Origin of the sequence: Rhodococcus sp. HM1, from assembly GCF_023218075.1 — a bacterium.
Taxonomy (GTDB): domain Bacteria; phylum Actinomycetota; class Actinomycetes; order Mycobacteriales; family Mycobacteriaceae; genus Rhodococcus.
The window spans coordinates 1-57,671 of sequence record NZ_JALPTB010000041.1; the positions used below are offsets into that span (position 1 = coordinate 1).

Genomic DNA, 57,671 nt, shown 5'->3' on the forward strand with positions numbered 1-57,671 from the left:
ATGCCCCCCACCCTGCCCACCGACGAGGTCGCCGCGTTCTACCGGGAGAACACCGCGTGGATCCGGTTCAGCATGGTCACGTTCAACCTCTGCGGAATCATGATCCTGCCGCTGTTCACGGTGATCGTGGTCCAGATGAAACGCATGCGGCAGAGTCACGTGTTCGCCTACTGCTACCTCACCGCGATCGTCAGCGGCGCAACGATCTTCGCGCTGTCGAACATCTTCTTCCTCGTCGCCGCGTTCCGCCCGGAACGCGACCCCGAACTGGTGATGCTCCTCAACGACCTCGCGTGGATCGTGTTCATCGCCCCGATCGGCATGGTGGTCAGCCAGTTCCTGCTGCTGGCGGCCGCGATCTACTTCGACCACGGACCCGACCCGGTGTTCCCGCGCTGGGTGGGGCACTACTCGCTGGCGACCGCGGTCGCGATGATCCCGGCCGCCGGTGCCGCGGTCGTGCAGACCGGCCCGCTGGCGTGGGACGGACTGCTCTCGTTCTGGTTGCGCAACGGCGCCTTCGCCCTGTTCATGATCGTGATGTTCTTCGTGCTGCGCCGGACGCTGCGCCGGCAGGCCCTCTCCGAAGGCCTGATCCGATGAGCACCCTGATCCCGGACCGCGACGTCACCCCACGGCCGGCACGCGGCGGCAGGCCCGACGTCCGGTTCGTCTACTGGATCTTCCCGGGCTTCTACGCGGCGTTCGGCGTGATCATCTGCCTGCTGACGCGGGTGACGCCACCGCCGCGGCCGGACGTGTCGACCGCGCAGAAGGTCGAGTTCTTCGCGCAGCATCACACCACGATCCAGATCGGATTCTGCCTGCTGCTCGTGCTGCTCGGCGGCGCCGCGATCACCAACGGACTGGTCGCCTACCACATGACACGCATGTCGGTCGGTTCCGTCTTCGCCTACGGCTACATCGGCGGCATGGCGGTCGGCGCGCTGCCCGGCTTCCTGCTCGTCGCCGCGTGCTTCCTCACCGCGACCTTCCGGCCCGACCGCGACCCCGAACTCGTCGGCCTGCTCTACGACCTGGGCATGCTGTCCTACAACGGTTCGCTCGGCTGCTTCTCCGCCGCATATCTGGTCCTGGCGATCGCGATCCTCTACGACCGGAACAACATCTTCCCGAAATGATTTGCGTACGTGAGCATCTGGCAGATCGTCACCGAGGTGATCGCGACCCAGATGTTCGCCTTCGCGTCGGGGCCGTTCGCCTGGAACGGCTCGATCGCCTTCTGGCTTGCCGTCGTCGTGTTCTGCGTGTGGCTGGGAGCGCTGATGGTTCTGCTGAAACAGGCGACCGCACGTGAACCCGCCTACTCGCCGGGTCGGACCGAGGAAACCGCGTCATGAACCGTCCGAGTTCGATACCCGTACCGGCACAGACCGCCATCCCGGTCACCGCCCGCACCGCCGCACCGAGCCGGCACCTGCCGGGCGATCGCGACATGTGGGTCATGGTGCTCGGCGACATGCTCATCTTCGGTGGCTACTTCGTCATCTTCATGATCTACCGATCGATGACGCCGGAAGCCTTCCTCGAAGCCCAGCAGCATCTCGACGTGGATATCGGGGTGATCAATACCGTTGTGCTGCTGACTAGTTCGTGGTTCGTCGCACTCAGCGTCCCCGCGGTCCGGAACGGCCGGCACGAACACGGGATCCGGCTGGTGTACGCCGCGGGCGCGTGCGGCGTGCTGTTCACGGCGCTGAAGCTCTACGAGTGGTGCACCAAGATCACCGGCGGGCAGACCAACTCCGAGATGTTCTACTCGTTCTACTACGTGCTCACCGGCGTCCACCTGCTGCACGTGCTGATCGGCCTCGTCGTCCTCGGGGTCGTCGCGCGCGAACTGCGCAATCCCGCCCGGCGCAGGGTGTCGATGGTCGAATCCGGAGCGGTCTACTGGCACATGGTGGACCTGCTCTGGGTGGTCATCTTCGCTCTGCTCTACGTCATGAGGTGACCGGTGACCACAACAACCACTCGACCCGGAACGTCGACGCGCACGATCACCGTCACGTGGCTCGTGCTCACGGCCGTCACGATCGCCTCGTGGTGGCTGGCACCCGGCCATTCGCCGACCGCGGTCGGTGCCAGCGCACCGATCACCGTGCTCGTCCTCGCCCTGGCCGCCGTGAAGTGCCGCCTGATCATCCGGACGTTCATGGAGGTTCGCGGGGCCCCGCGCTGGTTGCAGTGGGCGACCGACGGCTGGCTCGTCACGCTGATCGCGACGGTGCTGGTGCTCTACCTGATCTGATCGATCGCGACCCTCACTCGGGGATCACCTGGAAGCCGGCGGTACCGACGGTGGTGGCGCCGTCGGCGCCGATCACCGTCGTCGTGATCGTGTAGTCACCCGGTGCGTCGAGGACCAGTTCGTGTGCGCGGACGCGACCCGAGCACGCGGCACTCCGGTCGGTGTGGCTGTAGTCGCCGGGGCCGGTCACCGTGGACACGACCTGGCAGGTCTCGTTCCATATTTCGGCTCCGGACTCGTCGATGGATCGCCATCGGAACACCACGCCCGCGGTGCCGTAGGTGGTCGCCTGGTACATGTCCGGTCCGACCAGATGCCCGCGCCCGCCCCGCTCGGTGAACACCCGGACCTGCTCGATCGCCGGAGGTCCGGGGGCAGCTGTCGCTGTCACCGGTGTGGTCGTCGGGGTACTCGTGGGCGGAGCGGCAACCCGCACCGGCGAGGTGGGGGCGGTGACGGTCACCGTCGGGGCGGGAGCCGTGACCGTCACGGTCGACGGCGGTGCGGCCACGGTTTCCGGCGCTTCCGGTTCCTCCCGGAGAACGAGCAGGTAGAGCACCGACAGTACGAGCGTCGCCACCAATGCTCCCGCGAGGGCTGCGATCAGCAAGGCTCCTCGTCCCGATCCGTTACGCCCTGGGCCCGGGTTGGTCATCCGGTGATGGTGTCAGGCGATCGGGCACGGGAATATCGTCCGACCGAACGAAATCCTGGACCGCCCGAAACGAATTCGACTCCGCCGCGACAGTCATGTGACGGTCGACACATGCCGTAACAGAGAATCATTCGCTAGGTAAAGAACAATCATGACGACACCTGCTGGATGGCATCCCGACCCCGAAGGCTCCGGACAACTGCGGTGGTGGGACGGCCAACAGTGGACGTCGGCGGTTCAGCCGTACCCGGCGAGCCCGACGCAGCCCGAACCCATGCCGGAGTTGCATGCGGCTCCGGAGTCCGGCAAGACGAACCGTAAGAAGTGGCCGTGGATCGCGGGGGCGGCAGCGGCACTCGTCGTCATTGCCGGCGCGTTCGGTTCCCTCGACAAGTCCTCTGACGAGGCATCGAGCGCTCAGGCGGAAACGACGCAACCCAGCGCAACACAAACGACCCCGACCACCACGAAACCGACGACCTCGACCACAGCCTCCTCCACAACAACGGCAACAACCACGACTGTCGCCCCGACACGCACGCAGACGCAGGCGGCTCCCGTCGAAACGGTGACGCAGACAGCTACCGTAACGGTCGAATCGGCCACCAGGGCGCCGGCAAGCACACAGGCCGGATTGACGGCAGGACAAAGGAACGCCGTACGATCGGCGAGCGACTATCTCGACTACACCGCATTCTCGCGCCAGGGTCTGATCGAGCAGCTGGAGTTCGAGGACTACTCCACCGAGGACGCGACTTTCGCCGTGGACTACATTTCGCCCGATTGGAACGAGCAAGCAGCGAAATCCGCGGAAATCTACCTCGACTACTCCGCCTTTTCGCGGCAAGGCCTGATCGACCAGTTGATGTTCGAGGGGTACACCAGAGCACAGGCCGAATACGGAGTCGATCAGGCCGGCCTCTAGCCGAACAGATCCGGCAGCCCGTCGGAGATGCGGTTCGGGAACTGAGGTTCCCGCTTCTCGAGGAACGCCTCGACACCTTCGCGCACGTCGTCGGAGGTGCCGCGGACGTAGATGCCGATGGACTCCGCCCGGTGCGCGACCTCCGGGCTCGACGCACCGAGCATCCGCCACATCAGTTGCCGGGTCAGGGCCACCGAGACCGGCGCGGTCCCGGTCACCAGTTCGCGGGCGACCTCGAGGGCACGGTCGAGAACGCGCTCGGCCGGGACGATTTCGCGCACGAGGCCACGCGCGAGCGCTTCGTCCACGGGCACCATCTTGCCGCCGGCCGTCCACTCGACGGCGGTGGAGATCCCCACGACGCGGGGCAGGAACCACGTGGAGCAGGCCTCCGGTACCAGCCCGCGGCGTGCGAACACGAATCCGAATTTAGCTGTGTCCGAAGCGATCCGGATGTCGGCGGGCAGCGTCATGGTGACGCCGACCCCCGCGGCGGGACCGTTGATCGCGGCGATCACCGGCTTGGTGGAGCGGAAGATCCGCAGCGAGACCAGACCGCCCGTGTCGGCGGGTGCGCCACCGGTGTCGGGATCGTCGTCGAGGACGAACGTGTCGCCACCCGCCCCGAGGTCCGCGCCGGCGCAGAAGGCACGACCGGTTCCGGTGAGCACGATCGCGCGCACGTCGTCGTCGGCGTCGATCTCGTCGAAGGCCGCGAGGAGCCGGTCGCACATCTCGGTGGTGAATGCGTTGAGCCGATCGGGGCGGTTCAGACGCACGATCGCGACGGCTCCGTCGCGCTCGACTACAACGGATTCCTCGGTACCGGTCTCGGACACGGGCGCCCATCCTTTCAGAGGGTTCGAGCCTTCTGGGTTCGGCCCAACCTACCCGTAGGCTCCCGTCGGGACGCCCGAAGGACTAGTGTTCGGTTGTATGCGCAGGACGGCGAAGATGTTCGCGACGGCTGCGGCACTGACGACGATCATGGTGGGACCCCAGTCCGCATGGGCAGCACCGATACCGGTCCCGACCCCCGACGGGACGGTGAGCGCCCCCGCGCGCACGCAGATCTCGTTCGCTCCCCTGTCCGGCGCCCGCACCGGAACGGCGAACGAACACGAATCCCGCACGGCGATGTCGATCATCAAGCTCTACCTCGCCGAGTACGTGGTCCGGCACGGTGATCCCGCGGATCGTGACGCCGCGGTCGAGATGATCCGATCGTCCCACGACGGGATCGCCGAGCGACTGGCCTCGAAGTACCCGGGCGCGATCGCGGCGACGATCGCCGAGTTCGGGCTCGTCGACTCCTACGCCTCCGGATACTGGGGAACCGCGACGACCTCGACCTACGACATGGTCACCTATCTGGATACGAAGATTCGGACCGACCCCGGATCACCGGTGCTCGCGGCGATGTCGTCGGCCAATGATCGGGCGGCGGACGGAACCGCCCAGAACTTCGGTACCGCGCGGTTGCCGGGAGTGGTCGGCACCAAGTGGGGGTGGACGGACGATCGCAGTTCCGCGCACGCGTCGGCGTCGTTCGGACCGGATTTCGTGGTCGCCGCGTCGACCTACGGTTCGGCCGAGCAGCTTTCGTCCGACGTGACCGCCGCATTCACCGACGGTCCGGCCAACCCATCGCCTTCGGATCCGTTCTGCATTCCGATCGCGCCGCCGCTGTGCATACCGGGGACAGCGGTGGCGAGTCCCTAGTATTTTTGCCGCCATGACCAGTTCGTGGCAGGACCCCGATGCCGTCGAGTTCATGCTCGACGAGTGCGACACGTGGGCCGTCGTCGGGTTGTCGGGTGATCCGAGCCGGACCGCGTACGAGATCGCGGAGTTGTTGCAGTCGCGCGGTAAGCGAATCGTGCCGATTCACCCGTCGGCGCCGACGGTCCTCGGCGAGCAGGGCTACGCGACCCTCGCGGACGTCCCGTTCCCGATCGACGTCGTCGACGTGTTCCGGCGTTCGGAGGCTGCCGGCGAGTTCGCGGACCAGGCGGTGGACGTCGGCGCGAAGGCCGTGTGGTTCCAGCTCGGCGTCGTGGACGAGGACGCGTTCGACCGGACGATCGCGGCGGGTGTCCCGATGGTCATGGATACGTGCCCGGCGATCGAGTGGCGCAAACGCGGCTCGCGGTGAGTCAGCCGTTCAGCGGAACGCGTCGCCCTTTGTCCACGCAGCCTTGACGCGTTCGACGATCCGGTCGTGCAGCTTCGACGCTGTGCGCCACCGCATCGCGAGCCGGTCGTAGTCCATGTTGTGTTCGGCCACGATGTCCTTGAGCTGCTCGAGTTCCAGAGGAGCCAGCCGCGCGCGCAGTCCGTCCTCACCGTCGGTGCGGTACACCGCGAACGGGTCGAACGGGCCCGGGGACCGCTTGCCGCGCCGCGCAACCGGTTTCCTCTCGGCCGGTTGCTTGTCGACCGGCGTCGCCGCGACCGGCGCCGGCTGGGGGCTCGCCGGTTCTGCCGCTGCCGCAAGGACACCGGAGAGTGCCTTCGCGAATCTCGGTGTGCGCGAGGCCTCGTCGGCGACGACCTGGACGAGCTTGATCAACGCGGTCGCCACGGCCGGTGTGCTCTCGCTCAGGCGCAGCAGGGCCGCACCGGCCTCCCCGAGTTGCAGGCGTAGTCGGGCCTCGTTTCGGTCGATGTCGGTCACAGCATTACCTGCGCATTCATGAGCACGTCCTCGGTGAGCATACGCAGTGCGTCGTACTGTCCGCTGTTGCCGTACTTGCGCTTGAGCGTGCCGTACGGCACGAAGTCCGCGGACTGCGCGATCTGCGTGGCCTCCGGGATCCACGACGGTGCGACATTGGCGGTCTTCTCGTCGCGCTGCAGTCGCTCGATCGTGCTGCGGTGCAGATTCGACGCGCTGCGGTACTTGGTGATGACCAGCCCGATCTCCTTGATCGGATGACCGACCCGCTCGGCGAACTTCTTCACGCGGGACTGGAGTTGCGGAATTCCGTAGGTGGACAAGATGTCCGGGATCGTCGGGATGATGTATCCGTCGGCGAGCCGCAGGCCGTTGAGGGTGAGCATGCCGAGGTTCGGCGGGCAGTCCACGAGGATGTAGTCGTAGCCGTCGGCGATCGGGGCGATCGCGGAGGACAGCACTTCGATCGGGCGGGTCGAGACCGGATCGGCGTACTGCTGGTGGCTCAGTCCCTCCTGGATGTCCATGAGATCGAGCGACGATGCGAGCAGGTCCACGCCCTTGACCGTCTTGACGGACGAGACGTTGCGCTGCAGCGCCTTCTCGATGTCGAAGTCGGGCGCCGACGGATCGACGGCCTTGCGGAACAGTGTCGCGAGGGTCCAGCCGAGTTCGTTGAGTTCCTGCCAGCGTTCCTCGCCGACCATCATGGTGGTCAGGTTGGTCTGCGGATCGAGGTCGATGAGCAGCACCCGCTGCCCGAAGTCGGCGGCCATGAACTCCGCCAGTGCCGCGGTCGTCGTGGTTTTCCCGACGCCGCCCTTCAGGTTGATCGTCGCGATAACCCGCGCCACCACCCGCTCCCTCCGCAAGAACCTCTCGTTGCGCGGGCAACTATACGTCGGTGCGGGTGTGCGGCTTCCGAGCAGGTCAGGGGAACTCGATGATCGCGCGACCCACGATCTCCCCGCGTCCGAGGGCCCGGTATGCCTCGTCGACGTCGTCGATCCCGTAGCGGCGGGTGATCACGCTCTCGGGACGGACCGTCCCGGCGGCGACCATCGCGAGCAGGGCCGGCATGTCGGTGCGGGCGCGGGCGCCGTAGGAGCCGCGAATCTCGAGCTTGCGCCGCACCAGCCGAGCGAGGTCGATCTCGCCGGTCGACCCGGCCGGGGCGATACCCACCACGACGGCACGTCCGCCGTCGTCGAGGACGTTGAGGGCGGTCGCGAACGTGTCGGCGCGGCCGAGCGCTTCGAAGGCGACGCGGACACCGGTGCCGCCGGTCAGTTCGCGAATCGCCTCGACGGGATCGGTGACCGAGGAGTTCACGGTGTGCGTCGCTCCGAGTTTCGTGACGGCGTCGAGTTTGTCGTCGCTGACGTCGACGGCGATGATCTGCGTCGCACCGGCGGCCTTCGCGAACTGGACGATGCTGGAGCCGACCCCGCCGGCCGCGATCACCGCGACGCGGTCGCCGACGACAACCTGCGCGACGTTCGCGACCGCGCCGTACGCGGTGAACGAACTGCACCCGAGGATCGACACCTCACCGAGGCCCACACCGTCGGGGACTCGGAACACGTCGGTGGCGGGAACGACGCAGTATTCGGCGAGTCCGCCCATCGAGTACATGGCCAGCGGAGTGCCGTCGGCGCGGGACAGCCGCGTCTCGCCGTCGTAGAGGGTGCCGCCGAGCCGGTTGTACGCGAAGAACTTCTCGCACAGGTCCTCGGCGCCGCGCACGCAGTGACGGCAGGTGCCGCACGGCATGATGAAGCTGCACACGACCGGGTCGCCGACCGCGAGTCCCTCGACGTCGTCACCGAGTTCGGCGACGGTGCCCGAGACCTCGTGCCCGAGGACCGCGGGCACCGGGAACGCGACCTCCGACCGGAGTACGTGCAGGTCGGTGTGGCACACCCCGCACGCGGAGACCTTCACCAGAACCTCGCCGCGGCGCGGGGCCGGGCGTGGGATGTCCTCGACGACGAGGGTCGGTGCGTTTCCTTCGAACACAGCAGCTTTCACGGCGTGGCGCCTTCCGTTCGGTGTCGTCGGACACGCTCACGCTAGTACTACATCGACGGTCCCCGCGGCAAGAGTCGCCGGACTCTGGCCGATTCCCTCCACCCCGCTGTAGGACTACAGTGGAAAGCAACTGACTACGGTCGTAATCAGATGGAGGGGGCGTATGCGCACCATCGACACACTCGGAGATCTCGTCTCTCCACTCGGCGGCTCGATCAACGCCGCCAACGTGATCATGCAACTCGCTCATCCCGGTGTCGGGCAGGGCGTGGTCGACAGCAAGGTCGACTCCGGCCGGGCCGACCTGCACCCCGTCAAACGTGCCCGCACCACCGGCACCTACCTGGCCGTCGCCGTGTTCGGCACCGAGGACGACCGCGACTTCATCCGTGAATCCGTGAAGAAGATCCACGCGCGTGTCACCTCCGAGCCCGATTCCGTCGTGCGGTACAGCGCCAACTCCCCCGCGCTGCAGCGGTGGGTGGCGCTGTGCCTGCTCAAGTACTTCATCGACCAGCACGAACTGCTCTACGGCCCGCTCACCGAGGAGGAATATCACCGGATCCTGCTCGACGGCAGCACCCTCGGGACGACGCTGAACGTGCGCCCCGAGGCCTGGCCGACCACCCGCACCGAGTACGAGAGGCTCTGGAAGGAGGGGGTCGCGGAGATCTCGATGAACGACGAAGTGCGCGAATACCTCACCGCACTGTGCAATCTCGCTGTTCTCCAGGTGCGCCTCGGCCGGGTGGGTCGCGCGATCCACCGCACGCTCGGGACGCCGTTCGAACTGGTCACACGCGGCGCGCTGCCGCCGGAGTTCCGCGACGTCATGCACTACCCCTGGACCGCCGACGACCAGCGGCGATTCGACCGCTACCTCCGGGCGGTCCGCCGACTCCACCGGGTGACCCCGCACGTGTGGCCGCTGCTGTGGAAGGCCTACCTCGTGGACATGCGCACCCGTCGGCGCCTGGGCCTGCGCGTCTTCTGACCGCGCTATCTGCCCTTGGCTTCGACAGCGATCGTGCCGCGCGCCCCACCGGGCGCAGCGGTCACGGCCGAATCGGCGGTGGCGTAGCCGTGCAGGTCGAGGCTCGGGGCATGGTCGAGGACCGCTCGCACGACGGAGTTTCCGGACAGGAAGATGATGACGCCGTCCGCGCCGGCGGTGGGCAGGTTCTCCCAGAGCGTGCTCTCGGTGCCGATGCTGCGGTTCACCTCGCTCATCAGCAGCGGCACACGGAAGTAGTACATGCGGTCCCATCCGCTGATGCCCGCGGCTTCGGCGACCTCACCGAGTGTGCGGGATTCTCCGTCCGCCAGAACCTTTTCGAAGGCGGTTTCGAGGACCGGGTCCTCCACGATCTCGACGGTGTTCGGACCGCCGCCGCAGGCCGCTCCCGTCGCCGCCACCGCGGCAGCCAGCCCCAGAATCGTCAGCTTCCGCGCCCAGCACGACGCCACTCCGGTAACTCCTGTCACTCGCCCCCCACCACGACGGCGAGAAAGCTATCACCCGGACCGGAGCAAATCCACGGGCGGTCAGACCGGAGGCCGCTCCCTCGCGGTGAGCACTGCGATGTCGCCACGCAGGGCTGCCTGCAGGGACCGGATGGAGCCGGCCGCGGCGTCGACCTGATCCCCCACGAAATGCGTGTTCTCCGCGGACAATTCACGAGCTCCCGAACGTCCGATGAGGCGGTCGATGCGCTCGTCCAGGCTGGCGGTACGTTCGGCGATCCGGTCGTGACGCAACTGCTCCTCCGCCGTGGTGAGCAGATCACCGATGCGCGCGAGCGCCGCGACGCGGTCGACGAGCTGATCCCACACCGCCTCCAGCGCTGTCGCCCTCGCCTCGAGCCCGGCGCGCGCGGCCGGCGCGCTACGTGCCGCGTCGGCGAGTTCCGCGAGCAGCCCGCGCAGGGCGACGGTGTCGACGGCGATCTGGGTGAGTTCGTCGGCCAGATCCAGTTGTGCGCGTTGGACGACGAGTTGCTCGGAGTTCCACGCAGCAGACATTTCGATGCGGTCGTAGAGGCTGCCCGCGAGAAAGAGAAGTGTGTCGTAACGGTCGACGAATCGATCGTCGTCCTCGGGAACCCGGCGGGACAACGCGTCGGCGGCCCGGCGACCCACAGCTTCGGCGGGGGTGCCTTCGGACCAGCGGGCGACCCGCTCGACGGCGACGCCGAGCACGGCGCCGCGCGCCTGGGCGGTGACCGGCACCGACACCGGTACGGGGGTGCGCTGCAGCGCGGCGAACAGCGCGTCGCGCTGCGCCGGATCGAGGTGCACGCCGTCGCGGCGGTCGCGGCGCACGGCCCGGACGCCCTGCGCATAGTGCGCCGGGGAGTGCACGAACGCGCGGTGTGCGGCGCGCAGGCGCTTGTCGAGTTCGAGTGCGCGGTACTCGAACACGAGCCGTGTCGCGCCGGGGCGCAGTTCCGCAGCGCGCGACGCGATGCGCGCGTGTTCGTCGGTGAGCCGGCGCAGGTCTCCGAAGCCGTCGAGGGTGGGCAGGGGCCGGCCCGTGCGGCGTCGGACCGCGAGGATCTCGCGGGTTTCCTCGTCGAGGTGCCCGGCGGCCAGGCACAGGGCTGCGGCGTCGCTCAGCGGCGCGTGCCGGCCGTCGATGCGGGCGCGATCGCACCACTGCCGCACCTGGCGGTCGATGCGCTCGCGGCGCAGCGCGGGCGAGTCGAACGTGTGCTCGTCGGACATCATTCAGGGCCTCCTCGCGGTGTCCGGACCCTTCCACTGTTCCAGAATCCGTGACGGTGCGACACGGACACCGCCCGCGAGGCACCGAAAGCGGCCCGTCGACGTGCCGTCGTTTTGCAGACCGCCGGGTCGGATTGCGTGAGATGGGTCACAGAAGTCGCGGATTCCGCCCGATTTGTCGTGCTCTTTCTTGACAGATGGATGAATTTGTCAAGTTGCCGACGGCATGTGACGGCGATACCGGCGGGTAACCTCCCGATCGGCACCGGCCGCGTGGTTACCCGTCGGTGTTACCCCGGAGTACGTGCGTGACGCTCGCCACACTCCGCATGGTTGACCCTTCATCGAAAGTCCAATTCGCGCTCTGCGCAACGCTTTCCACCACACGAAGGGTGGATGCGCAAGACCCCCAGGGTGTCGACATCCAAAACGTGACAAACCCTCATGTTTGGTCCATGCTTGTTACCGGAAGGATTACCCGTGCAGGGGCGGTCATCGACGACGATGGCCGAATGTGGCGGGAAACCTGCCGCAGAGCCGTCCGCCGGGCCGGGGTCGTCCTGGCACTTCGGACCCATGACCTGCCTTGCCCATCATGAGGAGTCGATCGATCACATGCACACGTCCGCGTTGTCAATTCGTGACATTGTCGGCGTTCTGATCGGTTAATTTGTCTTCCTCATCGGGGCGGAGTTTCGACGAGCGTCGCTACGAGCGCGCACAACCTTGGAGAACGGTGGCAACGAGTATGTTCAAGCGGATCGCAGTGGTCAACAGGGGTGAGGCGGCAGTCCGTCTCATCCGCGCAGTCCGGGAGCTCAACTCCGAGCACAACTACGACATCAAGACGATCGCGCTGCACACCGACGCCGAACGGCGGGCCATGTTCGTCCGCCAGGCCGACGAAGGCGTCACCCTCCGGCCGTCCACCACGGCCGCGACGTCCTACCTCGACCACGCCGAGCTCGAGCGCGCCCTCATCGAAGCGAAGGCCGACGCCGTGTGGGTCGGCTGGGGCTTCGTCGCCGAGGACCCCGCGTTCGCGGACCTGTGCGCCAAGCTGGGCATCACCTTCATCGGCCCGTCCGCCGAAGCCATGCGCCTGCTCGGCGACAAGGTCGAAGCCAAGATCCTCGCCGAGAAGGTCGGCGTGCCCGTCGCGCCGTGGTCCGGCGGTCCGGTCGAGAACCGCGCCGACGCCCGCCGCCACGCCCAGGCCATCGGCTACCCGCTGATCATCAAGGCCCGCTCCGGCGGTGGCGGTCGCGGCATCCGCAAGGTGTACGCGGAGGACGAGCTCGAACTCGCCCTCGAACGCACCCAGGGTGAGGCCGAGCGTTCCTTCGGCGACCCCGTCGTGTTCATCGAGCGTCTCGTCACCGACGCCCGCCACGTCGAGGTGCAGGTCATCGCCGACAACCACGGCAACGTGTGGGCACCCGGTGTGCGCGACTGCTCCATCCAGCGCAAGAACCAGAAGGTCATCGAGGAATCCGCGTCGCCGCTGCTCACCAAGGAGCAGTCCGATCACCTGCGCAAGGTGTCCGCGGACCTGGTGCGTGCCGCCGGATACAGCGGCGCCGGCACCGTCGAGTACCTGTACCAGCCCGACCTGAAGATCTTCACGTTCCTCGAGGTCAACACCCGCCTGCAGGTCGAGCACCCCATCACCGAGGCCACCACCGGCATCGACCTGGTGAAGCTGCAGATCCTCGTCGCCGCCGGCGAGGCCCTGCCCGGCGACTGCCCCACCGAGTTCGGGCACGCCGTCGAGGCCCGCCTCAACGCCGAGGACGCCGACAACGGCTTCGCTCCGGCGCCCGGCACCGTGCAGCTGCTGAAGTTCCCGCTCGGCTCCGGTCTGCGCGTCGACACCGGTATCGCCCAGGGCGACGTCATCCCGCCCGACTACGACTCGATGGTCGCCAAGATCATCGCGTGGGGCCGTGACCGCGACGAGGCCCTGGCCCGTCTGCGCACCGCGCTCCGCGAGACCACCGTCGTCCTCGACGGTGGCACCACCACCAAGTCGTTCCTGCTCGAACTGCTCGACCGCACCGAGGTCATCGACGCCTCCGCCGACACCGGCTGGCTCGACCGCACCGGCGCCGGCACCGCCACCGGCCCCAGCCGGGTCGCGGACGTCGCGCTGATCTCCACCGCCATCGACGTGTACGACGCCGACGAGGCCCGCGAGCGCGCCGCGTTCCTCACCTCCGCGCGTGGCGGCCGCCCCCGCGCCGGCCACACCGTCGGCCGCAAGATCGAGCTGAGCTACCAGGGTCAGGCCTACGAGCTGTTCGTCGGCCAGGTCGGCCCGCACCGCTACCGCGTCGAAACCGGCAGCGGCGAACTGGATGTCGACGTCGATCGTCTCGGCGAGTACGAATCGCGCGTGACGGTCGCCGGACATCGCCACCATGTCGTCTCCATCGCCGGACCCGCGCACTTCCTCGTCGAGGTCGACGGTGTCAGCCACCAGATCAGCCAGGACGAGGCCGGTGTCGTGCGCACGCCCGCACCCGCCGTCGTCGTCGCCGTGCCTGTCGCCGTCGGCGACGAGGTCGAGGCCGGCCAGACGCTCGTGGTGCTCGAGTCCATGAAGATGGAAACCGCCGTCCGCGCACCCTTCGCCGGCAAGGTCCGCGAAGTCCTCGCGGTCGTGAACTCGCAGGTCGACGCGGGCGCTCCGCTGCTGCGCGTCGACCAGGTCGCCGAGGAGACCGTCACCGCGGTCGTCGAACGCGTCCAGTTCCCGGCCCCCGCGCCCGCGATCACCGGTGACGCCGGTGCCGACGCCCTCGCGCGCATCGACGCCCTCGAAGCGCTGATCACCGGCTACGACGTGTCCGCCAAGCGCACCGCGACCCTGCTGAGCGAGTACGACCGCCTGCGCAGCGAGGCCGGCAAGCAGTGCGATCTGGTCCGCGCCGAGCTGTCGCTGCTCACCACGTTCGCGGACGTGTGCGAGCTCTCGCGCAACAGGCCCACGCAGGACGAGGAGTCGGGCGACAACCGGGTGCACAGCCCCCGCGAGTACTTCCACGGCTACCTGCAGTCCCTCGACGTCGAGGTCGGCGGCCTGCCGGACAGCTTCCGCACCCGCCTGTCGCGCGCACTGCGTCACTACGACGTCGATTCGCTCGACCGCACCGGCGAACTCGAGGAAGCCGTCTACCGGCTGTTCCTGGCGCAGCAGCGCATCGAGACCGCGGTGCCGGTGGTGTCGGCGCTGCTCGAGCGGTGGCTCGCGAACGTCGAGACCCCGCGGCGCCTGTCGCACGAACTCAACGAGGTCCTGGACCGGCTGATCGTCGCCACCCAGGTGCGCTACCCGCTCATCGGTGACGCCGCCCGCAACCTGCGGTTCCGGTTCTTCGAGGAGCCGGTCATCCGCAAGGCCCGCGAGCAGGTGTACGACGGGGTGCGCGGCAGCCTCGCGTACCTCGCCGACAACCCTCAGGCCGCCGACTACGCGCAGCGCATCGAGACCCTCGTCGCGACGCCCGAGCCGCTGATCGACCTGCTCGCGCAGCAGATCACCCGCCCGGAATCGGTGCCGGGACCGCTGCTCGAGGTGATCACCCGCCGCGCCTACAAGATCCGCACCCTCGAGGACGTGCAGTCCTACACGGTCGACGGCCGCCAGTTCGTCACCGGAAACTTCGACCTGCGCGGCACCCGCCTGTACCTCATCTCCGCCGAGGCACGGCATGCCGAGCTGTCGGCCGCGCTCGACTCGGTCGAGGCCGCTGCGAAGCCGCTGCCGAGCATCGAGAACCTCGTCGTCGACCTGTACGTGGCGTGGAACGACGCCCCGGCCGACGCCGACGCCCAGGCCGAGGCGCTGCGCACCGAGCTGCTCGCCCGCCCGGTCACCGCCACGGCTCGCCGCGTCACGGTCACGGTGTGCCACACCGACACCGCCGAGGAGCACGTCTTCACGTTCCGCCCGTTCGCCAGCGGATACGCCGAAGAGCACAACATCCGCGACATCCACCCGCTGACCGGTCAGCGACTGGATCTGTGGCGGCTGAAGAACTTCGTCGGCACCCGCCTGCCCGCGAACCCGGACACGTACCTGTACCACCTTGTCGCCAACGAGAATCCGTCCGACGAGCGGTTCATCGCGCTCGCCGAGGTCCGCGACATCGCGCCGCAGCGTGACGAGACCGGTGCGATCGTGGCGCTGCCCGCGTTCGAGCGGGCGCTGGCCAGCTGCCTCGACGGCATGCGCCGGGCGCAGGCCGCCCGCGGCAACCGCCGCCTCGACTCGAACCGCGTGGTGCTGTTCGTGTGGCCGGTCGTCGAACTGACCCTCGACGAGCTCAAGCGCGTCGGGCAGGGTGCGGCGCCGATCACCGTCGGTGCCGGGCTCGAGGAGATCACCGTCATCGGCTGGCTGCGCGACAACCCGGAATCCCCGGCACGCGAAGTGGCGCTGCGGTTCTCGTACCGCTCCGGCGCCGGCGTCGTCGCCCGGGTGACCGAGCCGCCGAAGGAGCCGCTGAAGCCGCTCGACGAGTACACCCAGAAGGTCCAGCGCTCCCGGGCGCGCGGCACGGTGTACCCGTACGAGCTGGTTCCGCTGCTCACCAAGGGCAACGGCAGCTTCGTCGAATACGACTTCGACGCCTCCGGCGAGCTCGTACCGGTGGACCGCCCGTACGGCCGCAACACCGCGGGCCTGATCGTCGGCGTCGTCACCACCAAGACCGCGCGGTACCCCGAGGGCATGACCCGTGTCGCGCTGTTCGGCGACCCGACCAAGGCGCTCGGCACGGTCGCCGAGGCCGAGTGCTCCCGCATGGTCGCCGCGATCGACCTCGCCGAGAAGCTCGGCGCCCCGGTCGAATGGTTCGCCCTCTCCTCCGGCGCGACCATCTCGATGGACTCCGGCACCGAGAACATGGACTGGGTGTCGCGTGGCCTGCGCCGCATCATCACGTTCACGCAGAACGGCGGCGAGATCAACGTCGTCGTCACCGGCATCAACGTCGGCGCGCAGCCGTACTGGAACGCCGAAGCGACGATGCTCATGCACACCAAGGGCATCCTCGTGATGACCCCCGACAGCGCGATGGTGCTCACCGGTAAGCAGTCGCTCGACTACTCCGGTGGTGTCTCGGCCGAGGACAACTTCGGTATCGGTGGATACGACCGCGTCATGGGCCCGAACGGGCAGGCGCAGTACTGGGCACCGAACGTCTCGGCCGCCGTCGAGATCCTGTTCGGGCACTACGAGCACGCGTACCTCGCACCGGGAGAACGCTTCCCGCGCAAGGCCGAGTCGAACGACCCGATCGACCGCGACGTCCGGGTGTACCCGCACGTGCACCCGTCCAGCGACTTCACGACCGTCGGGGACATCTTCTCCTCGGAGACGAACCCGGATCGCAAGAAGCCGTTCGACATCCGCACGGTGATGCGCGCCGTCGTCGACCAGGACCACGCGGTGCTCGAGCGCTGGGCCGACATGGCCGACGCCGACACCTCCGTGGTGTTCGACGCCCACCTCGGTGGCCACGCGGTCACGGTCGTCGGCATCGAGTCCCGCGCGATCGCCCGCAAGGGCTGGTTCCCGACCGACGGACCGGACCAGTGGACGTCGGGCACGCTGTTCCCGAAGTCGTCGAAGAAGACGGCCCGCGCGATCAACGCGGCGAGCGGTAACCGGCCGCTGGTCGTGCTCGCGAACCTGTCGGGCTTCGACGGTTCCCCCGAGTCGCTGCGCAACCTGCAGCTGGAGAACGGCGCCGAAATCGGCCGAGCCATCGTCAACTTCGACGGCCCGATCGTGTTCGTCGTGGTCTCCCGCTACCACGGTGGCGCGTTCGTGGTGTTCTCCGGCGCACTGAACGAGAACATGGAAGTGCTCGCGGTCGAGGGCTCGTTCGCGTCGGTGCTCGGTGGCGCACCCGCCGCGGCGGTCGTGTTCACCCGCGACGTGAACAAGCGCACCGCGTCGGACCCCCGTGTCGTCGAACTCGAGGCTCAGCTCGCCGCCGCCGAGGACGGCGAGAAGGCCCGCCTCGGTGTCGAACTCGCGACGCTGCGCACCGCGGTGCGGTCGGAGAAGCTCGGTGAGGTGGCCGCCGAATTCGAGGCGATCCACAACATCCAGCGCGCCCAGGAGGTCGGTTCGGTGCACCGGATCGTGCCGGCAGCCGAACTGCGTCCGCAGATCATCGCCGCCATCGAACGAGGCATCGCCAAGACCCTCGCGTAACACGGCAGTAGCCGAAGGGCCCCGCACCTATGCAAGGTGCGGGGCCCTTCGGCGTCTCGTGCTGTGGGTCGTGGGTGTGGTTGTGGCCCGCGGTTTTCCGAGCGAAAGTACCGCTCGTCTCCTCAGACCGACCGAATGTGCCACTCGCTCGGAAGGGGGCGGGGTTCGCTCGGAAGGGCGGCAGGTTCGCTCGGGAGAACCGGGGTCAGTCGAGGGTGCGGATCCAGTCCGCGACCACTCGCGCGACGTCGTGGGGAGCCTCGGGGATCAGCGCGTGCCCGCAGCCCGGAATCAGGGCCGTGGTGACCTTGTCGGCGCCGAATTCGTCGACGAGCTCGCTGCGGGTCTCGGCCGGACGGAAGACGTCCTCACCGGCCTGTACGTCCAGCAGCGGCGACGGCGCGACCGTCCACCACGATTCCTTGTCGGTCGCCGCCATCGCGGCACGCTGGGCGATGATCGCTTCGGGCCACCAGCCTCCCAGCCACTCGGACGGGTCGTGACCGGGCGCGAAGAACACCGCGGCGAGTTCTTCCAGGCGTTCCTCGTCCGGCAGGGTCAGATCCGAGCACCGGGCGACGCGTGCGGTCAGCGAACCGGGGAAACGTCGGGCGCCGGCGGCGAGGACGGCGACGCCGCGCACCAGGTCGGGCCGGTCCGCCGCCAGCACGCGGGCGACGTAGTGGCCGAAGGCATGACCGGCCACCACGGCCGGTGCCGCATCGAGGCGCTCGAGCACCTCCGCGACGTCCCGAGCGAGATCGTGGAGGTCCAGACCGTCCATCGGGCCCGTGCTCGCGCCGATGCCACGCGGCTGGGGACGCAGCACCCGAAAACCGGCTGCGGCGAGATCGTGTGCGACAGGATCGAAGTCGAGGGAATCGCGTCCGAGGGACGGCAGCAGGACGACGGTGGGACCGGCGCCGTCGACGAGCACCTCCATCCGGACGTCGCCGAATCGGACCGTCTGGTTGTCACCCATGTCCGTCACCCTAGTGGGCCCTTGTGGGTGCACCCGATGGCCCCCTCTCCGGCACGGCGTGTCAAATCGGACGGATACCTCGGATCGGTGTGGCACCGAGCGCCAGTCAAACCCCAATGTGACCATGTTCACATCGGACGGGTCACTTCTTGAGGAGTCAACACGGACAAATGTTTCCGGTCCGTGACCTCGAACTATTGCTGCACTCAGTGCATTCCACACGCGGTCGGCAGCCTTACCCGCCACCGATGCACTCGCACGTCGTACTTTCGCTTGTACCAACGATTTTCAAAACATACCGACCGAATGTTGCTCATTATCTTGATACTTCAACCTCGAAACTCACGTACGCCAGTTCCCCTCGGCAGGTAAACAATTGGTGAAGTCCACCCGAACATGCCGTTGGCACGTACCCATCGGTACATGCTGGACGTATGACCAGTTCGATGCCCGAGACGGGCCCATCGAACGTCCAAATCTCTTCTGCACCCGCATTTTTCGAATTTCGGACCGCTTCGGTGGGGCCCAAAGTCCTGACCGCGAGACAGACATGACAAACCACGGGGGATGCTGCAGGATCGTTGTTGTCAGCAACCACCCCCGCGATTGAGATTTCGATCCTTTCGGCCCACAGCGGTTTTCGCCGCAACCTCGGAAAGCAGCAGGGGCATCCGAGGAGAGGGGCCGGGGTGCCGGCCGAACCCGACGACGGTTCGCGCTCGCATCGACACACCACCTCGCGTCGAGGACGACCAGAGCAGGAGAATACGAAATGACCAGCACCCTCGAACCGTCGACCACCACTGCCACCGCACCCGGTAACAAGCTCCGCGGACGCGTCGCATTCGTGACAGGCGGAACCCGCGGGATCGGTGCGGCCATCAGCCGCAGCCTCGCCGCCCAGGGTGCAACCGTGGCCGCGGGTTACGGCCGCAACACCGAACAGGCAGCGCAGTTCCTCGACGTTCTCAACGGTGAGGCCGGGGAAGGTGCCGGCATGAGCGTGCACCAGGGCGACGTGTCCGACCCCGCCGAGTGCCGCCGTACCATCGACGAGGTGATCGAGCGCCACGGCCGTCTCGACATCCTGATCAACAACGCCGGCATCACGATCGACCGCACCGTCCCGAAGATGACCGACGACGACTGGAACACCGTCATCTCCGTGAACCTGTCCGGGGCCTTCTACCTCGCGCAGGCCGCGATGAAGCACATGCTCCCCCGCGGCACCGGGCGCATCGTCAACGTCTCGTCCGTCATCGGCGAGACCGGCAACATCGGCCAGGCGAACTACGCGGCGTCCAAGGCCGGGCTCTTCGGCCTCACCAAGACCCTCGCCCGCGAGGCGGCGTTCCACCTCGCCCGCGCCGGCAAGCTCAACGACGGTGGCATCGGCCTGACCATCAACACCGTCACCCCCGGCTTCGTCGCCACCGAAATGGTCGACGCCATCCCGGACAAGGTGCTCGACCAGATCAAGGAGAGCATCCCGGTCAAGCGCCTCGCCCATCCCGACGAGATCGCACGAGTCGTGCATTTCCTCGCCGCCGACGCCTCCTCTTACATCACCGGCCAGGTGTGGGGCGTCAACGGCGGCCTCGACATGTGATCATCTCCAGTTCCACAACTATCCCGAACGGCGAATCGTCCACATGCAGCAATTCGAAGTGAATCGACACGGTCGAATCGTATTTCCGTGCAACTTCTTTCCCGATCTCGACTTCTCGACGATCACAAGTCTCGAGCAGCTCGACTCGATCATCCGGCGTGACTTCGACACGAAGGCGCCGACGGTCTCGGAGATGATCGCGCGCAACGAACGAGGTGCCTACCGGTCGAAGACCGACCTCATGCGCGACATGGCACTGAACGTGTACTGGGCGAATCGTTTCGTCATCACCATGTTCGAGAAGCGTCCGATGCGCTGGGCGGACGTCCCGCGCACCCGCGACGATGTCTACATGCCGGTGATGACCCCGTGGCCCGGCAGCGAAGCCCGCGCCGCGGAGATCGAGGACGCGTTCCGCGCACTTCCCTCCGGGCCTGACGCCACCGCCGAGGAGCACATCTTCGACGTCCTCTTCGACGTGTTCGCCGCGCGCAAGAACATCGCGTCCGACCTTCCGACGGTCAAGCCCACCGTCGCGCAACTGCTTGCCGATCCGAGCAACATGACGTTGCGGCTCGGCGACTACGACCCCGACTTCCGTCGCTACAGCTACGACGAGATCCTCGACGTCAGCGAGGACGTCGCGGAGCTGGAGGCCCTGCACCGCTGGGCGATGGTGCTGCACAACCAGCAGCCGTGGGATCGCACCCAGGCCGAGCTCGTTGCGGTCGAGGACCTGAAGGACGACGACTACGTGGTGGTCCTGCATCCGCGTGATCGTCATGTCCAGCGCTTCATCGCCAAGGCACTGGCCGAGCCTGCGTCCGGCACGCTGCTCGCACCGGTGTCCCCGTACTCGGCGCAGGAGCCGGTCGAACCGGTGCGTCCGTTCCCGCCGATCGACGTGCGGCGCGACTTCGCCGTCCAGCCGCGGATCGAGGCGTTGTCGGCGGTGCACGGCGACACCGTCTGCACGAACGAGGACCTGATCCGCAACTCGGCCTACAGCTGGTCGCCGATGACGGCGGACGAGATCACCGCGAAGACGGGGATCGAACAGCGCCGCTACACCTCGGGCAGTTTCGAGGAGCTCGCACTGAAGGCCGCGAAATCGGCTCTCGCCCATGCAAATCGGGGCCCCGAGGAAATCGGCGGCGTCCTCGTGTGCACGTGCACCAGCTCCCGGCCCATTCCGTCGCTGGCCACCTGGCTCTGCGGCGAACTGGGTATCGGCCAGACGCACGCGGCGTACGACCTGGTCGCGGCGTGCGCGGGCCTGCCGTACGGCCTCTCCGAGGCGACCCGCATTCTGCAGCAGGTCCAGCGACCGGTGCTCGTGGTGTGTGTCGAGAAGTTCTCCGACAAGGTCGGCAACGTCCGACCGTCGCGGATGATCTTCGGTGACGGCGCGGCTGCGATCGTCCTCGGTGTCGCGCCGGAGGGTACCGAAGGCGACATCGAGTACCTGCAGACCTTCGCCGGAGGTCCGGCCAGCGAGATCAACTCGATCATCTGGCCGAACCCGGACTTCGACAACGCCATCACGGTCTACGGACCCGAGGTGAAGTCGCTGGCCGGCCGGTACCTCGGGCAGATGCTCGACGAGCTGAAGGAACTCCCCGCGCCCGACGGACGGCAGGGCACCCTGCTCGACAACATCGACGTGGTCGTTCCGCATCAGGCCAACAAGACGATGGTGCTCGAACTGGCCGCCGCGTCCGGCCTGGCAGCCGACCGGCTGTACTTCAACATCGACAAGGTCGGCAACGCGTCGTCGGCGAGCATCCCGCTCGCGGTCGCCGACGCCGTCCGCGACGGTGTGATCACGGAGCCCGTCCGAGTATTCGCGCCCGGCTTCGGTGCTGGAGCGGTCGCGGGATTCTCGGTCATGCGTATCGATCCGGCGGTCGTCGCGCCGGCCTGATACGCGACACGCGCGGAATTCGGGAGCCGCGCACGGCATCCGGGACTTCGTAACGACAGTCCCGGATGCCGCGATAGTCCGGTTCGGTCGGCCGATCGGCCGACCGAACCGTTTCCCGAAAGGAACAGCACGAATGAAGTTCCGCCGTATCGCGGTTGCCGCGCTCGGCTGCGTTTCGCTCACCGTGGTCGCCCCCACGACCGCGAACGCGTTCAGCCTCACGGATCTGCTGCCGAAGGGTGTCGCCGACATCTTCCCGAGCGGATCCGCCGGTCTGTTCGCACCGCCTCCGCCTCCGCCGCCGGCTCCGGCCCCGGCTCCGGCACCGCTCGCTCCCCCGGCACCTCCTGCAGCTCAGGCACCGGCCCAGCCCGCGCCGAGGCCCGCCCCGAGCACCGGCTACAAGAACTGCACCGAGGCGTGGAACGCCGGTGTCGCCCCGCTCTACCGCGGGGAATCCGGCTACGCGCCGAAGCTCGACGGCGACAGCGACGGCATCGCCTGCGAGAAGGATCCGCGCTGACGGCTCCGACACCGCACTCGTAACGAGGGGCAGTTTCCCGGATCTCCGGGGAACTGCCCCTCAGCGCGTGCGAGGAGCCAAGCCGTGCAGCAGGGAATCGACGACCTCGACGATCAACTCGTCACGCAGCGGGTCGATCGTTCTGTTGTTCGCCATCACCGCGATCCCCTGCAGCGCGGCGAAGTACACGGTTCCGATGATCTCGGCATCGTCGACGAGTTCGTCCTCGACGGTGGAATCGGCGAATCCACTTGGCAGACTTTGGCAGAGCACCTGGATGTGCAGCAGATCCTCGATCTGATCTTCACCATCGGCAGCTACGACACGCTGGCCCGCATGTTCACGTCGCTGCAACTCGGGATCGACGACGACATCGTCGACCTGATGAAGTTGCCGACGACTCCGCCCGAAACCGATGACGGGACCGTTCACCCGGTCTGAGCAGGTGAACGGTCCCATCACCGGGAGTGGGGGCGGGCGTCAGAGCCAGCGGGGAGGAGTGGCCTCTCCACCGGTGACACCGACGGCGCCGCGGCCGGCGGCCCAGCGCACGACGCCGGCGAGCGTACCGCGCACGGTGTGCTCGACGGGAGCGTCCTCGATCACGCGCAGCGGTTCGCGGCCGTCGACCTCGAGGACGAGACCCACACCGAGGTCCTTCTTCCGCCACATACCGACGATGTCGTCGAGCAGCGAATCGAGAACCACCGCAGGGAAATCACCGAAGCGGCCACCGTTGCCGAGGTCGACGGCGTGGATCCACACCTCACGGGTGCGCATCCACGCGGTTTCCTCGGCCGGCACCGTCCGGCCCTGCGCGGTACGGACCTGCGCCTGCCACGCCGACTCCGGAAGGTTCCGCCACTTCTCGTCCAACCGGGCAACGGTGTGCGCGAACAGGTTTCGCAGCGCCGCCGGGTTGAGAGTCGCGCCCTCGGCGATCTCCTGTGCGCGCTGCTCGGTCGACTCGTACATCGGCGTCTCGACACCCGTTGCGGCCCAATCCATCAGCCGGCACAACGCGGCGGCGTTGTAGCCCAGGTGCGCGACGAGGTGACGGCGGGTCCACCCTTCGAGCAGAGTGGGGCCGTCGAGCTCGTCGTCGGTCAGTTCCGCGAGACGCTGCGACAGGTAGGCGGTTCCGCGACGTGCGATGAGCAGCCGCTCGGACAGTTCGAGATCGTTGAATCCCACGACGTCCTACTTGATCACGGTCTTGTTCTTGACGGTGCCGAGGCCCTCGATGGTCACCTCGCACACCTCGCCGTCCTGGATGTAGCGGGCGGGCTTGCGGGCGTGGCCGACACCACCGGTCGTGCCGGTGATGATCACGTCACCCGGCTGCAGGGTCACGATGTGGGAGATGTAGTCGACGAGCTTGGCCGGGGTGAACACCAGATCGTTGGTGTTCGACGACTGCATGACCTCACCCTCGAGACGGGTCTCGATGGCGGTGCCGAGCTGGTAGTCGGTATCCAGGAACGGACCGAAACCGCTGGTCTTCTCGAAGGTCTTGCCCTGATCCCACTGCAGCGTGCGGTACTGGTAGTCGCGCATCGTGTAGTCGTTGATGACCGAGTAGCCGGCGATGTAGTCGGCGGCGTCGGCCTCGTCGACCTGGTAGGCCTGCTTGCCGATGACGACGGCGAGCTCGGCCTCCCAGTCGAGCTGCGACGCGGCGTAGGCGGGGACGACTACGTCGTCGTAGGGGCCGGTGAGGGCTTCCTTGAACTTCGAGAACAGGGTCGGGTACTCCGGCAGGTCGCGGCCCATCTCCTTGATGTGGGTCGCGTAGTTCAGTCCGACGCACACGATCTTGCCGGGTGCGGGAACGACCGGCGCGTAGTCGGCGGCGGCGAGGTCGACGGTCTTGCCCGACGCCTGCTCGGCCACGGACTTCCAGTCGGCGTCGGCGAGCAGGGCCGACAGATCGGCGTAGCCGTCGATCACGGTGGCGCTGGAATCGCTGTCGACGCGGACTGCGGCGGTGCCGCCGTCGAGACGGAGGGTGGCGAGTCGCATGGGGGTCAGGCTCCTTCGGAGATGATGGTGCGGTTGAAATGCAGACGCTCCACGATCGGCGCGTCGGAGAAGGCGAACAGGTCGATGCCGTTGTCGGTTTCGAGCGACCACTCGGTCCAGGACGGCACCACGATCATGTCGCCCTTGGTGACGTCGTGGCTCTTGTCGGCGAGGTGGAAACAGCCCTGTCCCTCGAAGACCTGGAAGACCACCGAGCCGACGTCGCGGCGGGCGCGGGTCTGCGCCCCCGCCCGCAGGCGGTGGAACTCGGCGCGGATCGTCGGCATGACGTCGCCACCGGTGGTGGGATTGGTGTAGCGGATCGCGGCGTGGCCCGGCTCCGGGGTGGCCGCGTAACCCTCGTCCTCGAGGGCGAGCTGCTCGTTGAGCGCGCGGTCGGTGTACACCCAGCGGTAGCACGCGATCGGCGAGCTGGTCTTGCGGTCGACGCCGACGAGCGGACGCAGACCCGGGTGCACCCACAGCCGCTCCGAGCGGGAGATGTCCGGGGTGCCCTCGTCGGTCACGCCTTCGGAGCCGAATTCGAAGAATCCGGTGTCGGTGTAGTTCACGAAGGGGATGTCGAGGCCGTCGATCCAAGCCATCGGCTTGTCGGTCTCGTTGTGGTGGCCGTGGAAGTTCCAGCCCGGCGTGAGCAGGAAGTCGCCGCGGCGCATGGCGACCGGGTCGCCGTTGACCACGGTCCACACGCCTTCGCCTTCGACGACGAAGCGGAAGGCGTTCTGCGAATGACGATGCTCCGGCGCGGTTTCCTTCGGGCCCAGGTACTGGATCGCCGCCCACAGCGTCGGGGTGACGTACGGGACGCCGCCGAGACCGGGGTTGGCCAGCGCGATCGCACGACGCTCACCACCGCGCCCGACCGGCACGAGGTCGCCGGCGCGCTGCGCCAGCGGGTAGAGCGTCGACCACTTCCAGACGAAGGGCACGGCCTTGGAGGTCGGGACCATCGGCATCAGATCGCCGAGCTGGGTCCACAACGGATTCAGGTGTTCCGTCTCGAAGTCGTCGTACAGCTTCAGAAGCTCGGGATCGACAGGCTCGGTGGCAGTCATGAATTCTCCTCTCGGCAACGGTGCATCTCGTTGTCCGGCGTTGTTCCCAACCTAGGTGGGTCGAATCACGACAAGCCAACTATTTCTGCTGTGCAGAATACTGGGCGTCCGTTCCCTCGATATCGGCGATGTCGACCTCGATTCCCCGGACCGCCGCCTGCATCTGAGCGACGAGCTTTCCGCGCAGATGCTGCCGGTACCGGGTGATCGGCACCGCGGCCGTGACGGCCCCGATGGCCGTGCCGCGCGCGTTGCGGATTGCCACTCCGAACGCCGCGACGCCGGCCTCCGTCTGCTCCACGTTGACCGCGAACCCGACGTGGCGCGCGGCCTCGAGTTCGTGCACGAACTCCTCGAACTCGCCGATGGCCATCCGGCGGTCGGTCTCGTACGCGGGCGTCGGCCCCTGGCTGATCCTGGGCTCGTCCGCGGGACGCAGATACAGCTGCTCGAGGACCGAACGCGGGAGTTCCGCCAGGAGGATGCGCCCGCCGGCGGTCAGCTCCGCAGGTAGAACCTGACCTCGGCGATCGCCCACACGCAGGATCGATTCGGTCTCGGCGGTCCACAGGAACCGGGCCTGGGATCCCACGCGGATCACGAGGTTGATCGTCTCGCCGGTGAGTGCCGCGAGTGCCTCCATGTGGGGCCGGCACATGTCGGTGAAGTCGCGCGTCCATCCCTGCCGGGCGGGACCGACCCCCAGTGCCGGCCCCGGGTGGTACATCCGTTTCTCGTCCTGCACAGCGAACCCCCGGTACACGAGCATCGCGAGCAGACGGTGCGCGGTCGACGGGGCCGTACCGAGTTCCTGGGCCGCGTCCTTCAGCCGGAGCGCCCCGGCGTCGCGGAGCAACTGGAGCAGGCGTAAGGCGTTGTCGACCGACTCGAGCATGTACGTCGGCTTCCGGATCGTGTCCATCGGCTTGTTCTGCATAGCAGAACTTTATTGCACGGAAGGGTGGCGCGCACCCACCGTTGAGGAATGCTTTCCCCCAACGAGGCTTCACCGGCGCGGGCCACCGGCAACATCACCCTGCCCCGCGCCCACGTGATCGCGGTGATCGTCTGCTGGCTCTTCGTCGTCTTCGACGGATACGACCTCATCGTCTACGGCAACGTGATCTCGAGCCTGCAGGCCGAATGGGGCATCAGCGCTTCGACCGCCGGCACCCTCGGAAGCCTCGCGTTCGTCGGCATGATGATCGGCGCGGTCCTCGCCGGCCGACTGTCGGATGCGATCGGACGAAAGCAGGCGGTCATCGGCTGCGTGGTCGTCCTGTCGGTCTTCACCACGCTCTGCGCGATGGCACCGGGACCGATCGTCTTCGGCCTGCTGCGGCTGATCGCCGGTATCGGCCTGGGCGGTCTCGTGCCCACGTCGAACGCACTGGCCGCCGAACTCGTACCGGACAAGTGGCGCGCCGCCGTCGCCACCATGATGATGTCGGGCGTCCCGATCGGCGGTTCGATCGCGGCCCTGATCGGTATCCCGGTGATCCCCCACTGGGGCTGGCGCCCGATGTTCGCGTTCGCCCTGGTTCCCCTGGTGATCCTCGTTCCGCTCGCGGTGAAGGTGCTGCCGAATCATTCGCTGCTCGAGGCCCATCCCGACAGTTCCGAGGGCGGGTTCAAGGCACTCCTCGGCGCGCGGTTCCGCACGATCAGCATCATGTTCGCGGCCGTCACCGTCGTGACGCTGCTGGCGTGGTACGGCCTCGGCACGTGGCTGCCCAAGCTCATGCAGGGTGAAGGCACCGATCTCGGCAACGCGCTCACGTTCTCGCTGGCCCTGAACCTCGGGGCGGTCGCGGGCTCGTTCATCACCGCCTGGGGCGGGGTGCGCTTCGGATCCGTGCCGACCAGCATCGTCGCGGCGCTCGTCGCCGGTGCCGCCCTGCTGACGTTGCTGCTCGACCCGCCGGTCGCCGTGGTCTACCTGATCTTCGTTCTCGCCGGTGTCGGTACGCACGGCACGCAGGCGCTGATCATCGCGGCGGTCGCCTCCTACTACCCGGACCATCTCCGTGGCACCGCGCTCGGCTGGGCACTCGGCGTCGGACGCATCGGCGCCGTCGCGGCCCCGCAGCTGGGTGGCTGGCTGCTCGCCGCCGGACTCGGCGCCGACTCGAACTTCGTCCTCTTCGGCATCAGCGCACTGATCTCGTCGCTGCTGTTGACCGTGATCTGGAAGAAGTTCCCCGCCAGCGATCGGACGTTGCGCGGTCCGATCCTGACCCACTGATCACCGATCGCGCCGCGATCCCGAGTCACCGATCGCGCCGCGATCCCGAGTCACCGATCGCGCCGCGATCCCAAGTCCCCGATCGCGCCGCGATCCCGGACTCCCCATCCCCGCTTTCACGACCGAAGGAGCGTCATGTCCGATCTGAAGGACGCACGAGTTCTCATTGCCGGTGGCGGCATCGGCGGTGTCGCCAACGCCCTGGCCCTTGCCCAGAAGGGTGCTCAGGTCACCCTGTTCGAGCGTGCTCCCGAGTTCGGCGAGGTGGGCGCCGGCCTTCAGATCGGCCCGCACGGCTCCCGCATCCTGCAGTCGCTCGGGGTGTACGACGAGGTCATCGCCAAGGGCGTGCTCCCCAAGAACCTCGTGTTCCGGGACGCCGTCACCGCGGAGATCCTCACCAAGGTCGACCTCGGCCGCGACTACCAGCAGCACTACGGCGGCGTGTACTTCGTGGTGCACCGCTCCGATCTGCACTCGGTCCTCGTCGACGCTGCCCGCAAGGCCGGTGCCGACCTGCGCGTCGACTCGGCGGTGCAGGACGTCGTCACCGAGGGCGACACCGTGCGCGTCATCCTCGAGAACGGCGAGGAACACGTCGGCGACGTCGCGCTCGGCATGGACGGTCTGCACTCGCGGCTGCGTCCGAAGCTCTCCGACGACAAGCCGGTCGGCTCCGGGTACGTCGCCTTCCGCGGCACCTTCCCGATGCACGAGGTGCCGCTCGACGAGGAGATCGAGGACGTCGTGGGCTACATCGGCCCGCGCTGCCACTTCATCCAGTACCCGCTGCGTCAGGGCGAGATGCTCAACCAGGTCGCGGTGTTCCAGTCGCCCGCGTTCCTGCGCGGCGAGGAGATGTGGGGCAGCCCCGAGGAACTCGCCCACGCCTACGACCACTGCCACGAGAGCGTGCAGACCGCACTGAAGTACCTGTGGACCGACCGCTGGTGGCCGATGTTCGACCGCAACCCCATCGACAACTGGGTCGACGGCCGCATGATCCTGCTCGGCGACGCCGCGCACCCGCCGCTGCAGTACCTCGCGTCCGGCGCCGTCATGGCGCTCGAGGACGCCAAGTGCCTCGCCGACTACGCGGCCGAGGATCTGCAGGGCGACACGAAGAACTGGCCGAAGATCCTCCGGGACGTCAACGCCGAACGCGCACCGCGCTGCAACCGCATCCTGACGACCGGCCGCATGTGGGGCGACCTGTGGCACCTCGACGGAGCCGGCCGCGAAGCCCGCAACGAGCTGTTCCGCACGCGCGACACGTCCAGCTACAAGTACACCGACTGGCTGTGGGGCTACAGCTCGGACCGCAACCGCTGATCCTGTCGTCGAGCGCCGCCTCGCGTCACTCCCCGCCCATGAGTGACGCGAGGCGGCGCTCGGCGCTCGCCAGCGCTTCCCGGGCGGTGGCCAGGTCTTCGCGCAGAGCCGCGAGCTGCCGGTGCATCCCGAGCGTCATGTCCCCCGGTTCCGGGATCGCCAGGACATAGGACCCGCTTCCGCGGCGCGTCTCGATCAGTCCTTCCATCCGCAGCACGTCCTGCGCGTCCTTCACGACGGACGGCGAGACCCCGTAGTGGGCGGCGAGTTCGTGCACGCCGGGAAGCTGGTCCCCGACGGCCCATTCCTTCCACGCCAGCCGGTGCTTCAGGTCGGTGGCAACGTTCTCGTACTTGTAACCCATGCCCGACCGTAACACTTTTCCGTACAACTGACATTCTCTTTTCGGGGCGGGCACCTACCATTGCGCGCATGAGTGCGCTACGGGCCGCGGTCGTCGGCGGCGGAATCATCGGTGCCGCAACGGCACGCCGGCTCACCGAGTGCGGTGCCACCGTGACCGTGTTCGAGAAGGAACGCGACCTCGCCGCGCACCAGACCGGGCACAACAGCGGCGTGGTCCACGCCGGGCTGTACTACACGCCGGGCAGCCTCAAGGCACGACTGTGCCGCCGCGGCGTGGAGTTGCTGCGCGACTACACGGCCGAGCGGAATCTGCCCTACGAGGAGTGCGGCAAACTCGTCGTCGCACTCCACGACTCCGAACTCGGCCGCCTCGACGCGATCACCGCCCGGGCCACCGAGAACGGGGTGCCCGGCATCCGGAGGATCGGGCCGAACGAGATCGAGGCGATCGAACCGCGCGCCCGCGGCATCGCCGCGCTGCACTCCCCTCACACCGCGATCGTCGACTACGTCGCGATCACCACCGCTCTCGCGGGTGACGTCACCGCGGCGGGCGGCACCATCCGCACGGGCACCGAGGTCACCGAACTGATTACGCGCGGCGACGAGGTCCTCGTCGGAACCCGATCCGGCACCGACGCCTTCGATCTCGTGATCACCTGCGCAGGGCTGCAATCGGACCGGCTCGCCCGCGCCGCCGGTGATGCAGCGACCCCACGGATCGTGCCGTTCTTCGGCGACTACTACCTGCTGCGACCCGAACTCTCGACGACCGTGCGCGGGCTGATCTACCCCGTGCCGGACCCGCGCTATCCGTTCCTCGGCGTGCACCTGACCAAACGCATCGACGGTTCGATCATGCTGGGCCCCAACGCATTCCTCTCCCCCGGACGGGAGGCCTACGACCGGCGATCCGGGTCCGCGCGGGACCTGTGGGAGGCACTCGCCTTCCCCGGCTTCGCACGATTCGCCGTCCGCAACGTCCCCGCCGCGCTACGCGAACTGCGGACCGCGGTGAGCACCCGCGAATTCGTCGTCGAGGCAGCGAAATACGTTCCCGGCCTCACCGTCGCCGACGTGGTGCGCGGACCACGAGGAATCCGCGCCCAGGCCATGAACGCCGACGGCAGCCTCGAGGACGACTTCGTGGTCACCGGGCACGGACGGCTCGTTCACCTGCGCAACGCGCCCTCCCCCGGCGCGACGTCGTCGATGGCGATCGCCGAGTATCTCGTCGACGCCGCGCTGGAGCGGGTCGGTCGCTGATCGGACGCTCGACGCTCAGGCGATCGATTCGAGCCACCGCGTCATGACCGCGTGTGCCTGCGCGGACGACTGCGCATGCACCGACCGGAGTTCGGCGAGCACCGACTCGGCGGCGCCGGCGCCGAGGGTCTCCTCGAGTGCGCGACGGTATTCGTCGATCGCGAGCCACTCCGCGGCGACATCGGGACCGGCCTCGAGGTGGAACTGCACGCCGTAACTGCGGCCGTGCCGGAACAACTGGTTCGGATACGCCGGCGACGACGCGAGCAGCGTCGCCCCGCGCGGCAGATCGAACGTGTCGCCGTGCCACTGCAGGGTCGGGAAACTCGCCGGCAGTTCCCCCCACACCGGGTCCGCAGCGGACGCCGCGGTCAGTTCCACGTCGCACACCCCGACCTCGGGCGCCGGACCGGAGTACACCTTCGCGTCCAGCGCAGCGGCCAGCAACTGCGCCCCCAGACACACACCCCACACCGGAACATCGGACGCGAGAGCCGAACGCAGGTACGCGATCTCGTCGTCGATCCACGGAACGACCGCACCGTCGTTCGCGCCCATCGGGCCACCCATGACCACGATGCCCCGGTAGTCGACCGTCTCGGGCAACGGCTCTTGCCACAACCGGACCGTGTGCACCGGACCGAACTCCTCCAGTGCCGGCAGGTAGTCCGCCGGACCCTCGCATTCCACGTGCCGCAGTTCCAGGAAGCCAGTTGTCATCGGCACATCATGACAGCCGTATGTTACGGGCGCTAGACCGGTTCAGAGCCGGGGTGCGGCGGGCCGGCGACGAGACAGTGCGGCGACCGCCTTGCGTCTCAGCACATAGCGGCGCAACGCCCGCCGGTCGGCCGCGGTGACCTCGATCCCCCACATCTCCTGCGCGATCGGATGCATCAACGCGCGCACCGCACGGGTGGGCACCCGGCGCTGCACCCAGTCCTGCGGACGCATCACCTGATCCCGGTAGAAGTCGCCGCGCGGGGTCCGCTGCAGCACCGTGCGGCAGGTGTCGTCGAACCAGCCGGGGAACTCGGCCCACGTGTCCGGCAACCCCCGGTCGCTGATCCCGTACCGCCGGAACCACGCGCCGCAGTCGCGGTACAGATCCTCCCGCTCGCCGACTGTCAGCGGTCGCACGAACGTCTCGATCATCGTGACGAGCGTGTCCACGTAGGTGGCGTGCTGGAACTGGAACAGGTCCGGGTTCAGACTGTGGTAACGGCGGTCGAGATCGTCGACGCCCTTGATGTGTTCGTGCCCGCGCCGGATGATCGACGACAGGTCCGTGTCGTCGTACGCCATCCGGATCAGCAGCGGAACGGTGTGCCGTTTGTGCAGCCACAGCCGGCGCGGGGTACGCGAATGTTCCATTCCCGCGGCGATTGCCGGATGCAGCATCTGCAGCCCCACCGCGCGCGGCAACGCGAGCAGGAACCGCCGATCGCCGAGATACCGGAGCAGCAGCCCGTCCGGGTCGATGTCGGTCGAGTGCGCAACCACCGTGAGCTCGGACTCCCGACCTCAGATGATGTTCTTGCCGGACTGGATGCGACGGCGGAGGTCCACCATCAGCGCCAGGCTGCCGCCGTGCCGGATGAACTTCGGGATGAACCGGTTGACGAACGAGACGAAGACGAACAGGTGCTCGAAACGGCGGCGGTCGTCCTCGCTCCAGCTGTACCCGAGCTGTTCACGGAAGTACGGCGGCAGGGTCCCGATCGTGAGGAACTTCAGCAGATTCCCGAAAATGAGCCGCATCGGCAAGTTGATCATCTTCAACCCGACGAGATCGTTCAGGAACTGCTTGGTGGTCTCGTCGAACACGACCCGTTCGCAGCCGCGGTTCCAGTACCGCTCGAAGTCGGCACGCGTAGCGGGCCACATGTCCTCGGTGACCTGCAGGGTCGTACCCAGTTTCGAGGCGGTCGCGTAGAAGTCCTCGATCTGCTCCTCGTCGAGGGTACCGTGCAGCAGCTGGTAGCTGTCCTCGATGCCGACGTAGAGGCACGCGGCGACCCACATCTGCAGCTCACGGTTGAACGCGTTGTACTTGACCGGGCTGTTCTCGTCCGAACGCACCTGCCGGTGCGCACCGTTGACCGCCTCGCGGAACGCCAGGCGTTCCTCGTCGGTGCCCAGGATCGCGACCGCGAGGTACTGCGTCGTGGTGCGGGCCCGCTTCCACGGATGGTGGACGAGCGAGCCGGACGTCACTTTGCTCTCCATGACGCCGTATGCGACCTCGGGCCAGCCGAGCTGCATGATGACGTTCGCGGCGGCGCCGGCGAACGACCAGAAGTCAATAGCGTCGGACAGGGCGTGCTTCTTGCGGCTCCACCGGTTCGGGCCGCTGGTGATCTTGATTCGCGTGCGGGCGGAGGTCAGCACGGGTTCGGTATCCACGGCGTCGTCGAGGTAATGCGCGGGCATCGGGTCCTCCTCAGATTCTGTTCGGACGGGTGCGCCGGACCGGCGCGGGATGTGCGTTTACCACTTGTCAGTTCCCTCCACTGCCGATGCCCTGGAGGAGCATCCGCCAGAAGGCCGCGAGTTCTTCGCCTGCCGGGATGAGGATCGGATCGGCGACGGCCGGCGGTCCGATGAGCGTGCCGGGCGTCGTCCGGTTCGCCACACCGAGATCGTTCGGCCGCGGCGCGTTCTGGGCGCCGCGCTGGCCGTGGTCCTCGCCGGGCGGGCAGTAGTGCGTGAGGTCGACCGTGACCGACGACTCGTCACCGAGCGCACGGCGCGGCGTGTCGTACACGCACACCGGACCCTGGGTGGCGATGAGCGCAAAGTCCGCGCGGTCGCCGTGCACGATGGATTCGAGCGCGGCCAGGCCACGAGGAAGGGCGACCAGGCCGGTCTGCAGCGCGGCCGAACGATCCGAGATGATCGGTGCGACGTCGACGAGGTTGGCGAGCACCGCCGCGAACGACTCCTCGTTGGCGGCAAGCACACCGTCGGCGCGGCGCATGGCGTCCGGGGTCGTCGTCATCATTTCGTTGATCCGGTCCTCGTTGGCGTACAACGTGTCCGCGATCGTGCGCGCCGCGGCCATCCCGTCGACGAATTCCTCCGAGTTGTTCGCCATCGTCGACATCAAACCTGCTGTGCGGCTGAGCAGTTGGGTCAGATCGGTCGCGTGGGTTTCGAGGCGGCCGGACAGATCGTCGGCGTCGGTGATGAGCCGCGCCAGATCGGGACCCAGACCCTGGAACGCGGCGCCGAGTTCGGCACCGACGGTGGCGATGGTGCCGGGTTCGACCGTGTCGAGGAGCGCCGCCGTGCTCGCCAGCGTTTCGGCGATCTGAACCGGCTGCTCCTCGGCCGGCATCTCGATCGAATCACCGTCCGCGAGGTACGGACCGTGATCGACGCGCGGGAAGATGTCGACGTTGAGCATGCCGGCGAGCGTTCCCTGCGTGATCTTCGCGATCGAGTCGGTCGGGATCTCGGTGCCACCTTCGAGCTCGAACTCGAGCCGGGCGCCACCGCTCTGCGGGTCGACCGACACTGCCGACACGACACCGACCTGGACACCGCGATAGGTGACGACGGTGCCTTCCGAGACCCCGAGCGCGTCGTCGACGTGGGCGGACAGCCGCATCTCGTCGCCGAGTCCCCGCGGGCCGACGATGTAGTAGATGCCGTAGGGCACCACGATCAGGGCGGTCAGCACGAACAGAACAAGCTGGACGAGGACGATTCTCTTCATCGGGTGCCTCCTCCGAGCATCTCCTGCAGCGACGTGGGTGACGGTTCCGGCGGTGTCCCGGTGAAGTAGCCGCCGGCCAGGATCGTGTCGATGCTCTCCGGGATCTCGAGCGCACCGTCGAACACCAGGTAGTCACCGCGCACGGACTTTCCGAACGCGTCCATGAACGCGTTCATGGCGGCGAGGGTGCCGCCCATGCGGTCGTTGAACGCCTGCAGGGTGGACGCGACCGTCCCGGCGTCGGCCAGGAACCCTGCCGGGCCCTGCGGCACGGCACCGGTCAGCGCCTGCACGTTGAGGGCGAGGCGGGTCGTCGAGTCGAGCAGCGCGGAGATGGAATCACGTTGTGCGACGAGCACTTCGACCGCTTCGGCGGTGTTCGCGAGATATGCGTCCATCGTCTGCTCTTCGTCCGCCATGCGGCGGGTGACGTCGGCGGCCAGCGTCATCGCCTCGTCGAACGCGGTCTGCTGGTCGATCGCCCGCGTCATCAGGTCGGTCGCGGTGTCGGCGAGTGCCTGCACCCGGTCGGACCGTCCGGTGAACGCGACGTTCAGTTCGTCGACGACGGTCGCGAGCTGATCCATCCCACTGCCGCTGACGACGTTGCCCAGGGAGGCGAGCATCGTCTCGACACGCGGCCCGAGATCGGTGTTGTCCACGTCGATGACGTCTCCGTCGGACAACCGGTCCGGCGCCGCGTCGACAGGGTTGATCAGCCGCAGGTACGGACTGCCGAGCGCGGACGGAATCTCCACCGAGACAAGCACATTGCTCGGCACTTCGAGTTCGCGCTGCAGCGACACCTGCAGGCCGGCACCGCTGGTCGTGGTGTTCAGGGACGCGACGCGGCCGACGATCTGCTGCCCGTACCGGACGTCGGCACCGAGGACGATGCCGTCGGCGCTCGCCAGATGCACATCGACGTCGAACGCACCGGCACCCGCGGACCGGCCGACCGGAAGGTCCTGGATGCCGTAACCGCAGCCCGACACGGCGACCGTGCCGGCGACCGCGACCGCCAGCGCGGCGAGACGGACCGCTCGCCGGGACGGAACGGTGGATGTCGGGGTCACGGGTTCCCTCCGGTGATGGCGGTGACGATTCCCAGCGGGTCGGATGCGCTGATCGGGAACGTGATGGGGTTGGTCAATCCGGCGCCGGTGCACAGGGGCAGCGGATGCTCGGCGCACAGCGGGCCGGCGACCGCGAACTGGGTCAGGTTCGTCGACACGTTCAGCCGGATGCGGCTGCGTCCGTCGGGGCCGACCGTCTTCTCGAGGTTCTGCATCATGAGCGGCACGAGATCCATGAACTCCGCGAGTCCGGCCTGGTTGCCGGTCAGGGCGTCGCCGAGTCCCTCCAGGTTCGCCGAGATCGCACCGAAGCTCTCCTGGTGCTGGGTGACGAAGCTGTCGAGTTCGGCGAAGACCGTCTGCAGTTCCTCGAGCGGCACGGTGATGTCGAGGTCCGCGTCCTGCCACACCGTCGACAGCGTGGACATGTCGTCGACCATGCTGTCCAGGGACACCTGCCGCGCATCCATCGCCTCGATGAGCGTCGACAGGTTCTCGACGAGCACCGAGAAGTCCTCGGAGGTTCCCCCGATGACACCGGTGGCGGAGCTGAGGTCGCGGACGGCGTTGTTGAACGCCTCGCCCTGGCCGCCCCACGTCTGCGCGCCGCTCGCGAGCACCGAGCCGACGTCGCCGCCCTCCGGTCCCATGAAGTCGACGAGGGTCGAGAGACTGCCGAGCATGCCGTCGATGTCGATCGGCGAATGCGTGCGTTCGACCGGGATCGTGGACTGGTCGGGCAGTTGGGGGCCGTCGGTGTAGGCGGGGCCCAGTTCGATGTAGCGCTCGCTGATGATCGCCGGGCTCATCACGTAGGCGTTCACGTCGGCGGGAAGCTTCACCGATTCGGGCACGGTCATCGTCACCCGCACCGAGGTGCCCTGCGGTTCGATGTCGGTGACGGTGCCGACACCGACGCCGAGGACGGCGACCTTGCTGCCGGTGTAGATTCCGTTGACGTACTCGAAGTCGGCGTGCACCGTGGTGACCCGATCGGTGCGCCCGAAGATGTACCAGATCGGCGCGACGATCAGCAGCAGCGTGACCACGAGGAGCGAAACGATCTTCTTGCGGTTCGACGAGCGGGCCGGAGTGGGCTGTTCGCTCCCCGGCATGTCCTGAATCACCGACATTCCTGCATCACTCCCATCGCGCACAGAAGGTTGTCGGGCAGAACCGCAGCGGGTGTGGTGACGTCGGCCCAGGTGCCGTTGCCGGTGGCGTCGGTGACCGTGCGCAGCGCCGGCGGCAGCTGCGTCATGAGCGCGGCGATGTTGTCCGAGTTGCGCTGCAACGTGCCGGTGACGGCGACCAGGTTGGCCACGAGCCGGTCGGCCTCCTCACGGTTCTCGGTGAACGTCTGCGACAGGGTCGAGATGACGGCGCGGAGATTGTTCGCGAGCCCGGTCAGCGCTTCCTTACGGACCGACATGGTCTGTACCAGAGTGCGTGCGTCCGCGGCGGTTTCGACGAGGGAGTCCTGCTGGTCGACCGCCATCACCGACAGCCGGCGCGACATCTCGAGCAGCTGGTCGAACTGTTCGCTGTGACGTCCGAACGCGGTGGAGGCCGCGCTGATCCCGGTGAGGGTGCGTTCGACCTGGCCGCTGTCGGACGGCATCACCTGCGACAGCGTGGTCATCATCTGTTCCATCGCCTCGAGATCGAGTTCCCGGGAGACCCGCTCGGCACCGGCACCGACCTCGTCGAGCGAGTACGGAACGGTCGTGCGCTCGAGCGGGATGGTGTCGCCGCCGTTGTCGACACCGCCGGGGCGGACGTCGAGATAACGCTTGCCGAGGACGGTTTCGAGGCGGACCGACGCGGTGGAGGTGTTGCCGACCGTGCGGTTGTCGTCGAGGCGGAACTCGACGTCGACGTGGTCGCCGGCGAGCTCGATGTCCTCGACCCGGCCGGCCGGGACACCCGCGACGTACACGGGATCGCCGGTCGCGAGACCGGCGGCGTTCGCGAATTCCGCTGTGTACGGCTCGGTTCGGGCGTGGTACCAGAATCGAGGGATGCCGATCGCGGCGCCGAGACCGACGACGAGGACGACGATGCCGATCGTGCCGAGCACCAGCGGCATGTGCGTGGTGTTCTGGCGGCGGCCGAACCCGAACAGGAATTCGAGTGCGCCGACGAACACGTCGATGAGTTTGACCAGGAACATCATGGCAGCGTTCCCTCCCCCGCCGCGGCTGCCGCGGAGTTCTCCAGCACGTCCACGAGATCGTCGATGTAGGTGATCCCGATCGCGACGAGGGCGACACCCGCGCCGAGGACGACGAGGACGAACATCCAGGCGAAGCTCTGCAGGATCCGCCCGTTGTGCCCGCCGAGCGATCGGACGCCGCGGACGATGAGGTCGATGAGTCGTGTCAGTAGGATCATCGGCACACCGGCGAGTGGGTAGGACCGAAGATGTTCACTTCTGCGTCGCCTGCTTTCAGGGTGAAGTTGCACAGGTAGAGGCTGACGAAACTGCCGTACTGACCGGTGCGGTTGATCTGGTGTGCGAAGTTCGGGAGATTCGCCACCATGCGTTCGAACTCGGGGGTGTTCGCGATCCAGGTGTCGGTGACGGAGGCCAGGCTCGCGAGCGAGCGCGCGAACGCGCCGTCGGACTGTGCCATGATGTCGGCGAGCTCGTCGACCGTCGCGGTTCCGGAGTCGAGGAACCCGGCGATGCGCGTGCCGTCACCGACGACGGAATCACCCAGTACGGCAAGCCCGTTCACGAGCGAGGTGAGTTCGTCGCTGCGGTTGTCGAGCGTGCCGAGCAGCCGCGTCATGTTGTCGACGACCTCCCCGAGGATGCCCTCGCGGTCGCCGAGGCTGCCGGTCAGGGTCGCGACCCGGTCCAGGAACTGCGCGACGGCGTCGCTGCGCCCGTTGAACGTGTCGGTGATGTTGCGCGCGAGGACGTTCACCTCCTCGGGCGGCAGCGACTCGAACAGCGGCCGGAACCCGTTCATCAGCGCCGTCAGATCGACCGGCGGGGTCGTCTGCGAAATCGGGACCACCGATCCGGGTTCGAGCACCTCGGACGAGCCGGGCGCGTCGACGTGCGGTTCGGGCATCGTGATGGCCACGTACCGGGCGCCGAGCATGTCGCCGTAGCGCACCGCGGCCTGAACGTCGCGGGTGAGCACCTGATCGCCCTCGATCTCGACGGTCACCCGCGCGAGCGCAGCACCACCGTCGGCGTCGGCGACGTCGACCGCGTCGACCCGGCCGACCCGCACACCGGACAACGTGACGGGGTTGCCGACGTTGAGACCTTCGACGTCGGTGAATTCGAGGACGTAGTGGTCGGTGGAACCGCGGACCGGGACCGCGAGGGTGTTGAACACCAGGGATCCGCAGATCGCACCGACGGCGCAGTAACCGACGAGCGACACCATCTGGGAACGCTTCAGTTTCACGGGATCTGCACCTCGCTTCCACGGACGAGCGGGCCGAGGATGAACGTGAGCGCCGGGTTCAGCGCTGCGCCGGCCTCGTCGAGTGAGGCGGGGACAGTCGCCTCGGCCACACCGAGTGCGTCCTCGAGCAGACTCAGCGGTTCGGCTTCCTCGGGGCCGCCGACGATTCGCTTCGGCGCGTCGTAGGTGCCGTTGCCGGGACTGTTGCATTCGAGGCCGGTGAGCGGACCGTATACCGGGCAGTCCGCCGACGTGTACGGCATCGGATCGGCGAAGGACGGCACCGCGGTGATGTTGAACCGCCCGCTGGCGAAGACCCGAGCGCCGGCGTTGCCGAACAGTCCGGCGTTCTCGAGGGTTTCGTACAGGCCGCTCGGATTGGCGGCGGTCGTCGCGAGGATCGTCCCGATCGAGTCGGTGACGGTGATCATCGCGTCCCGGCGCTCACCGGCGAATCCGTCGACCGAGGCGGCGAGCAGCGTCGCCGCGCCGAAGGCATCGGCCAGCCGGTCACGGTTCTCGACGATCGCACCGGAGACCTCGGCCGCGGACGCGACCATGCCGACGATGTCCGGGGTGGCGGCCGACAGCGACCGCATCACCTCCACGAACTGCGGTGTGGTGTCGAGGAATTCGGCTGCGGCCGGGGCCATCTGATCGCTGACCGCGGCGAACCGGTCGATCGTGCGGCCGATGGTCTCGCCGTTGCCGTCGAGTGCGCTGCTCAGGGCGCTCAGAGCGACGGAGAGCTGGTCGGGGCGCATGTCGTCGAGCACGCCGGCCATATTCGTGAACACGTCGTACATCGCAACGGCTTCCGGGCCGGAATCGACCGCGATCGTCTCGACCTGCCCGAGCGTGCCGACGCCGGACGCCGCGGTGGTCTCGATGCCGTCCGGGCTGCCGGCCGGATCGTCGACCGGGTCGACGAGTTCGACGTAGATGTCACCGAAGAACGTGCGGGGCACGACCCGGGCGAGCACCGACGACGGCACGAGTTCCGCAGCAGCGGAGTCGATCGCCAAGCGCACCTGGGATTCGGCCGAACCGGCCTCGACGGAAGCGATCCGCCCGATCTCTACGCCGTGGTACCGCACGGGTGCGCCCCCGTTGACGAGACCGACGGCCGCGGGCACCTCGACGAAGACGTCGTTCGTGTCCTCGAAGGTTCCCGTTCCGCGCAGCACCATGCCCACCGCGACGGCCAGCGCCGCACAGACGCTGACCGCTCCGACGAGGACGTACCTGGTCTTTTCACGTGATGTGGGTCGATCCACGTCACACCCCCATTCCGGGAACTTCGGGAACCAGACCCCACAGCGCGAACGTCAGCAACACGTCGAGGACACCGATCGACAGGATCGCGGTGCGCAGGGCACGGCCGGCCGCGGCACCCACACCCGCCGGACCACCCGACGCGTAGTACCCGTAGGCGCAGTGCACGAGGCTGACGACCATCGCGAAAACCATGGCCTTGATTCCGGAGTACAGCAGGTCCTGGGGTGTCAGGACCAGATGAAAGAAGTAGTCGTACGTGCCGGCTGATGCGCCGTTGAACACGACGACGACGAGGCGCGTCGACAGGTAGCTGGCGAGCAGGCCGATCATGTAGATCGGGATGACGCAGACCATCGCGGCGAGCGTGCGGGTGGCCGCGAGGAACGGTATCGACTTGATGGCCATCGAGTCGAGTGCGTCGATCTCGTCGGAGATCCGCATCGCACCGATCTGCGCGGTGAAGCCGACACCGACCTTCGCCGACAACGCGATCGCCACGACCACGGGCGCGAGTTCGCGGGTGTTCGCGACCGCCGACAGCATGCCCGACATCGTCGTCATGCCGACGAGTTCGAGGCCGCGCTGCGTTTCGACACCGAGCATCATGGCTGCGGCCAGCGACATCGCGAACACGATGCCGATCGTGCCGCCACCGGACAGCAAGGACTGGGTACCGAAGCTGACCTCGCTGATCTGTGCGATCACATGCTTGCGGAACTTGCTGAGCGCGTACGGAATGGACGCGATCGTGCGGAAGTAGAACGAAACGTGCATGCCGAGCGTGGCGAGATTGTCGCCGACGCGGTGAACCGCGCGGGTCGCGGTGTGGACAGGTTCTCGGGCGGTCAGGGTCAACGGAATTCACCCACCGCCGGAACGATGACCGTGTACAGCGCCGAGAGCGCGGTGTTGACGATGAACACGAGCGCGAACGCGATGACGACCGCTTCGTTGACCGCGTCGGCGACACCGCGCGGGCCGCCCTTGGTGTGCAGTCCCTTGAACGTCGCGACGAGCGCGGAGAGCAGACCGAACACGGCCGACTTGACCAGTGCCATAACGAAATCCGCGGGACGGCCGTATTCGGCGAAGGTCGCCATGAACGTACCGGCGGGAAGATGCTGGACGTAGATGTGGTAGAGCCAGCAGGCGCCGACACCACCGAGCGTGACGATCGAGCACAGCGCGAGCGAGACCACGACGGCACCGACGAGACGGGGCGCGACGAGGCGCTCGAGGACGTCGAGACCCATGACCTCCATCGCGTCGATCTCCTCGCGGATCTTGCGCGAGCCGAGATCGGTGCAGATCGCCGAGCCCGCCACACCGGCGAGCATGAGCGCGCACACGAGGGCGGAGGCCTGGCCGACGATGATGAAGGCGACGACGGCGCCGGAGTAGCCACCGGCACCGATCCGGCCGGCGAGTTCGCCGACCGACACTGCGATGAACACGCCGACCGGAATCATCAGCAGCAGCGACGGTCCCGTGCACACGCGCCCGATGAAGAGCGTCTGGGTCACCGTCTCGTACAGCGACAGCCGGCGTCGCAGCACGGCGACGGCGAGAACGACCAGCGACTGCACGGCGAATCCGATGAGGAAACCCCCCTCGGTCGCGACGTCGCGAACCGGCCCACGAGGAGCCGGCAATTCATAGGTCATCTACTGCATCCCTTCGGTTTTCACACAGGGGTGGCTCCGTCGATCGGGTACGGAAGCAGACGTCGATTCAGGGTGAAGTGTGACATACCCACCGACGCTGGGCAAGATCTAAGTGAACCGCGATTCTCATCGGACGGAGCGGGTGTGCCCATGGAAGCCAAGACGTACCGCACCGCTCACAACCTGGGAATATCTGTTTTCCGTCAGCGCTTTTCGCCGAGCGGCGGACGTTGCCTACGATGCACCGATCGGACGGTTAGGAGAACGCCGATACTGCCCGCCGCACCGCGCAGGCAGCCCGTCGCACAGGCGACTAGGTCATGCACACGTTCGAGAACGTCAGCACCGGCCAGCAGACGATGGAACCGAGGAACGAGATCACCAGGTCGACACCCTCCATGTCGGAGAGATGCGAGGTGTGGGTGAGCGTCCAGACGACACCGATCAGGCCGTAGGGAATGGCGACCGGGACGACGAGACCGATGAACTCGGCGACGGACATCTCGTAGGACAGGACTTTGCGTGCGACATCGAGCACCGATCGGACTCCTGAACGATGGGCGGACAGTAGGTCGGGACGCCGGGTGTCCCCTGCAGCGCATCCATGCCCTACCCCCTCGGATGTGCATCCGTTGCAGATCCGGATGCGACGGACGCGGAGGAGGCTATCACCACCCAGCCGCAGAACTTCCACTTTTGTGAACAATCATTCCGCAGGAGTTGTTCGTTGGTCGGGCATCCCTCTTCGCGAGTAATTCCTGCTCACAGCAGTGCAGGCCGAAAGACCCTGTAACGGGAACGGGGCGAGGCCGAATATATGTGGACAGCGATTCGCAATCGTGGAATTGGCATATGCTCTCACGGAGCGACACACCCCCAGCGAGCGTCATCCGGGCAACACCGACAGGGCAAACCGAGCGAACAGAGGCAGGTGCGCGTGGTCAGCAAGACTTCCTCCCCCCGGGTCGAGCGCCGGTCGCGGCCGAAGGACCGTCGCGACCGGATTGCGACCGCTGCCGCGATCGCCTTCGCCGAGCGCGGCTACCACGGGGTGAGCGTCGAGGACATCGCCGCCGAAGTGGGAATCACCAAATCCGCTCTCTATCGCCACTTTCCGGGAAAGTACGCGCTCTTCCTCAACTCGGCCCTGATCCTCCTCGACGCACTCGAAGCCGCACTCGAGCAATCGTCGGATCCGCTCCCGGGCAGCGCCTACGATCAGCTCCGCGCACATCTGTCCGCGATCATCGGCACCACGATCACGCATCGCCGCACCGCGGGCATCTACCGGTGGAAACGCCGGTACCTGCAGAAGGAGGACCGGCTGCCCATCCGCACGCGATCGTGGGAGGTGAACCGCGTCATCCGCGAATGCGTCATGCGGATCCGGCCGGAGCTGTCCGACCGGGACGCCTTCGTCACCGTCGCCGCGATGCTCAGTGTGATCGGGAGCATCACTGCGCACAGCCTCGTGCTCTCCCCGCGACGCACCGAGCAACTCCTGCTCGGCGCATGCACCGCGATCGCCGAATGCGACGCCGGCTCGTCCGGCACGAGCGTGACCGTTCCCGCGGCCGTCCCCGAGCCGGCCGCGGTGAACAACATGCGTGAGGATCTGCTGCGGGCCTCGGTCCATCTCTTCCACGATCGGGGGTACGCCGAGATCGGGGTCGAGGAGATCGCCGCCGCGGTCGGCCTGCCGGCGTCCGGGGTGTACCGCTACTACCCGTCGAAGGCCGACATTCTCGCGGCCGCGTTCTACCGTGCCATCGACGGGCTCGAAGCGGCGGTCGCCGAGAAACTGCGCACCGCCTCCGATCCGGTCGACGCGGTGCGGGCACTGACCGCGGTGTACGTGGAACTGTCGTTCTCGCAACGAGAGCTGATGTCCGTGTACTTTGCGGAGCTGGTCCACGTCGCACCCGGCCCCCGCGCGGACCTGCGGCTGCGGCAACGCTCGAACATCGAGCAGTGGGCGGCCCTCCTCCGCGAAGTCCGCCCGGGTCTGTCCGTCGTCGAATCACGGTTCCTGATGTACGGGGCGCTCAACCTGGTGTCCGATCTCGGCGTGTTCCTCGGGCCCGCCGCCGCACAGCAGGAAGCACCGCGCATCCACAATCTGATGATGATCACCCTGCTCGGTTCGAACGTCCCGGAGGAATAGGCATGGCACGCATCGCAATCGTCGGCGGACACGGGAAGGTGGCCCTGCACCTCGAACGGCTCCTGGCCGAGGCGGGGCACGAGACCACTGCTCTCATCCGCAATCCCGACCACGCCGACGATGTACGCGCAGCCGGCGGCAACCCGCTGGTCGCCGACGTGGAGCACCTCGACGTCACGGCGCTCGCCGATCTGCTGCGCGGTCACGATGCGGTGGTGTGGTCTGCGGGCGCGGGCGGCGGCAACCCGGCGCGCACCTACGCGGTGGACCGCGATGCCGCGATCGCCTCGATGACCGCGGCGCAGCAGGCGGGTGTGCGGCGCTACGTGATGGTGTCCTATTTCGGGGCCGGACCGGACCACGGCGTCGCCGAGGACAACAGCTTCTTCCCGTACGCGGAGGCGAAGGCGGCCGCCGACGCCCATCTGCGTGGCACCGACCTGGACTGGACCATCCTGGGTCCGGGGTCGCTGACGTCCGATCCGCCGACCGGGCTGATCGACACGGGTTCGGCCGCGGCCGGGGGCACGGTGAGCCGGGCCGACGTCGCAGCGGTCGCCGCCGCGGTGCTCGACCGTCCCGCGACGGTGCACCGCACCATCGAGTTCAACAACGGTCTGACACCGATCTCCGCGTTCCTCGACGCTCTCGGCACGAATTCGTGAACCCGCGATCGCGGTAGCGCCACCGGCGCTAGATTCCCCCGTAGTTCGCGACCGCACACACGGCGACGGGGGCACGGCCGATGGAGGCATCCGATGAGACCTGGGATTCGGGCATGGCCTGCATGCGGCTCGGGTCGGGTGCGCCGTTGGTGCTGTTACCGGGCCTGAGCTCTGATCATCGGGGGCCGGAGGGATTCGACCGCAAGGCGCAGCTCGGTGCGATGGCTCCGTACGCCGCACACCGGGAGGTGTGGTGGGTCAACCGGCTGACGGGCCTGGCCGCGGGCACCACGATCGCGGACCTGGCTCGTGCCTACGCCACCGCGCTACGTGCCAGGTTCGACGTGCCCGTCGACGTGATGGGCACCTCCACCGGTGGGAGCATCGCGCTCCAGCTCGCCGCGGACCACCCGGACGTGGTGCGCCGGCTCGTCCTGATCTCCTCGGCACATCGGCTCGGCCCCGGGCGTCGGGTCCAGCGGGATGCGGCCGCGGAGGTACGGGCGGGTCGTCCACGCCGCGCGATGGCCGGGCTCGCCGCCGCGACCGCCGCGCACGGCTGGTCGCGACGTCTGCTGTGGATCGCCGGCTGGCTGCTCGAACCCGCCATGCGCGGGCGCGGGCACGACGGACACAGTTACGACGACATGCTGATCGTCATCGATGCCGAGGACCGCTTCGACCTGTCGGACCGGCTCGCCGACATCCGGTGCCCGGTGCTGGTCGTCGGCGGCGACCGCGACGGCTTCTACAGCCCGGATCTCTTCGCGAAGACCGCGGACGGCGTCGCGAACGGACAGCTGGCGCTTTACCCCGGGGTCGGGCACGTGGGTGTCGTGCGCATCAGGCAGCTGCCCGGCGACGTGCTGGACTTTCTCGACCCCTGAGACGGTCCCGAAAGCACTGGAAATCCCTGGAAGCCGAATGCCGCACCGGCGCGGCCGGTGCGGCATTCGGGTGTGGTCGGTCAGGCCTGCGGGGTGAGCTCCGCGACCCGGACCGGGGAGGTGTCCGCCGCAGCAGCCACGGCCTCCTCGAACTCGCGGCGTCCGACCTGCGAACCGAGCACCAGGGCGAGCCGGGCGAGGAAGCCTTCGCGGTCGGACTCGTCGGCCTGGTCGATCGCGGCGGACAGGCCCAGCCACACGTTCTCGCGGCGCGCCTCGTCCTCGGTGACGGCCTCGGCGGGACGTGCCGGAACGGCCGGACCGTCGGGGGCGGTGCCGGAACGCAGGGCGGCGGCGACACCGGACAGCTCGGCCACCGGGACGCGGCAGAGCAGCAGTCCGTCGGGGCGGATCACGAACGCCTCACCGGCGGTCGCGCCGAGAGCCTCGATCAGATCCGGTGCGTCGAGCACCGTCGCCTCGGCCGGGGCGGTCTCGACCGCACCGCCGACGAGGACGGCCCGCACGCTCTCCGGGGACAGTGCCGCACCGAGCTCGGCCGCTGCGGCCACCAGGGCCGAGCTGCCGTCGGCGTCGAGGCCGACACCGAGCACCGCGAAACCGGTACCGCGAACCACGTTCAGCGACGAGTCCTCCGTGCCGGTCGCGGTGACGACGCGCACCTTCCGGTCGTCCACCGGGTCGCCCGGCAGCACACCGGTGACGCCCGCGGCGACGGGCCAGGTCAGCGGGGACAGCCGCGCGTGCGTCGCGCTGGACTGCCGCGGGTTGATGAGGTGCCCGAACTCGGGACGGTGCACCGCGAGGGCCAGCACGGCATCGCGGGTCGTGCGGTAGCCGTGACTGCCGGGCGACATGATGAGCGTGGACTTGCCGGCGTTCGCGACGTTCTGTTCCCAGGCGTGGTGCCGCTCGGCCGAGTACGCCCGGAGCAGTGCCGGCTCGGCGTTGCCGTGGATCACGGCGGCGAGCTGCCAGGCGAGGGTTTCGGCGTCCTCCATGCCGGAGTTGAGCCCGCGCACGCCGAAGATCGGCACGAGGTGCGCGGCGTCGCCGGCGAAGAGGATGCGGTCGTGGGTGAAGTCGCGCAGGGCCAGCGCACGGGCGTTGTAGAACCCGTGCCACTCGAGCGTCCACGGCAGGTCGTTCTGCAGCCAGTCCAGGTGCTTGGTGATCCGCGCCCGGATCGCGTCTTCCTGGGTCTCGATCTCGGCGTCCTCGGACGGGTCGAGCTGGTAGTCGATGCGCCAGATGTTCTTGGGCTGCTTGTGCATGATGATCGTCGAGCCGGGGTTGCTCGGCGGGTCGAACCAGACCATGCGCTCGGCGGGCAGCTCGGACTCCCAGTGGATGTCCGCGATGACGTAGCGGCCCTCGTAGTTGGTGCCCTCGAGACGCAACCCGGCGAGTTCACGCATGCGGCTGCGTCCACCGTCCGCGGCGACGACCCAGCGGGCGCGCAGGTGGCGCTTGCCGTCGGCGGTGTCGACCTCGAGGGTGACCTCGTCCTCGCCGCGCAGGATGCCGGCGATGCTCGCCGACCAGTACAGGGTGATCAGCGGGTTCTGCTCGATGGTGTCGACGACGATCTGCTCGTACTCCGACTGGGAGACGTTGATCATCGGCGGGCGCACGTCGAAATCGCGCAGCGGCATCTTGAACTGCAGGACCTGCTGGTCGCGGTAGAAGCTGCGGCCGCCGACCCACGGCAGCACGATCTTCTCGAGCTCCTCGCCGAAGCCGAGACGGGCCGCGGCCTCGAGGCTGTGGCGGGAGATGCAGATCGCGCGGCTGCCGAAGGAAACCTGATCGGCGGCCTCGATGACGGTGACCGGGATGCCGCGCTGGGCCAGGCCGAGTGCCGTGGCCATGCCGACGGGGCCGGCACCCACGACGACGACGGGCAGCGCGTCGTCGGTGGGTTCCATCGACGCGAACGAGGATGCGGGGTACTTGCGTGGCTGGTAGTAGGTCGACACGAGGTCAGATCCCTTCCTTCTCGAGACGGGCGGGACGTGCGGGCGTGGAGGGCACGCGGAGGACGAGAATGCTCACGAGGCTGATCAGCGCGATCAGCACGAAGTAGCCGGTGATCGACCACGAGGTGCCGGTCTTCGCGAACAGCGTGGTGGCGATCATCGGGGCCAGACCGCCGCCCAGGATCGCGCCGATCTGGTAGCCCAGGGACGCGCCGCTGTAGCGCACGGCCGGCGGGAACAGCTCGGAGAACAGCGCCGACTGGGGTCCGGCGCAGCAGCCGAGGGTGAAGCCGAGTCCGGCCATCGCCACGAACATGACCGGCAGGCTCGCGGTGTCCATGAGCGGGAAGAACAGGGCGGCGGCGATCACGAGTGCGGCGGAGCTGCGGATGTAGACGGTGCGGCGGCCGATGAGGTCGGAGCGCCAGGCGCTGAACGCCATGCCGGCCATCCAGACCGGGCACGAGGCGATGAGCAGGCTCAGCATCGTCGTCTGCGAGAAGCCGAGTTCCTTCTCGCCGTACTTGAGCACGTAGACCATGTAGGCGTAGGCGATGCCGTTGGTGGCGATGAACGTGCCGCCGGCCAGGAGCACGGTCTTCCAGTGCTTGGTGAGGACCTCGACGATCGGCAGCTTCGCGTGGGTCTCGACGGTCTCGTCCTTCGCCGTCTGGAACTCCGCACTCTCCTCGAGGCCGAGACGGATCCACATCGCGACACCGACCAGAACGGCCGAGAGCAGGAACGGAACACGCCAGCCCCACGAGTCGAACGTGGCGTCGTCCATGAACACCGACAGTGGCAGGAAGACCAGGTTGGCGAGCAGGACACCGGCGGGCACCCCGATCTGGGGTGCGGCGCCGTACAGGCCGCGCTTGCCCGCGGGGGCGTTCTCGGTGGCGACGAGCACCGCGCCACCCCACTCGCCACCGACGCCGAGTCCCTGGACGAAACGCAGGGCGACGAGCAGGATCGGGGCGGCGACACCGATGGCCGCGTAGTTCGGCAGCAGGCCGATCGCGACGGTCGCGCATCCCATCAGCAGCAGCGAGATCACCAGCATCGACTTGCGGCCGACCTTGTCGCCGAAGTGACCCATGACGACGCCGCCGATGGGGCGTGCGACGAATCCGACAGCAAGGGTCGCGAACGCCGCGAGCGTGCCGGCCAGGTCGGAGGACCCGGGGAAGAACTGGGGACCGAGGACGAGTGCCGCGGCGGTGCCGTAGATGAAGAAGTCGTACCACTCGATCGCGGTGCCGACGAAACTTCCGACAGCGGCCTTACGCGCGGTCGCGGCAGTGCCGGACGCGTCGCGCTTGTCGATAACCGTCATGGATGGGGACCTTTCGAGGAGGGCGGGAAACGTGACCGCCGACACCACGATGACGCCCCCACAACCCCGTGAAAAGCGCGAAATTTCCCGGTTATTCCACGACTCTCTCGAAGTAAGGCTGTTTCTGCACGTCGGACGGGACGATCGGCCCTGTGGCGAACGTGAGAAATTCCCGGGCCGCCCGGCTCAACAAGGCCCCGTCCTTCCAGGCCACCACCACGTCGACCGGCTCGGGGACGGGGTCGGTGACGTTGCGGACGGCGATCTCGAGGCCCTCGTAGGTGATGTCGCTGCGCGGCCGCGACAGCAGCAGCGTCCAGCCCAGCCCCCGCCCGACGAACGCCCGGGACGTCTCGAAGTTGCGGGTCCGGTACACGACGTTCGGGGTGAAACCGGCCGCACGGCACACCCCGAGCCCGTGGCTCGAACTCGGCGGTGAATCGAGCAACACCATGGGCGAGTCCCCGAGGTCCCGCAGCCGGATGGGCCCACCGTCCACCGCCAGGGGATGCGCCGCGGGCAGCAGCACCCGGGGGTTGCGGTGCCCGATCACGACCGTGCCCAGCCCGGGCTGCGGATCCAGGGCGTACATCACGGCGACGTCCACCTCCCCGGACTCGAGCTGGGCGGTGAGCTGGGTCTGGTCGTCCTCGTGGAAATCGAGCTGCACGCGCGGGTGGGTGCGGATGAACCCCTCGAGCAGCGGGGGCAGCACGGTCGGTCCCAGCGACGGATAGCACCCGACCTTGACGCGCCCGACGACCTCGCCCGCCTCGGCGCGCGCGTCGGCCTGCAACTCCCCCGCCTGATGCAGCAGGATCCGGGCCCGTTCGAGAACGCCTTCGCCGGTGGGGGTGAGCTGGACGCCGCGGGCACGCCGGCGGATGCACAGGCGGGCACCGAGGGAACGTTCGAGCTCGGTGATCGACGAGGACACCGCCGACTGCGACATGCTCAGCACGTCCGCGGCACCGGCGATCGACCCCCACTCGGCGACCGCGACGAACGCCGCGAGCTGACGGAGCGTGTAGTGGGGCACCGGATCGACTGGGCTCATGGTGTCACCGTAGGCGCACCGACGTCCCCGCACCGACGATGCGGTGCGGGGACCGGGCACGGGGCCGTCAGCCGGCGGTCAGGTCGACGTCCTTGCTCTCCCTGACGAAGACGGCGAGAATCACGGCGCTCATCGCGCACAACGCGACCAGGTAGGCGACGACCGAGGTGATCGTTCCCGAACTCGCGAACAACGAGGCGACGATGACGGGGGTGAACCCGGCGCCGAGGAGACTGCCGATCTGGTAGCCGAGGGACGCCCCGGTGTATCGGGACCGGGTACCGAACTGCTCGGCCAGGAACGCCGGCATCGGGCCGAAGGTGAGCGACTGCAGCACCGAGCAGCTGATCACGAAGGCCAGCACGACCAGCAGGAAGTTGCCGGAGGACGCGAGCTGGAACAGCGGCCACGCCAGCACCACCATGCCGACGAACCCGCTCAGCATGACAGGCTTGCGCCCGTAGCGGTCCGACAGTCGCGCCGCGCCGAGGATGCCGAAGATCGCGAAGAACTGGCAGATCGCGAACGCATTCAGACCCTCCGACCGGGACACACCGTTCTCGGCCGCGTAACCGATGACGAATGTCGAGAACAACGCCTGGATCACGAACGGAGCGGTGCACACCAGCCCGGCGAGGACGAGGGTGCGCGGGGCACGCAGGATCGCCAGCAGAGGCATCGGCTCCGCCGCCCGGTCCTTCTTCTCGGCCGCCGCCTTCATTGCCTCTCGGAACAGCGGGCTCTCCGCGACCCGGGCGCGGACGAACAGACCGACGGCGAGCAGCACCGCCGAGAACAGGAACGGGATGCGCCAGCCCCAGGACAGGAAGTCGTTCTCGGGAAGCGTCGCCGCCAGTGCGAGCGCAAGCGTGCCGAGCACCGCACCGGTCGGGCCTCCGGCATTGGTGAAGGCGGCAGCGAATCCGCGATTGCGGTCGCCGGCATGCTCGAGCGACATCAGCGCCGCCCCTCCCCACTCCCCACCGATCGCGACGCCCTGGACGGCGCGCAGCACGATCAGCATGACCGCGCCCCAGGTCGGGATCGCGGGCACCAGCCCGATGAGGAACGAGGCCGCGCCCATGATCGACATGGACAGCAGCAGCATCTTCTTGCGGCCGATCCGGTCACCGAAATGCCCGAATACGATGCCGCCGAGGGGGCGCGCGATGTAGCCGATCGCGAAGGTCGCGTAGGACGCGATCAACGCCGCTGCCGGACTCAGGTTCGAGAAGAACACCGGTCCGAAGACGAGTGACGAGGCGGTCGCGTAGAGGATGAAATCGTAGAACTCGATGGTGCTGCCGAGGTAGCTGGAGAACACCACACGACGAAGATCGCTTCGCCGTTTCATCGTATCGACGGGGGCGGACGACTCCGATTCTGCGAGCGTCATGGATGGTCCTTTGTCCGGAGGGGAACTGTCGGGCGGCCGGGCAGGCGCGCCGACCGGGGGAATTCGGTGCGGGATCTCAGAAGGGATAGGACGGGACCTCACGGACCGCGGTTATCCAGCGTGTCTCGGTGAAGGCCTCGAAGCTGTTCGCAGCGCCACCGAAGCGAGCCCCGTTGCCGGAAGCTCCGAAGCCGCCGAACGGGATGTTGGCCTCGTCCGCCACGGTCTGGTCGTTGATGTGGGCGATACCGGTAGGGATCCGATCCGCCAATTCGAGCCCCCTTCCGATGTCGCGCGTGAAGATGCCGAGGGACAGTCCGTACTCGGAGTCGTTGGCGAGCTCGACAGCCTCGTCCGGCGTGGTGAACTCCACGACCGACGCGACGGGGCCGAAGACCTCCTGCGCGTAGGCCGGCGCGTCCAGGGGCACGTCCGCGAGGACGGTGGGCCGATAGTACAGACCTTCGTAGGTGCCGCCGGCGGCGAGTCTGGCTCCGGCATCGACCGAGGCGGTGACCAGCGCATGGATCTTGTCGAGCTGCCCCCGGTCGATGATGGGTCCCAGAGCGACCTGCTCCGTCATCGGATCACCCACCGGAAGCGCGGCCGCCTTCTCGGCGAGCTTGGCGACGAACTCCTCGTACACGGACGTGTGAACGAGGTGACGGCCGGTGGCCATGCAGATCTGTCCCTGGTGGAGGAAGGAGCCGGCAGCGGCGGCGGAGACCGTCGCGTCGAGATCGGCGTCGTCGAGGACGATGATCGCCGAGTTGCCCCCGAGCTCCAGGTGCACCTTCTTGAGGTGGCGGGACGCGGCGGCTCCGACGTGGCGGCCCGCGGAGGTGGAGCCGGTGAAGGAGATGGCGCGGACCCGCGGATCCTCGACGAGAGCTGCTCCCACATCGGCGCCACCGGGAAGAACCTGCAGGACGCCGGCGGGGAGCCCCGCCTCCTCGAAGATCCGGGCCAGCACGACGCCGCCGGAGACGGCGGTGCGCGGGTCCGGCTTGAGGATGACTGCGTTGCCGGTCGCGAGTGCGGGGGCGACCGATCGGATCGACAGGATCAGCGGGAAGTTGAAGGGTGCGATGACGCCGACCACTCCGACCGGGACCCGCTTGGACGTGCTCAGCAGCCGCGGAGTGACGCTCGGCAGGATCTCGCCGTGCGGGTGGGACGGCAGTGCTGCACCCTCGAAGCACTCCTGGGCGGCGACGTCGGTCTCGAGCGCGGCCTTGGGCCGCAGCGAGCCGGACTCACGCATGATCCAACGCTGGATCTCGTCCGCGTGGGTCTGCCACAACTCGCCGGCACGACGCATCACCGCGGCCCGCTCCGGGTGGGGAAGGGACGCCCACTCTCGTTGTGCGGCAACGGCTCGCGCGGCGGCTGCGTCGAGATCATCGGTGTTCGCGAGCCCGACGGTTCCGAGAGTCGTACCCGTCGCGGGTTCGACGACCTTGATCTCCCCCGCGCCGCCGGCCGTCCAACTCCCGGTGAAGATCCGGCCCTGCCATGCGGATTCGTCCAGAAATGCCATCAGGAACTCCTTGTTTTGCGGGTGCCGGACCTGCCGGCGGAACAGAGAACGGCGACGCGCAGAACGCCGGCGTCCGGGCACTCGAAGGTGCCGCACCAGTATGGGTCACATCACATGCTGTGAATAGCAGAATCAACTAGGGATATTGCACAGGAAAACTCGAGAATGCCTTCACGAAAACGTCCAGCGCGGCCGGCTCGGCCGCGCTGGACGGTGAGGGTTCGCCCGGGTCAGCGACCCGGCAGCGACATCGCCGACCAGGCGCTCAGTATCTGTGCCGGATCATCTTCGGGCGCAACGGGAGGCGCGGCGGGAAACCCCGAAGGCGTCCGCGAGAATCGCGGTGCCGGTGCAGGTTCCGGGCACCCTTCACGTTCCAGGAAGGTTCCGCGAGCGACGAGGTGCTCGTTCGCGGGGGCCTCGCTCATGGAGAGGACCGGTGCGACGCACGCGTCGGAACCGGCGAACACCTCCGACCATTCGTCTCTGGTCCGGGTCGCGAATGCCGCGGCGAATCGATCGCGAAGTTCGCGCCAGCGGCGCCGATCCCACTGCCCGGGCAGCGTTTCGTCCCCGTCGAGGCGGAGACCGGCAAGCAGCTGGGCATAGAACGGCGGCTCGAGGGCCGCGACGGCCACATACCGGTCGTCGGAGGTGCGGTACACGTCGACGAACGGCGCTCCCGAGTCGATGAGGTTCGTGCCCCGTTCGTCGTTCCAGGCACCACCGGCGAGCATCGAGAACGGGTTCGCCATCAGATGAGCCACACCGTCGACGATCGCGGCGTCGACGACCTGGCCCTTCCCGGACCGCTCACGCTCCCACAACGCGGCCAGGATTCCGGACACCAGATACATTGCCCCACCGCCGAAGTCACCGACCAGGCTCAGTGGAAGCTGCGGCGGACCCCCGGCGCGGCCGATCGCGTGCAGCGACCCGACCAGCGCCTGATAGGTCGGGTCGTGCCCGGCACGTTGCGCGAGCGGACCGTCCTGCCCCCATCCCGTCATCCGACCGTAGACGAGCCGGGGATTGCGAGCGAGGCAGGCGTCGGGCCCGAGTCCGAGACGTTCGGTGACGCCGGGCCGGTATCCCTCGATGAGAACGTCGGCGTGTTCGACGAGTTCGAGCGCGGCGGCGAGGCCGTCGGCACTCTTCAGATCGAGGGACAGCATCCGCTTCCCACGCTGGAGGGTGTCGAAGCGCGGGTCGATGGGCATGGCGAATCCCGCACCCGCCCGTTCGACACGGACGACATCGGCGCCCTGGTCGGCGAGGAACATCGCCGCGAACGGGGCAGGCCCGAGTCCCGCGAGTTCGACGACCTTGAGGCCGGCCAGCGGGCCCGCTCGGTGCTCTGTCATGGACTTGCTCTCCTCGAGTTGGGTACGCCGGCGGCGGGATGCCCCGACCGCCGGCGCCGATACCGATGGGTGTCAGGCGCTGACGAGTTGCCCGACGGTGACGATCTCCATTCCCGGGGTGATGTGGTCCGCGATGAACCGCTCGTTGAGCTCGATCCCGTAACCCGGGCCCTCGTTCGGGAAGAGCTTGCCGTCCTTGAAGATCGGCACGTTCGCGGCGATGTCGTTCTCGATGACCTGCTGCTCGTTCTCCCACTGGTTGTTGATGATCAGCGGACCGAGATTCTCGTGGGTGAACTGCGACGCCCAGTTGTTCGCGATCATCAGATGGGCGGACGGGCTGGCCTCGAGACCCGATCCGATCATGCAGCCGCTGTAGACCGCCATGTCGGCGAGGCGCGCCATCGTGAGCCAGCGCTGCGCCTTGACGAGACCGCCGGCCTTCTGCATCTTGATGAACAGTCCGTCCGCCGCGCGGCGCTCGATGATCTCGCGGATGTTGTACAGCTCCTGAGCGGATTCATCGGCGAACACCGGTGTCTCGATCCGGCCGCGCAGCCGGGCCATACCTTCGATGTCCCAGTGCGGAACAGGCTGCTCGATGCACTCCATCCGGAACTCGTCGAGACGGCGCATCGTCTTGAGTGCTTGATCGTAGTTCCAGAAACCGTTGGCATCGACGACGATACGTGCACCGGGACCGAGTGCGGCGCGTACTTCGCGGACATTGTCGACATCGTGGTCGGAGTTGCCGTCGGACTTGAGCTTGATCAGCGAGTACCCCTGCTCGTGAGCCGCAACCGCCTCGGCCACGATCTGGTCCGTCGGCCCCGCGGACGCCACCCAGCCCTGCACCGATGCCTCGATGTTCTTGCCGCCCAGCAACTGGTAGACCGGAACGCCGAACGCCTTGCCCTTGAGATCGTGCAACGCGAAATCGACGAGCGCCTTGGCCTGGTTGTTGTCGCGGACGAAGGTGTCCATCTGCCCGACGATCTTCTCGATGTTGAGCGGGTCCTGGCCGATGAGGAACTGCGGCGCGATGTGCTTGGCGATCATCGCGATCATCGAATCCTGTGTCTCACCGCGGTACCACGTCGAGGTGTCCCCGGAATCGCCGTAGCCGACGATGCCCTCGTCGGTGTACACCTTGAGCACCACCGAATGAATGTGTGTGATCCGGGTTCCCGGCATGATGAACGGCTTGACCAGCGGGGTGGAGACCGGGGTCAGTTCGACCTTGGTGATGATCATGAGGTCTGCTCCTGCAGTGTGGGAAGGACGGTGGCGCCGGCAGCGGCCAGTGCACCGAGATCGTTGCTGTCGAGACCGAGTTCTCTCAGAACCTCGGTGGTGTGTTCACCGGTCAGCGGGGCCGGACGTGTGATCGCCCCGGGGGTGCGGGACAACTTGGCGGGGATCCCCGGCACCGTGACTTCCCGGCCGCTGACCGGGTGCTCCACGGTCGGGAGCATGTCGCGGGCCGCGAAGTGCGGGTCGGCGAAGATGTCCTCGGCGTCGAAGATCGGACCCAGCGGCACCTTGCCGCCCAGCAGGTCGATCAGTTCCGCAACCGTGTGCCGGCGGGTCCAGTCGTTGACCACCTCGTACACGGCGTCGCGGTTCTCCCAGCGAGCGTGATCGGTAGCGAATCGCGGATCGTCCACGAGCTCCGGCCGGCCCATGATCGCGGCGAGTTTCGCCCACTGCGGGTTGTGCGGAGCACCGAGTGCGACGACACCGTCCGACGCCTCCACCGTGTCGAAGGGAGCGAAACCCTGCAGCTGGTTGCCGATCGGTGTGGGCACCTGCCCGGTGTGCCCGTACGTGTTGACGACGACCTCCGAGATCGCGAGCACGCTGTCGGCCATCGCGACGTCGACGTACTGGCCACGACCGCTGCGTTCCGCCTCACGCAGGGCGGCGAGGATGCCGAATGCCGCGAACAGCCCGGGAACGGTGTCACCGACACCGGAACCCACACGAACGGGGTGCTCGGCATCGCGGCCGGTGATGGACATCAGCCCACCCATGGCCTGTGCGACGATGTCGAATGCGGGCCAGTGCGCGTACGGGCTTTCGCCGCCGGGCTTGTCCCCGAAACCGCGGATGGAGGCGTAGACCAGTCTCGGATTCCGCGCCGCGAGGGTCTCGTAGCCGAGTCCGAGGCGTTCCATGACGCCCGCACTGAAGTTCTCGACGAGCACGTCGGCATCGTTCACCAGGCGCAGCAGAACGTTGCGGGCCTCGGGCTTCTTGAGGTCGAGCACGACGCTGCGCTTGTTGCGATTGGCGGACTGGAACACCCCGCCGTAGTCGCGAGGCTCGTCGTCGGAGCCGAACGGCCCGGTGTACCGGAGGAAATCGCCACGCGGAGGCTCGATCTTGATGACATCGGCGCCCTGATCGGCAAGAAGCGAAGTACAGAACGGTCCGGCGAGCGCTTGGGTCAGGTCGATCACCCGCACCCCGTCGAGAGCACGCCGTCCGGCGGCCCGGCGGCTCACAGCGTGGCCTCACGTCCGAGCAGGGCACGTCCGATGACGACCTTCTGGATCTGCGGAGTACCCTCGCCGATCTCGAGGCCGGACACGTCGCGCAACATGGCCTGCAGCGGAAGCTCCTCCGCGAACCCGGAGTGCCCGTGGGCGACGACGCAATCGCGGATAGTCTGCAGCGACACGTCGGTGGCATAGAGCTTGGTCATCGCGGCCTCCTTCGTGAAGGGCCTGCCGGCGTCGGCGAGCGACAGGGCACGGTAGGTCAGCCACCGCGCGGCCTCGAGCTTGGTCGCGTTCTCGGCAATGGGGAAGGAGACCCCCTGGAACGACGAGACGGGCTTCCCGAACGCCTTGCGGCTCTTGACATATTCGATCGTGATGTCGAGCGCCTTGCGCGCGACGCCGGTGGACATGAGACCGATGACCGAGCGCGTGTAGTCGAATTCGCTCATCACAAGCCGGAATCCGTTCCCGACACCGCCGATCACGTACTCGTCGGGAACGAACACGTCGTCGAGGAACACCCCGGCGCGGCCGAGCGGCTTCCATCCGGCGTCGGGGAACTTCTGCATGCTCACGCCCTTTGCGTCGAGCGGCACGAGGAATGCGGTGACGCCGGAGTCCTCCGGCCCCTCGCCCCGCGCCTTGACGAACGTGATCATCGCCTTGGCGTGCGGCGCGAACGTGATGGAGGTCTTCTCACCGTTGAGCTTCCAGCCGCCCTCCACGCGTTCGG

53 protein-coding genes and 2 pseudogenes (1 of these 55 running past the window's edge) are annotated in these 57,671 nt (G+C 67.8%); 20 read left to right on the plus strand and 35 right to left on the minus strand.

The annotated features are described in order from the left end of the window. The 4 genes and pseudogenes from M1M07_RS20190 to M1M07_RS20205 form a co-directional block, all read left to right on the plus strand. Nucleotides 1-603 (plus strand): hypothetical protein (locus M1M07_RS20190; RefSeq protein ID WP_248675327.1); only part of this gene is annotated, 603 nt, incomplete at its 5' end. Continuing rightward, nucleotides 600-1,361 (plus strand): annotated as a pseudogene (locus M1M07_RS20195) (hypothetical protein). The gene M1M07_RS20190 and the pseudogene M1M07_RS20195, both read left to right, overlap by 4 nt. Nucleotides 1,362-1,456: 95 nt before the next feature. Continuing rightward, nucleotides 1,457-1,975, plus strand: a complete 519-nt coding sequence (locus tag M1M07_RS20200) for a cytochrome c oxidase subunit 3 (RefSeq protein ID WP_197255590.1) — start codon at nt 1,457-1,459, stop codon at nt 1,973-1,975. Nucleotides 1,976-1,978: 3 nt separating this feature from the next. Then, entirely contained in the window at nt 1,979-2,272 is a 294-nt protein-coding gene (locus M1M07_RS20205) for a cytochrome C oxidase subunit IV family protein (protein ID WP_248675328.1), read from the plus strand. 13 nt (nt 2,273-2,285) lie between these two features. Here the strand turns inward: M1M07_RS20205 and M1M07_RS20210 are convergent, their stop codons facing one another. After that, complete coding sequence (locus M1M07_RS20210) at nt 2,286-2,927, minus strand: hypothetical protein (RefSeq protein WP_248675330.1); 642 nt, start codon at nt 2,925-2,927, stop codon at nt 2,286-2,288. 151 nt (nt 2,928-3,078) lie between these two features. On the opposite strand from M1M07_RS20210, the pseudogene M1M07_RS20215 reads away from it, so the two are divergent. Together M1M07_RS20215 and M1M07_RS20220 are read left to right on the plus strand one after the other, a co-directional pair. Further along, nucleotides 3,079-3,177 (plus strand): annotated as a pseudogene (locus M1M07_RS20215) (DUF2510 domain-containing protein); the annotation flags it as partial. Between the two features lie 24 nt (nt 3,178-3,201). Then, entirely contained in the window at nt 3,202-3,852 is a 651-nt protein-coding gene (locus M1M07_RS20220) for an Ltp family lipoprotein (RefSeq protein WP_248675364.1), read from the plus strand. Here the strand turns inward: M1M07_RS20220 and M1M07_RS20225 are convergent. Continuing rightward, a complete protein-coding gene (locus M1M07_RS20225; protein WP_197255570.1) occupies nt 3,849-4,691 on the minus strand; it encodes an enoyl-CoA hydratase-related protein in 843 nt (280 codons plus the stop codon). The two genes, M1M07_RS20220 and M1M07_RS20225, sit on opposite strands and share 4 nt — an antisense overlap. A gap of 97 nt (nt 4,692-4,788) precedes the next feature. On the opposite strand from M1M07_RS20225, the gene M1M07_RS20230 reads away from it, so the two are divergent. Both M1M07_RS20230 and M1M07_RS20235 read left to right on the plus strand, forming a co-directional pair. After that, nucleotides 4,789-5,574 (plus strand): hypothetical protein, encoded by a 786-nt coding sequence (locus M1M07_RS20230; protein ID WP_248675331.1) that lies wholly within the window; start codon nt 4,789-4,791, stop codon nt 5,572-5,574. Between the two features lie 13 nt (nt 5,575-5,587). After that, nucleotides 5,588-6,007, plus strand: a complete 420-nt coding sequence (locus M1M07_RS20235) for a CoA-binding protein (RefSeq protein WP_197255569.1) — start codon at nt 5,588-5,590, stop codon at nt 6,005-6,007. Nucleotides 6,008-6,016: 9 nt separating this feature from the next. Here the strand turns inward: M1M07_RS20235 and M1M07_RS20240 are convergent, their stop codons facing one another. The 3 genes from M1M07_RS20240 to M1M07_RS20250 all read right to left on the minus strand — a co-directional run bounded on the left by M1M07_RS20240 (nt 6,017) and on the right by M1M07_RS20250 (nt 8,560). After that, nucleotides 6,017-6,529: a hypothetical protein gene (locus tag M1M07_RS20240; protein ID WP_248675332.1), complete on the minus strand. Its 513-nt coding sequence runs from the start codon at nt 6,527-6,529 to the stop codon at nt 6,017-6,019. Continuing rightward, nucleotides 6,526-7,383 carry a ParA family protein gene (locus M1M07_RS20245; protein WP_248675333.1) on the minus strand — a complete coding sequence of 286 codons (858 nt, stop codon included), beginning with the start codon at nt 7,381-7,383 and terminating at the stop codon, nt 6,526-6,528. Before M1M07_RS20245 ends, M1M07_RS20240 begins: the two co-directional genes overlap by 4 nt. Nucleotides 7,384-7,459: 76 nt before the next feature. Next, the gene (locus M1M07_RS20250; RefSeq protein ID WP_197255566.1) at nt 7,460-8,560 is read right to left on the minus strand and encodes a zinc-binding dehydrogenase; all 1,101 of its coding nucleotides are present in this window, start codon (nt 8,558-8,560) and stop codon (nt 7,460-7,462) included. A 163-nt stretch (nt 8,561-8,723) separates the two neighbouring features. Between M1M07_RS20250 and M1M07_RS20255 the strand changes: the two genes are divergently transcribed. After that, the gene (locus M1M07_RS20255; RefSeq protein ID WP_197255565.1) at nt 8,724-9,554 is read left to right on the plus strand and encodes an oxygenase MpaB family protein; all 831 of its coding nucleotides are present in this window, start codon (nt 8,724-8,726) and stop codon (nt 9,552-9,554) included. Nucleotides 9,555-9,559: 5 nt separating this feature from the next. Here the strand turns inward: M1M07_RS20255 and M1M07_RS20260 are convergent, their stop codons facing one another. Both M1M07_RS20260 and M1M07_RS20265 read right to left on the minus strand, forming a co-directional pair. Beyond that, the gene (locus M1M07_RS20260; protein ID WP_248675335.1) at nt 9,560-10,045 is read right to left on the minus strand and encodes a hypothetical protein; all 486 of its coding nucleotides are present in this window, start codon (nt 10,043-10,045) and stop codon (nt 9,560-9,562) included. 60 nt (nt 10,046-10,105) lie between these two features. Further along, the gene (locus tag M1M07_RS20265) at nt 10,106-11,284 is read right to left on the minus strand and encodes a hypothetical protein (RefSeq protein ID WP_248675365.1); all 1,179 of its coding nucleotides are present in this window, start codon (nt 11,282-11,284) and stop codon (nt 10,106-10,108) included. A 748-nt stretch (nt 11,285-12,032) separates the two neighbouring features. Here M1M07_RS20265 and M1M07_RS20270 point away from each other — a divergent pair. Then, nucleotides 12,033-17,513, plus strand: coding sequence for a carboxyl transferase domain-containing protein (locus M1M07_RS20270; RefSeq protein ID WP_248675366.1), 5,481 nt, complete (start codon nt 12,033-12,035; stop codon nt 17,511-17,513). Between the two features lie 205 nt (nt 17,514-17,718). Here the strand turns inward: M1M07_RS20270 and M1M07_RS20275 are convergent, their stop codons facing one another. Then, on the minus strand, nt 17,719-18,495 hold the full coding sequence (locus M1M07_RS20275) for an alpha/beta fold hydrolase (protein ID WP_248675337.1): 777 nt from the start codon (nt 18,493-18,495) through the stop codon (nt 17,719-17,721). Between the two features lie 772 nt (nt 18,496-19,267). Between M1M07_RS20275 and fabG the strand changes: the two genes are divergently transcribed. The 4 genes from fabG (at nt 19,268) to M1M07_RS20295 (ending at nt 22,992) form a co-directional block, all read left to right on the plus strand. Beyond that, nucleotides 19,268-20,104, plus strand: a complete 837-nt coding sequence (gene fabG / locus M1M07_RS20280) for a 3-oxoacyl-ACP reductase FabG (RefSeq protein WP_248675339.1) — start codon at nt 19,268-19,270, stop codon at nt 20,102-20,104. A 43-nt stretch (nt 20,105-20,147) separates the two neighbouring features. Then, nucleotides 20,148-22,028: a 3-oxoacyl-ACP synthase III family protein gene (locus M1M07_RS20285; RefSeq protein ID WP_248675340.1), complete on the plus strand. Its 1,881-nt coding sequence runs from the start codon at nt 20,148-20,150 to the stop codon at nt 22,026-22,028. 133 nt (nt 22,029-22,161) lie between these two features. Continuing rightward, nucleotides 22,162-22,551 carry an excalibur calcium-binding domain-containing protein gene (locus M1M07_RS20290; protein ID WP_248675342.1) on the plus strand — a complete coding sequence of 130 codons (390 nt, stop codon included), beginning with the start codon at nt 22,162-22,164 and terminating at the stop codon, nt 22,549-22,551. 84 nt (nt 22,552-22,635) lie between these two features. Then, nucleotides 22,636-22,992, plus strand: coding sequence for a hypothetical protein (locus tag M1M07_RS20295; RefSeq protein WP_197255561.1), 357 nt, complete (start codon nt 22,636-22,638; stop codon nt 22,990-22,992). A gap of 39 nt (nt 22,993-23,031) precedes the next feature. Here the strand turns inward: M1M07_RS20295 and M1M07_RS20300 are convergent, their stop codons facing one another. The 4 genes from M1M07_RS20300 to M1M07_RS20315 all read right to left on the minus strand — a co-directional run bounded on the left by M1M07_RS20300 (nt 23,032) and on the right by M1M07_RS20315 (nt 26,586). Beyond that, a complete protein-coding gene (locus M1M07_RS20300) occupies nt 23,032-23,745 on the minus strand; it encodes a maleylpyruvate isomerase family mycothiol-dependent enzyme (protein WP_248675343.1) in 714 nt (237 codons plus the stop codon). A gap of 6 nt (nt 23,746-23,751) precedes the next feature. Then, nucleotides 23,752-24,573, minus strand: coding sequence for a fumarylacetoacetate hydrolase family protein (locus M1M07_RS20305; protein WP_197255556.1), 822 nt, complete (start codon nt 24,571-24,573; stop codon nt 23,752-23,754). Between the two features lie 5 nt (nt 24,574-24,578). Continuing rightward, a complete protein-coding gene (locus M1M07_RS20310; protein ID WP_248675344.1) occupies nt 24,579-25,649 on the minus strand; it encodes a cupin domain-containing protein in 1,071 nt (356 codons plus the stop codon). Nucleotides 25,650-25,728: 79 nt separating this feature from the next. After that, nucleotides 25,729-26,586 carry an IclR family transcriptional regulator gene (locus M1M07_RS20315; RefSeq protein WP_248675345.1) on the minus strand — a complete coding sequence of 286 codons (858 nt, stop codon included), beginning with the start codon at nt 26,584-26,586 and terminating at the stop codon, nt 25,729-25,731. 48 nt (nt 26,587-26,634) lie between these two features. Here M1M07_RS20315 and M1M07_RS20320 point away from each other — a divergent pair, with 48 nt between their 5' ends. Next, nucleotides 26,635-27,894, plus strand: a complete 1,260-nt coding sequence (locus M1M07_RS20320; protein ID WP_197255550.1) for an aromatic acid/H+ symport family MFS transporter — start codon at nt 26,635-26,637, stop codon at nt 27,892-27,894. Nucleotides 27,895-28,029: 135 nt separating this feature from the next. Continuing rightward, nucleotides 28,030-29,226, plus strand: a complete 1,197-nt coding sequence (locus M1M07_RS20325; protein WP_197255548.1) for an FAD-dependent monooxygenase — start codon at nt 28,030-28,032, stop codon at nt 29,224-29,226. 25 nt (nt 29,227-29,251) lie between these two features. Here M1M07_RS20325 and M1M07_RS20330 read toward each other — a convergent pair whose 3' ends face one another. Beyond that, complete coding sequence (locus M1M07_RS20330) at nt 29,252-29,590, minus strand: winged helix-turn-helix domain-containing protein (protein WP_197255546.1); 339 nt, start codon at nt 29,588-29,590, stop codon at nt 29,252-29,254. Between the two features lie 68 nt (nt 29,591-29,658). Here M1M07_RS20330 and lhgO point away from each other — a divergent pair, with 68 nt between their 5' ends. Beyond that, nucleotides 29,659-30,858 (plus strand): L-2-hydroxyglutarate oxidase, encoded by a 1,200-nt coding sequence (lhgO, locus tag M1M07_RS20335; protein ID WP_248675346.1) that lies wholly within the window; start codon nt 29,659-29,661, stop codon nt 30,856-30,858. A gap of 15 nt (nt 30,859-30,873) precedes the next feature. On the opposite strand, the gene M1M07_RS20340 is transcribed toward lhgO, so the two are convergent. The 13 genes from M1M07_RS20340 to M1M07_RS20400 all read right to left on the minus strand — a co-directional run bounded on the left by M1M07_RS20340 (nt 30,874) and on the right by M1M07_RS20400 (nt 42,563). Further along, nucleotides 30,874-31,578: a type 1 glutamine amidotransferase gene (locus M1M07_RS20340; RefSeq protein ID WP_197255542.1), complete on the minus strand. Its 705-nt coding sequence runs from the start codon at nt 31,576-31,578 to the stop codon at nt 30,874-30,876. Nucleotides 31,579-31,620: 42 nt separating this feature from the next. Further along, complete coding sequence (locus M1M07_RS20345; RefSeq protein ID WP_197255540.1) at nt 31,621-32,361, minus strand: oxygenase MpaB family protein; 741 nt, start codon at nt 32,359-32,361, stop codon at nt 31,621-31,623. Nucleotides 32,362-32,382: 21 nt separating this feature from the next. Beyond that, the gene (locus M1M07_RS20350; RefSeq protein ID WP_197255538.1) at nt 32,383-33,291 is read right to left on the minus strand and encodes an oxygenase MpaB family protein; all 909 of its coding nucleotides are present in this window, start codon (nt 33,289-33,291) and stop codon (nt 32,383-32,385) included. 67 nt (nt 33,292-33,358) lie between these two features. Then, entirely contained in the window at nt 33,359-34,579 is a 1,221-nt protein-coding gene (locus M1M07_RS20355) for an MlaD family protein (RefSeq protein ID WP_197255536.1), read from the minus strand. Then, nucleotides 34,576-35,655, minus strand: a complete 1,080-nt coding sequence (locus M1M07_RS20360) for an MCE family protein (RefSeq protein ID WP_248675348.1) — start codon at nt 35,653-35,655, stop codon at nt 34,576-34,578. The genes M1M07_RS20355 and M1M07_RS20360 overlap by 4 nt, the downstream gene beginning before the upstream one ends. Next, on the minus strand, nt 35,652-36,782 hold the full coding sequence (locus M1M07_RS20365) for an MCE family protein (protein WP_248675349.1): 1,131 nt from the start codon (nt 36,780-36,782) through the stop codon (nt 35,652-35,654). Before M1M07_RS20365 ends, M1M07_RS20360 begins: the two co-directional genes overlap by 4 nt. Next, nucleotides 36,779-37,828 (minus strand): MCE family protein, encoded by a 1,050-nt coding sequence (locus tag M1M07_RS20370; RefSeq protein WP_248675368.1) that lies wholly within the window; start codon nt 37,826-37,828, stop codon nt 36,779-36,781. The genes M1M07_RS20365 and M1M07_RS20370 overlap by 4 nt, the downstream gene beginning before the upstream one ends. Then, complete coding sequence (locus M1M07_RS20375) at nt 37,828-38,049, minus strand: hypothetical protein (protein WP_248675350.1); 222 nt, start codon at nt 38,047-38,049, stop codon at nt 37,828-37,830. Before M1M07_RS20375 ends, M1M07_RS20370 begins: the two co-directional genes overlap by 1 nt. After that, nucleotides 38,046-39,083, minus strand: a complete 1,038-nt coding sequence (locus M1M07_RS20380) for an MCE family protein (protein ID WP_248675351.1) — start codon at nt 39,081-39,083, stop codon at nt 38,046-38,048. Before M1M07_RS20380 ends, M1M07_RS20375 begins: the two co-directional genes overlap by 4 nt. Further along, nucleotides 39,080-40,360, minus strand: coding sequence for an MCE family protein (locus M1M07_RS20385; protein WP_248675352.1), 1,281 nt, complete (start codon nt 40,358-40,360; stop codon nt 39,080-39,082). Before M1M07_RS20385 ends, M1M07_RS20380 begins: the two co-directional genes overlap by 4 nt. A 1-nt stretch (nt 40,361) precedes the next feature. After that, on the minus strand, nt 40,362-41,210 hold the full coding sequence (locus M1M07_RS20390) for an ABC transporter permease (protein WP_231611348.1): 849 nt from the start codon (nt 41,208-41,210) through the stop codon (nt 40,362-40,364). Between the two features lie 2 nt (nt 41,211-41,212). Next, the gene (locus tag M1M07_RS20395; protein WP_248675354.1) at nt 41,213-42,025 is read right to left on the minus strand and encodes an ABC transporter permease; all 813 of its coding nucleotides are present in this window, start codon (nt 42,023-42,025) and stop codon (nt 41,213-41,215) included. Nucleotides 42,026-42,338: 313 nt separating this feature from the next. Further along, complete coding sequence (locus M1M07_RS20400; RefSeq protein ID WP_248675355.1) at nt 42,339-42,563, minus strand: hypothetical protein; 225 nt, start codon at nt 42,561-42,563, stop codon at nt 42,339-42,341. 399 nt (nt 42,564-42,962) lie between these two features. Here M1M07_RS20400 and M1M07_RS20405 point away from each other — a divergent pair, with 399 nt between their 5' ends. From M1M07_RS20405 to M1M07_RS20415, 3 genes are all read left to right on the plus strand, one after another. After that, complete coding sequence (locus M1M07_RS20405) at nt 42,963-44,189, plus strand: TetR/AcrR family transcriptional regulator (protein ID WP_248675356.1); 1,227 nt, start codon at nt 42,963-42,965, stop codon at nt 44,187-44,189. 2 nt (nt 44,190-44,191) lie between these two features. Continuing rightward, nucleotides 44,192-44,854, plus strand: a complete 663-nt coding sequence (locus M1M07_RS20410) for an SDR family oxidoreductase (protein WP_197253099.1) — start codon at nt 44,192-44,194, stop codon at nt 44,852-44,854. Nucleotides 44,855-44,934: 80 nt separating this feature from the next. Continuing rightward, nucleotides 44,935-45,741: an alpha/beta fold hydrolase gene (locus tag M1M07_RS20415; protein WP_248675358.1), complete on the plus strand. Its 807-nt coding sequence runs from the start codon at nt 44,935-44,937 to the stop codon at nt 45,739-45,741. An 80-nt stretch (nt 45,742-45,821) separates the two neighbouring features. On the opposite strand, the gene M1M07_RS20420 is transcribed toward M1M07_RS20415, so the two are convergent. The 9 genes from M1M07_RS20420 to M1M07_RS20460 all read right to left on the minus strand — a co-directional run. Then, a complete protein-coding gene (locus tag M1M07_RS20420) occupies nt 45,822-47,741 on the minus strand; it encodes an FAD-dependent oxidoreductase (RefSeq protein WP_197253100.1) in 1,920 nt (639 codons plus the stop codon). A 4-nt stretch (nt 47,742-47,745) separates the two neighbouring features. Further along, nucleotides 47,746-49,077 carry an MFS transporter gene (locus M1M07_RS20425; protein ID WP_197253101.1) on the minus strand — a complete coding sequence of 444 codons (1,332 nt, stop codon included), beginning with the start codon at nt 49,075-49,077 and terminating at the stop codon, nt 47,746-47,748. A 91-nt stretch (nt 49,078-49,168) separates the two neighbouring features. Beyond that, nucleotides 49,169-50,134 (minus strand): LysR substrate-binding domain-containing protein, encoded by a 966-nt coding sequence (locus M1M07_RS20430; RefSeq protein ID WP_248675359.1) that lies wholly within the window; start codon nt 50,132-50,134, stop codon nt 49,169-49,171. A gap of 67 nt (nt 50,135-50,201) precedes the next feature. Then, nucleotides 50,202-51,530 (minus strand): MFS transporter, encoded by a 1,329-nt coding sequence (locus M1M07_RS20435; protein WP_197253102.1) that lies wholly within the window; start codon nt 51,528-51,530, stop codon nt 50,202-50,204. A 76-nt stretch (nt 51,531-51,606) separates the two neighbouring features. Continuing rightward, complete coding sequence (locus tag M1M07_RS20440; RefSeq protein WP_197253103.1) at nt 51,607-53,070, minus strand: benzaldehyde dehydrogenase; 1,464 nt, start codon at nt 53,068-53,070, stop codon at nt 51,607-51,609. 230 nt (nt 53,071-53,300) lie between these two features. Continuing rightward, nucleotides 53,301-54,434: a CaiB/BaiF CoA-transferase family protein gene (locus M1M07_RS20445; protein WP_248675360.1), complete on the minus strand. Its 1,134-nt coding sequence runs from the start codon at nt 54,432-54,434 to the stop codon at nt 53,301-53,303. Nucleotides 54,435-54,506: 72 nt separating this feature from the next. Further along, nucleotides 54,507-55,688 (minus strand): mandelate racemase/muconate lactonizing enzyme family protein, encoded by a 1,182-nt coding sequence (locus M1M07_RS20450; RefSeq protein WP_197253105.1) that lies wholly within the window; start codon nt 55,686-55,688, stop codon nt 54,507-54,509. Further along, a complete protein-coding gene (locus tag M1M07_RS20455) occupies nt 55,685-56,941 on the minus strand; it encodes a CoA transferase (protein ID WP_248675361.1) in 1,257 nt (418 codons plus the stop codon). The genes M1M07_RS20450 and M1M07_RS20455 overlap by 4 nt, the downstream gene beginning before the upstream one ends. Beyond that, nucleotides 56,938-57,671, minus strand: partial view of an acyl-CoA dehydrogenase family protein gene (locus tag M1M07_RS20460; RefSeq protein ID WP_197253107.1) — the 3' portion only. Its footprint extends 457 nt past the window's final position; only the last 734 of its 1,191 coding nucleotides appear in the window; its start codon lies off the right edge, out of view — the gene reads right to left on this strand; the stop codon is at nt 56,938-56,940. Before M1M07_RS20460 ends, M1M07_RS20455 begins: the two co-directional genes overlap by 4 nt.

What these genes read in the sequence shown, in the direction of transcription:
- M1M07_RS20235 (WP_197255569.1), top strand. Translation starts at nt 5,588, where the DNA reads ATGACCAGTTCGTGGCAGGACCCCGATGCCGTCGAGTTCATGCTCGAC.
- M1M07_RS20285 (WP_248675340.1), top strand. Translation starts at nt 20,148, where the DNA reads ATGCAGCAATTCGAAGTGAATCGACACGGTCGAATCGTATTTCCGTGC.
- M1M07_RS20290 (WP_248675342.1), top strand. Translation starts at nt 22,162, where the DNA reads ATGAAGTTCCGCCGTATCGCGGTTGCCGCGCTCGGCTGCGTTTCGCTC.
- M1M07_RS20220 (WP_248675364.1), top strand. Translation starts at nt 3,202, where the DNA reads ATGCCGGAGTTGCATGCGGCTCCGGAGTCCGGCAAGACGAACCGTAAG.
- M1M07_RS20255 (WP_197255565.1), top strand. Translation starts at nt 8,724, where the DNA reads ATGCGCACCATCGACACACTCGGAGATCTCGTCTCTCCACTCGGCGGC.
- fabG (WP_248675339.1), top strand. Translation starts at nt 19,268, where the DNA reads ATGACCAGCACCCTCGAACCGTCGACCACCACTGCCACCGCACCCGGT.
- M1M07_RS20270 (WP_248675366.1), top strand. Translation starts at nt 12,033, where the DNA reads ATGTTCAAGCGGATCGCAGTGGTCAACAGGGGTGAGGCGGCAGTCCGT.
- M1M07_RS20430 (WP_248675359.1), bottom strand. Translation starts at nt 50,134, where the DNA reads ATGAGCCCAGTCGATCCGGTGCCCCACTACACGCTCCGTCAGCTCGCG.
- M1M07_RS20330 (WP_197255546.1), bottom strand. Translation starts at nt 29,590, where the DNA reads ATGGGTTACAAGTACGAGAACGTTGCCACCGACCTGAAGCACCGGCTG.
- M1M07_RS20265 (WP_248675365.1), bottom strand. Translation starts at nt 11,284, where the DNA reads ATGTCCGACGAGCACACGTTCGACTCGCCCGCGCTGCGCCGCGAGCGC.
- M1M07_RS20340 (WP_197255542.1), bottom strand. Translation starts at nt 31,578, where the DNA reads ATGACAACTGGCTTCCTGGAACTGCGGCACGTGGAATGCGAGGGTCCG.
- M1M07_RS20320 (WP_197255550.1), top strand. Translation starts at nt 26,635, where the DNA reads ATGCTTTCCCCCAACGAGGCTTCACCGGCGCGGGCCACCGGCAACATC.
- M1M07_RS20210 (WP_248675330.1), bottom strand. Translation starts at nt 2,927, where the DNA reads ATGACCAACCCGGGCCCAGGGCGTAACGGATCGGGACGAGGAGCCTTG.
- M1M07_RS20275 (WP_248675337.1), bottom strand. Translation starts at nt 18,495, where the DNA reads ATGGGTGACAACCAGACGGTCCGATTCGGCGACGTCCGGATGGAGGTG.
- M1M07_RS20375 (WP_248675350.1), bottom strand. Translation starts at nt 38,049, where the DNA reads ATGATCCTACTGACACGACTCATCGACCTCATCGTCCGCGGCGTCCGA.
- M1M07_RS20315 (WP_248675345.1), bottom strand. Translation starts at nt 26,586, where the DNA reads ATGCAGAACAAGCCGATGGACACGATCCGGAAGCCGACGTACATGCTC.
- M1M07_RS20440 (WP_197253103.1), bottom strand. Translation starts at nt 53,070, where the DNA reads ATGGCATTTCTGGACGAATCCGCATGGCAGGGCCGGATCTTCACCGGG.
- M1M07_RS20435 (WP_197253102.1), bottom strand. Translation starts at nt 51,530, where the DNA reads ATGACGCTCGCAGAATCGGAGTCGTCCGCCCCCGTCGATACGATGAAA.
- M1M07_RS20325 (WP_197255548.1), top strand. Translation starts at nt 28,030, where the DNA reads ATGTCCGATCTGAAGGACGCACGAGTTCTCATTGCCGGTGGCGGCATC.
- M1M07_RS20305 (WP_197255556.1), bottom strand. Translation starts at nt 24,573, where the DNA reads ATGCGACTCGCCACCCTCCGTCTCGACGGCGGCACCGCCGCAGTCCGC.
- lhgO (WP_248675346.1), top strand. Translation starts at nt 29,659, where the DNA reads ATGAGTGCGCTACGGGCCGCGGTCGTCGGCGGCGGAATCATCGGTGCC.
- M1M07_RS20370 (WP_248675368.1), bottom strand. Translation starts at nt 37,828, where the DNA reads ATGTTCCTGGTCAAACTCATCGACGTGTTCGTCGGCGCACTCGAATTC.
- M1M07_RS20395 (WP_248675354.1), bottom strand. Translation starts at nt 42,025, where the DNA reads ATGACCTATGAATTGCCGGCTCCTCGTGGGCCGGTTCGCGACGTCGCG.
- M1M07_RS20450 (WP_197253105.1), bottom strand. Translation starts at nt 55,688, where the DNA reads ATGATCATCACCAAGGTCGAACTGACCCCGGTCTCCACCCCGCTGGTC.
- M1M07_RS20310 (WP_248675344.1), bottom strand. Translation starts at nt 25,649, where the DNA reads ATGACTGCCACCGAGCCTGTCGATCCCGAGCTTCTGAAGCTGTACGAC.
- M1M07_RS20355 (WP_197255536.1), bottom strand. Translation starts at nt 34,579, where the DNA reads ATGAAGAGAATCGTCCTCGTCCAGCTTGTTCTGTTCGTGCTGACCGCC.
- M1M07_RS20410 (WP_197253099.1), top strand. Translation starts at nt 44,192, where the DNA reads ATGGCACGCATCGCAATCGTCGGCGGACACGGGAAGGTGGCCCTGCAC.
- M1M07_RS20230 (WP_248675331.1), top strand. Translation starts at nt 4,789, where the DNA reads ATGCGCAGGACGGCGAAGATGTTCGCGACGGCTGCGGCACTGACGACG.
- M1M07_RS20415 (WP_248675358.1), top strand. Translation starts at nt 44,935, where the DNA reads ATGGAGGCATCCGATGAGACCTGGGATTCGGGCATGGCCTGCATGCGG.
- M1M07_RS20425 (WP_197253101.1), bottom strand. Translation starts at nt 49,077, where the DNA reads ATGACGGTTATCGACAAGCGCGACGCGTCCGGCACTGCCGCGACCGCG.
- M1M07_RS20350 (WP_197255538.1), bottom strand. Translation starts at nt 33,291, where the DNA reads ATGCCCGCGCATTACCTCGACGACGCCGTGGATACCGAACCCGTGCTG.
- M1M07_RS20200 (WP_197255590.1), top strand. Translation starts at nt 1,457, where the DNA reads ATGTGGGTCATGGTGCTCGGCGACATGCTCATCTTCGGTGGCTACTTC.
- M1M07_RS20445 (WP_248675360.1), bottom strand. Translation starts at nt 54,434, where the DNA reads ATGACAGAGCACCGAGCGGGCCCGCTGGCCGGCCTCAAGGTCGTCGAA.